The sequence below is a fragment of the Glutamicibacter sp. AGC46 genome, from assembly GCF_053543715.1.
Genome location: NZ_JBLVOJ010000012.1, coordinates 10,429 through 54,429, shown reverse-complemented (window position 1 = coordinate 54,429; position 44,001 = coordinate 10,429). Strand labels below are relative to the sequence as shown.

The following is a 44,001-nucleotide window of genomic DNA, read 5'->3' as shown; positions in this document are numbered from 1 at the left end:
TGAACTCCGGCGGCTCCTTGGCTACAGGAACTAGTCCTGGATCAGATCGTGGCGCACGATGGTCTGATCGCGGTCCGGTCCCACGCCGATGGCGGAGATCCGGGTGCCGGAGATCTTCTCCAGGGCCAGGATGTAGTTGCGGGCGTTCTCCGGAAGCTCTTCCATGCTCTGCGCACCCGAGATGTCCTCGGTCCAGCCCGGGAAGTACTCGAAGATCGGCTTCGCGTGGTGGAACTCGGTCTGCGTCATCGGCATTTCGTCGTGGCGCACGCCGTCAACGTCGTAGGCCACGCATACCGGGATCTGCTCAATGTTGGTGAGCACATCCAGCTTGGTGACGAAGTAGTCGGTGAAGCCGTTCACGCGCGAAGCGTGGCGAGCCAGCACGGCGTCGTACCAACCGCAACGACGCGGGCGTCCGGTGTTTACGCCGAATTCGCCACCGGTCTTCTGCAGGTAGAGGCCCATGTCGTCGAACAGCTCGGTAGGGAACGGACCAGCACCCACGCGGGTGGTGTAGGCCTTGATGATGCCGATGGAGCGGGTGATGCGGGTCGGGCCGATGCCCGAACCCACGGACGCGCCACCAGCAGTCGGGTTGGAGGACGTCACGAATGGGTAGGTACCGTGGTCCACGTCCAGGAAGGTGGCCTGGCCGCCTTCCATCAGCACGACCTTGTCCTCGTCCAGAGCCTTGTTCAGCTCGTAGGTGGAGTCGATGACCAGCGGGCGCAGGCGCTCGGCGTAGGACAGGAAGTACGAGACGATTTCCTCGACCTCGACGCTGCGGCGGTTGTAGATCTTGACCAGCAGCTCGTTCTTCTGGCGCAGTGCGCCTTCGACCTTCTGGCGCAGGATCGATTCGTCGAAGACGTCCTGCACGCGGATGCCCAGGCGTCCGACCTTGTCCATGTAGGCGGGGCCGATGCCGCGGCCGGTGGTGCCGATGGCCCGCTTGCCCAGGAAGCGTTCGGTGACCTTGTCCATGGTCTGGTGGTACGGGGCCACCAGGTGGGCGTTGGCCGAAACGCGCAGCTTCGAGGTGTCGGCGCCGCGCGATTCCAGGCCGTCGATTTCTTCGAAGAGGGCTTCAAGATTCACCACGCAGCCATTGCCGATAATCGGAGTGGCGTTCGGGGAAAGGATGCCGGCAGGAAGGAGCTTGAGCTCGTACTTCTCGCCGCCTACGACCACGGTGTGCCCGGCGTTGTTGCCGCCGTTTGGCTTCACTACATAGTCGACCTTGCCACCGAGCAGGTCGGTAGCCTTTCCTTTGCCTTCATCGCCCCATTGGGCTCCGACGATCACGATTGCTGGCATGGGATCCTCCCCCTTGCTTAAAGCAGCGGTTGCGGCGTGCTTAGCGCCGTCCCGGCCCGGTGCCGGACAAAAAATATGCCCCTGTCCTGCTCACTGAAACCTGAAGGTCCGTTGCAAGAGTTAGGGGCTCTTACGACCAAAGTTTACCGAAACGATTAGCGAATCTCGAGTTGCACGTCACGATGTCGCCCACGCAGGCCATAAGCGACAACCAGAAAAGCTATTCCCGCGAAGAGCACGGCAATGGAAACAACGTACAGGGCAATGACGGGGTATCCCTGATCCGGGTCGAGGAACGGGTAAGGAACCCATCCATCGGACGCTCCGCGAATCAGCACTACCCCGGTCCAGAGCAACGGGTAAATCAGCAATAGCGGCACCGCCCGGTAGGACAGGGAAGTACGGTCCCTGGCCAAGAGCCAATCGGCCAGAACCAGCAGGGGACCGAGAATATGCATTACCCAATTCGCCCAAGGAAGCGGAACCCCGCCTGCGGCCCCTAAGGGTGCCAGCAGCGTGAGGTAGATCAGCCCGACCACGACCATGCACACGCTCGCCATGGCACGCAGGCCCACAACCCAGCGGGGCATCGAAGCACCCTTGGCTAGGCCCATCAGTCCTGCGATAAGCCCGACCAGAACCACCACCAGATTCGACTGGATGGTGAAGTAGCCAAAGAAATTCAGTGGCTGCACCGGGCCCCGTGAGGCAGTGTCGGCGTAGGTCGCCACGATAGCGCCCAGGGTGGCCAGCGCCCACAGTATCCGAGCCAGGTTGAGGAAGCGCAAGGCGGTTTGACGGGTCTTCACCCTGGAAGACTATAGCCAGCTGCTGCCTCATCCAAGGATTCATGCGTAGCTGCTCGGAGATTCCGGAACTTTGCCGGCCGTCAAAACCGCCCGGGAGAACTCTCGCGATGCAACAATTATTCCAGAACCAGCCAAGGGCTTGACCCTGACACAGTGTGAGGGCGGAGAACTGAAGCATGCTATCCATCGGGGCGTTTGCGCAGATCGGCCAGGTTACCCACCGCATGCTGCGGCACTGGGATACCGCCGGGGTGCTCAAGCCCGCCCACGTAGACCCGTGCAGCGGCTACCGTTCCTACGACCCTTCCCAGCTCCAGCGCTTGCACCAGATCGTGGCCTTGCGCGAGCTGGGTTTCGGCCTGGAAGAGGTTTCCCTGATCCTGGATCAGGGAGCCACCGCGAAAAAGATTGCTGAGCACTTGCAGAATCGTGCCGCGCAGGTCGAGGCCGAACACCGGCTGGCCACGCAGCGGCTGCAGGATGTGCAACGGCGCCTGCGCTTGATCTCAAAGGAGAATCTCATGTCACGCATTGAAATCATCCACAAGCCACTGCCCGCAGTGCGCTTGGCCGCAGGCCGCTTCACGGTGTCCGAGCAACCTGAAATCGCTGGTCGCATCGGCCCACTCTTCGACAGAATCGCGCAGTCCATTCAGGGCCAAAGCCTTGCCACGCCCATTGCGCAATACAACGGAACTGAGGATGGAGTAGAGGTCATTGCCGGATACGCCACTAACGCTCCCAACCTCGCCGATGTCGAAATCATCGAGCTCCCCGCGGTGCCCGAAGCCATCTGCGGAGTGCACCTCGGCTCCATGGACACCATCCATGAAAGCTGGCAGGCCGTGCACGAAGAAGTCCTAGCCCGCGGTTTGGTTCCGACCGGTCCGTGCCGCGAAGTCTACGTGCGTGCCATCTCCGAAGACCAAGGTGATTGGGTGACCGAACTGCAGCAGCCGGTAGGCGTTTCTCAACCCACCAGCTGATGCGGGGCCTCCAACAGGTCCCCCGCCACGCTGCGCGCGGCACCGACCAGCGCACCTGTTTGGCCCAGCGGCGAGCACAGCAGTCGAGCCTGGCCGGCGATGCTCGGCGCGTGCATCTGGAGGCTGGCTTCCATGGCAGGACGTAGCCACTGTTCCAGGGCGGCAAAGTGCCCGCCAAAGACTACCGTGGAAACGTCATACAGGCGCATGGCCGAGGCCACCGCAATTCCCAAGGATTTTCCGGCCTCGGCTACCGCGCTCAGCGCGGGTTCGGTTCCGGTTTCCAGCGCTTGGAATAGCTGGTGGATCCGCCGTTGGCGCGAGGCGCTATCGACCATCGCCCCTAGATCAGCGGCAGCCAGGATCGCTTCCTGCCCGGCAATGGTTTCCAAGCATCCACGACCGCCGCAGCTGCAGGCCCTGCCCTCGGGGGCAATCACCACATGCCCGAGTTCACCGGCGTGTCCCTGGGGACCGGCAAAAAGTTCAGCGTCGATTATCAATCCGCCGCCAATGCCCACTTCCCCCGAGACAAAGAGGAAGTCGCGGTCCTGGGCCTCCATCAATTGCTGTTGGGCCAGCGCCGAGGCGTTGGCCTCGTTGAAGAGCCTGAAGCGGGTTTTGGGTTCGGGCAGCAATGCCGCGACATCCAGTTCCTGCTCCACCCAACCGAGGTTGGGGGCCTGCAGGACGGTGTACCGCTCCTCGTTGACCAAACCAGGAACAGCCAACCCGCCGCCGAGAATCATTAGCCCTTGGGCCCGGGCGGCAGCTTGGAGCCTTTGACTCAGCTCTCCCAGCGCAGCGAGCACTTCGCTGGCTGTTGAGCTGTGGTTGGCACTGGGCAGGATTTCGTGTGCCAGCAGTTTGCCGCTGAGGTCCACCAGCCCGGCGGCTATGTAGTCAACGTTGATTTCCATGCCCATGACACAGCGTGCGGGGTTCAGGATGAGCCCCACCGAGGGCCGCCCGCGTTCCCCGTCGCGGTGCACGCCAATTTCGATAACTAGTCCGGCCGCCAGCAAATCGGCGACCAGGCTGGAGACCGAGGCCTTGGTGAGCTGGCTGAGTTGGGCGATATCGGCGCGTGATAACCGCTGGTCTTCCCCTGCGCCTGCGACCACCGATAGGACCCTGGCCAGGTTGGCTTTGCGCACGTCTCCGACGTTACCCGGGGCCGAAGAGCTTGCGGCACGGGCGCTAGACGCTGGTTGGCGCATGCCTTCTCCTTGAGAATTTTTTGGGACGAATCGTTCACTGCTCGCTATTGACTCTAGCGCATCACCACCCATATAGTTCAGGACATAAACTAAATGGCATCAGCCAACCCCCGATCCAAGGATGCATCCCATGACTCTTCAGCCAACCGCCGCCGACCGCTTCACTTTTGGACTGTGGACCGTGGGATGGACCGGTGCCGATCCCTTCGGTGTCGCCACCCGCAAGAACCTGGATCCGGTGGAAGCTGTCCACAAGCTGGCCGAGCTCGGCGCCTACGGCATCACCTTCCACGACAACGACCTGATTCCTTTTGACGCCACCGCTTCCCAGCGCGAGCAGATCCTTTCGGACTTCCGTGCAGCACTGGAGGAAACCGGGCTGAAGGTCCCGATGGTGACCACTAACCTGTTCAGCCACCCGGTGTTCAAGGATGGCGGCTTCACCTCCAACGACCGCTCGATCCGCCGCTTCGCACTGGCCAAGGTCTTGCACAACATCGACCTGGCAGCCGAGATGGGCGCCGAAACCTTCGTCATGTGGGGCGGCCGCGAGGGCTCCGAATACGATGGTTCCAAGGACCTGGCAGCAGCACTGGACCGCATGGGCGAAGGCGTGGACACCGCGGCCGGCTACATCAAGGACAAGGGCTACAACCTGCGCATCGCGCTGGAGCCGAAGCCAAACGAACCACGCGGCGACATCTTCCTGCCCACCGTTGGCCACGGCCTGGCTTTCATCGAGAAGCTGGAACACGGCGACATCGTTGGCCTGAACCCGGAAACCGGCCACGAGCAGATGGCTGGCCTGAACTTCACCCATGGCATCGCCCAGGCGCTGTGGGCAGGCAAGCTCTTCCACATCGACCTCAACGGCCAGCGCGGCATCAAGTACGACCAGGACCTCGTCTTCGGCCACGGCGATCTGACCAGCGCCTTCTTCACCGTTGACCTGCTGGAGAACGGCTTCCCAACCGGCGGACCCAAGTACGATGGCCCCCGCCACTTCGACTACAAGCCATCGCGCACCGACGGCTACGATGGCGTCTGGGACTCGGCCAAGGCCAACATGTCCATGTACCTGATGCTCAAGGAACGCGCACAGGCATTCCGCGCAGATCCAGAAGTACAGGAAGCCATGAAGCTTTCCGGTGTCTTCGAACTTGGCGAAACCACCCTGAACGCTGGCGAAACCGCAGCACAGCTGATGAACGATGCGGCAAGCTTCGCCGACTTCGACGCCAACGCCGCGGCGCAGCGCAACTTCGCGTTCATCCGCCTGAACCAGCTGGCTATCGAGCACCTGCTCAACGCCCGCTAAACCCCGCATACCCACCCCACCGAAGGAAGCAGCCCGAACAATGACGCTCGTTGCCGGCATCGACTCGTCCACCCAATCATGCAAGGTGGTCATCCGCGACGCCGCAACCGGCGCATTGATCCGCTCCGGACGTGCCTCGCACCCTGAGGGCACCGAAGTGGATCCAGAGTTCTGGTTCACTGCGATGCAGGCTGCTATCGCCCAGGCCGGCGGCCTGGATGATGTAGCCGCAGTTTCGGTGGGTGGGCAGCAGCACGGCATGGTGGTGCTCGATGAATCGGGCACCGTCATCCGTCCGGCGCTGCTGTGGAATGACACCCGCAGCGCCCAGTCCGCCGCCGACATCATTTCCGATGCCGGTGACGGCGATATGGAAGCCGGCGCCAAGTACTGGGCACAGCGCACCGGCACCCTCCCGGTCTCGTCGATCACGCTGACCAAGCTGCGCTGGCTGAAGGACAACGAACCGGAAAACGCCGCCAAGGTCGCCGCCGTCTGCTTGCCGCACGACTGGCTGTCCTGGCGACTGGCCGGTTACGGTCCGGGCAGCGGCGCCGAAGGCTTGGCCGCCCTGCGCACCGATCGCTCCGATGCCTCGGGCACCGGATACTACCGTCCGGCCGAAAACGCCTACGACCTCGAGGCGCTGGAGCAGCACCTGGGCCACGCCCCGCTGCTGCCAGCCGTTGCAGGGCCCCTGGAATCCATTGGCCGCACCGCGTCTGGCGCATTGATCGGTGCCGGCGCGGGCGATAACGCCGCAGCCGGATTGGGCGTAGGCGCCAAGGTGGGCGATGCGGTGATGTCCCTGGGCACCTCCGGCACCGTCTTCGCGGTTGCCGATTCCCCCTCGGCAGATGCTTCCGGCCTAGTGGCAGGCTTCGCCGACGCTACCGGCAACTACCTGCCGTTGGTATGCACCCTGAACGCCACCCGCATCTTCGACGCCACTGCCAGCCTGTTGCAGGCCAGCCTCGAAGAATTCAATGACCTGGCGCTGTCCGCCGCCCCGGGCTGCGACGGCCTGGCCTTGCTGCCCTACTTCGACGGCGAGCGCACCCCTAACCTGCCAGAGGCCACCGGCTCGTTGCATGGCATTACCCGAGCTAACTACACCGCCGCGAATCTGGCCCGCAGCGCGGTGGAAGCGGTAGTTTGCTCGCTGGCCGACGGCCTGCGCGCACTGGAAGCGCAAGGTGTCCAAGCCCAGCGTGTCATCCTGGTCGGCGGTGGCGCGCAGTCCCGCGCGGTCCAGCAGATCGCCTCACAGATCCTGGGCTTGCCAATCCTGGTCCCCGCCCCGGGCGAATACGTGGCCGATGGAGCCGCCCGCCAGGCGGCCGGCGTCCTGGCCGGAGAATTCCCCCACTGGGCACAGGGCACTGCCCAAGTCCCGGCGATGGAACCGGCCCCGCAGGTACTGGAACGCTACCGCGCACTGGTTTCCAGCCAGTGGCTCGACAAGTAGGGAATAGCCGTGGAACTGCGCAACAGGGAACTGAACTGGGCCGGAAATCTTGAATACCGGGCCAAAGAACTGCTCTACCCCACCAGCCTTGAACAGTTGCGGAACCTGGTGCGTGCTGCAAAATCCGTGAAGGTCTTGGGTTCGCGCCATTCATTCAATGACATCGCCGATACACAGGAGCTGATGATCTCTCTGGCCAAGATGCCAGAAGCCATCGAGATTGATGAGCTGGCCATGGCCGTGCGCGTCAGCGCCGGCACCGCCTACGGCGCCCTGGCTGATGCACTGCAACGCGCCGGCTATGCCCTGCACAATCTCGCCTCCCTGCCGCATATTTCGGTTGCCGGGGCAGTATCCACGGGAACCCACGGTTCCGGCGAAACCCATGGCAACCTCGCCACCGCCGTGCGCGCGGTGGAACTGGTGCTGGCCGATGGCTCGCAGCTGAGCGTGAAGCGCGGCGGCGAGGATTTCAATGGCATCGTGGTCGGCCTGGGTGCGCTGGGCGTGCTGACCCACCTCACCTTGGATATCGTGCCCAGCTTCGAGGTGGAGCAGACCGTCTACCAGGACCTGTCCTGGGACAAGGTGCTCGAGGACTTCGACACCATTCAGGCTTCGGCCTACAGCGTCAGCCTGTTCACTGACTGGAGCGGCGAGCAGGTAGGCCAGGCCTGGCTCAAGCGCCGCGTTGGCGACGCGCTGGCAGAGCATATTGACCAGGGCCGATTCGGCGGGTTCCCGGCGACCGCTGCGCTGCACCCGCTGCCCGGCGCCGACGGCGGGATCTGCAGCATCCAGTTGGGCCAGGCCGGTGCATGGTCGGATCGCTTGGCGCATTTCCGCATGGACTTCACCCCCAGTGCCGGCGATGAATTGCAGACCGAATACCTGGTTCCGCGCGAGCACGCAGTCGAAGCGATCCAGGCTGTCCGCAGGCTTTCTCCCGCCATCACTCCCCTGCTGCTGGTCTCGGAAGTGCGCACCATTGCCGCCGATGACCTGTGGCTCAGTGGAAACTACGGCCGTGACGGCATTGCCTTGCACTTCACATGGAAGCCCCAGCAGGAGGCAGTCGAGGCGCTCCTTCCACGGATCGAGGAAGCATTGGTACCTTTTGCGGCACGTCCGCATTGGGGCAAGCTCTTCGCAGCCACCGGCGCGCAGCTGGCCGGGCTGTATCCGAAGTTCAACGACTTCATTGCATTGGCGCAGCGCCTGGATCCGTCCGGCAAGTTCCGCAACGACTTCCTGGACCGCACGGTGTTTGGAGCCTGAACGCGCACAGGCGTTGCGACTAGACTTGTCACCATGGCATTGACTCAGTTAACGGTCGTGGACACCGCGGTCGGCATCCTGCAACAGTTCGGGTTGGCTGATTTGTCGATGCGCCGATTGGCCAAGGAACTCGATGTCCAGGTCGGTGCGCTCTACTGGCATGTGAAGAACAAGCAGGAGCTGCTGGCGCAGGTTGCCGCCCAGCTGCTGAACACCCCTGCGCTGTCGGTGGATGCCGAGGACTACAATTCCCCATCCGAGGCAATCCTGCAGCTGGCGCGCAAACTCTACCTCGCGTTGCTGCCGATCCAGGACAGCCCCGAGGTCATCGAAGTCGCCACCGCAATGCAGGCCACCGGGCTCCAGCCGGTGCTGCAGCTTCGCACCCTGCTGGAAGCAGCAGGGCTGCCTGCCGAAAATGCCCGCCATGGACAGCAGCTGCTGCTGAACCACGTGCTCGGCTCGGTCGCCTACCGCCAGAACCTCGTGCAGCTCGATGTCGATGCACCCCTGGCTGACGGCTTCGACTGGGGCCTGCAGCGGGCCGTTGCCGGCCTCATCGGCTAGCGCCTCGCGCCGGGGCGTCCTCAACCAAACTTGCCAGGTAGTCCTTCGCTTCCTGCACCGAGTCGACAAGCAGCCAGGCTGCTTTGCACTGGATCTCCAGTTACGCGAACTCGGCCAAGGCCATATCAGCCACCCAACGCGCAATCACTGGCGTGCCGCACATCCGAGCGGCGGCGATCCGTTGCTGCGCGAAATCCTGGTACGGTTGGGCGTCCTGCGCGCCAGGTCGTGGAGCACTGCCAAGGCAACAGCTCCTGCAGAACGCCGTTGCTCGATCGCATCATGCATCAATCCTTGTTCACGGCTCCCTCCTGGAACCGCTGGCATGTGCTTGCGGCCGGACGCAGGCGGTTCTTTCCGCCATGGGTTTTGCGCCTTCGAGGGATCCTGATGCGCCGGAGGCAAGGCCAGGGGGATGAATTTCCATTCTGCTCTTCGAGCTGGTCGTATCGTTCCCGCGCTTGTCCGATGCCGGGCATATGTTTCACTGTCCGGCACAGGAGCGCATCGATCGGTGCGCGCATGGTCGTGCCTATCGGCGCAACGCGGCACTCGACTGCTACCGGACTAGCCGCCACTGGGCAGACCGGCCGCTGGCTGCCGGTCCGAAAGGCTGCTGAGCTAGCTCAGCTTGCCGCCGGATGCTTCCAGATAGCAGGCAGCGCACAGCGACTCGTACCAGACCTCTTCACCGTCGATGGCGACCTGGTCTCCGTCAAAAACAATGTGGTCACCTGATCTGCGGGTATTGAACATGGCCTTGCGCCCGCAACGGCAGATGGTCTTCAGCTCTTCAAGCGAGTGCGCCAGTTCCATCAAGCGTGCCGACCCCGGGAAGGCGCGGGTGCGGAAGTCGGTACGGATACCGTAGGCGAGCACCGGGACATCATCGAGCACGGCGATGCGCAGCAGATCATCGACCTGGGTGCGGGAGAGGAATTGCACCTCGTCGACCAGCAGGCAGGCTACCGGCGGCGCATCCACATGCGGCAGCAAGGCATCAGGGTCATCGCCGAGGCAATGGGCCGCGAACTTCTCGCGGAGGTTCTCTTCCGGCCCCACGCTGAAGTCGACTTCCCGTTCAATTCCCAGGCGGGAAACGATTGATTTCTCGCCCTTGGTGTCGACTCCCGGCTTGGCCAGCAGGATACGCTGGCCGCGTTCTTCGTAGTTGAAGGCAGCCTGCAGCAAGCTCGTGGATTTGCCCGAGTTCATCGCTCCGTAGCGGAAATACAGCTTGGCCACCATTGCTCCTCGAAAGTTGCGGTGCCTGCCAACTGGCAGGCCCTTTAAGATCTTAGTGCCCGCGCCGCGGATCGCCAGCGAACCGGCGCCGCGGACGATTGCCCTGCTATCTCACCGCAGGCTGTTTCTTGCCGGCGAAAACCAGCCTGTAGAGCACCGACATCACGATGACGAAGGGAACACCGAAGATCAGGGTGTACTTGAATTCCGGCACGAAGAACGAGGTCACCAGCAGGCCGGCGAGCAGTACCGAGCCGAGAATCGACGCGGCCGGGTAGCCTGGCAGCTTGTACTCCAGGACGGCCCGGTCCAGGCGCACCTGGCGGCGGAAGGACACGTGGGTCACCAGGATCATGAACCACGTCGCCAGGGCACCGAAGGTAGCCAGCGACATCATGATGCCGAAGCCTCCCTCCGGAACCAGCGCGTAGACCAGTGCTGCCACGGCGATGCCTCCGGCAGACATCCACACCGCGTGGATAGGAGCGCCCGCGCTGTTGGTCCGGTGTGCCAGGCGCGGCGCGTGCCCGGAATCAGCCAGCGAATGCAGCATGCGGGTTGCCGCATAGAGCTGGGCATTCATGGCCGAGAGCGCGGCAATGATGAGCACGAAGTTCAGTACCGAATCGGCGAACGGGATACCCATCTGGGACATCACAGTGACAAATGGCGATCCGCCGGCCAGCAGTTCGCTGGTGGGCGCCACCGCGAGGATCAGGGCCATGGTGAACACGTAGAAGAGCAGCAAGCGCAGGAAGGAGACCTTGAAGGCCTTGCGTACGGCAATCTTGGGGTTCTTTGCTTCTGCGGCGGCAATGGAGATCGCCTCGATACCCATGTAGGAGAAGATCGCCACGATGACAGCGGTCCACATGCCGAACAGGCCATTGGAGAAGAAGCCGCCTTCGGCCGAGTAGTTATGGAACCCGTATTGGTCGCTGGGGTCGTGGAACACCAGCCAGAGGGCAATGATGATGAACGCGACCACCGCGAAGACCTTGATCGCGGAGAACCAGTATTCGGTGGTTCCGAAGATCTTCACGCTGGAGAAGTTCACGCCCAAAAGCGCGGCCGAGAAGACAAGGACCCAAACCAGCCCTGGAATCTCGGGGAACCAGTACTGCATGTACTCGCCTACCGCGCTGACTTCGGTGCCCACGGCGAAGATCAGCGCAGACCAGTACAGGTACTTGGTCAGGTACCCGGCGAAACGTCCAAGATAGCGTTCGGCGTAGACCCCGAAGGAACCGGCCACCGGCTGCTTGACGGTCATTTCCGCCAATGCGCCCATGACCAGCACGGCGACGACCCCGCCAATGAGGTAGCTGATGATCACCGAGGGACCGGCCATGGCGATGGCGAGCTTGCTGCCCGCGAAAAGACCGGTGCCGATGGCACTGCCCAGCGCGATCATGGACATCTGCCCAGGAGTCAGCGACTTCTTCAAACCCGAACCGACTTCAGTGGCGCGTACCGGCTGCTTGCCCAACGATGCTCCCTTTAGACCTATGCGAACAGCACGGCATCGAAAATGCCGTGCTGCTGTTAAGGTTACTCTCGCGCAGATTCGCCGGCTTCGGCGCACCAAGACCCGAAAGCGGCGGAATTTGCGTTATGTCACGGCATTACGCACGGCGTACTCTTCGCGCTGCCAGGCATTGGTGTGCAGAATTTCACGCAGTTTCTCCACGGCATCCCAGATATCGGTACGCGTCAGGTACAGCGGGGTGATGCCAAAGCGCAGGACTTCGGGTTCGCGGTAGTCCCCGATAACGCCCTGGTCAATGAGCGCAGCGATGATTTCGTACCCATGCTCATGGCGGAAGCTGACGTGGCTGCCGCGAGCAGCATGTTCGCGTGGAGTCACCAGTTCCAGGCCGTAGCCGGCGCAGCGGGTTTCAACCAGCTCGATGAACAGGTCCACCAGCTCCAGCGAGTTGGCGCGCACCTTGTCCATGTCCGCTTCCAGCGCGATATCCAGACCGACCTCGATCATGGCCAGTGAAGTAACCGGCTGGGTACCGCACATGAAGCGGCGAATGTCATTTGCTGGCGTGTAGCTGTCAGCCATCTCGAAGGGCGATTTGTGCGACCACCAGCCGGACAGCGGCTGCCAGAAACGTTCATGGTGGCGGGCATTGACCCAGATGAAAGCCGGAGAACCCGGACCGCCGTTGAGGTACTTGTAGGTGCAGCCCACGGCGTAGTCGGCATCTGCGGCATTCAGGTCAATCGGTACTGCACCTGCGGCATGGGCCAGATCCCAGACCACCAGGGCTCCGGAGCCGTGGATGGCTGCAGTGGTCTCGCCCATGTCCCACATCGATCCGGTGCGGTAGTTCACATGCGACAGAGCCACCACGGCGACAGTTTCGTCCAGTGCAGCGCGCAGCGAGGACTCTCCATCGATGAGCTTCACCTCATAGGCCACACCGGTTTCCTGCGAGAGCGAGTTGACCAGGTCGGCCAACCCCTCGGCGATATAGATGTCCGTGGGGAAATTGTCTCGTTCGGTGAGAATCACCCGGCGCTGCGGGGCATCGGCCTTCTGCGTGCGCAGTGCCGAGGCCAAGGCCTTGAACAGATTCAGCGTGGTGGTATCGGTGATCGCAGTCTCGCTGGGGTTCGCGCCCAGCAACCGCCCCAGCTTGTCGCCGAGCTTCAGCGGCATCTCGAACCAGCCGGCGGTGTTCCAGGAACGGATCAGGCCCTGGCCCCATTCTTCGCTCACCACCTGGGCGGCGCGTTCGGCTGCACCCTTCGGCAACGCGCCCAATGAGTTGCCATCGAGGTAGATGACGCCTTCCGGGAGGTTGAAGCGGTCGCCAAAGGCCACCAGCGGGTCTGCCGCGTCCAATTGGGCAAGGGACTCTCGGGTCAGTTCCGTGGTCATTGGATCTCCTGTTCGGCCAAGATCAAAGCGGGAGGACTTCCGTTCTCCATGGTGTATCCATCGTAGAATCTAGTTCGGTATAGTGCGACCAGATCCAAACTTTCCCAAAGAATTGAGTTGATTAACCGTGGCAGGTTCATTATGGACGGTTCAAGGCGATGCCATGCCGAATCCTGTTCGCGTCGACGAAACGGATCTGTCCATTCTCACCGAGCTGAGCAAGGATGCTCGAATTGCCAACAACGTCTTGGCTGCCACAGTCGGCTTGGCGCCATCGACCTGCTTGGGCCGGGTGAAAGCACTCTCCAAGGCGGGGGTGATCACCGGTTACCATGCCGCGATCAATGAGCGTCTTCTTGGTGTTGCCGTCAACGCCATGATCTCTATTGTGGTCTCGTCCACAGCCCGAGACCGCTTGCTCTCCTCGGCGCATCAGCTCAAAGAGCTCGCCGAGGTCAAGGAAGTCTTCGTTCTTGGCGGCTCGCCGGATTTGCTGGTTCGGGTGGCTACCCGAAGCATCGAAGACCTACGGGCATTCGTGGCCGCGCACTTGGGCTCCAACCGCGCGTTCTCATCCACCCAGACGGTAATTATCTTCGAGCACCTGGCTTAGCCGAGACAGGCTTTTTGTCATCTAACGGCGTCTCTCATCTATATCTCATTTATTTCAGCCACAATGAAAAACATGGGAAAGGAAGCTTTGCGCCGCGTCTTTGCGACAATCGCTGTCATCGCAGTCGTGTTTCTTGGCGCTTTCGGAATCAGCCAAGCCTTGGAAGGTCCGGCGGACCAGGACCTCGGGGAAGGGTTCATCTTCGAAGAAGCAACTCCGTCTCCGACGAGCGGCACCCCCAACAGCCCCTCCTCCTCGCCTTCTGCCCCAGCGACTGGATCCCAAAAGCCGTCTTCCAGCTCGAGCACCTCCGCCAAGCCGAAAACCTCGGAAAAGCCTAAGCCTAGCGCTACCCCGACACCGAAGCCCAAGCCGAAACCTCCAGCACCGGCACCGCCAAAGAAGACCGTCGTTCCGCTGCCTCCTTCGGGCACCCAGTACGACGATGATGACGACGACGATGACGATTACGACGACTACGACGATGACGACGATGACGACGACGATGACTAGAGCGCCAGAACGCCGCTGGTCCATCCGAGCACGGGTCCTGACCGGCATGATGCTCCTGGTAGGCCTGGCCCTGCTGACAGCGGGTACCGCGAGCTTTGCGGTTCAACGCCACGAACTGAATGAACGCCTCGACGAGTCATTGACCCGCACCGTCAAGGAATTCGAAGTTCTCACCGATACTGGTGTCGATCCGCGAACCATGGAACGCTTCAAGCACGCCGAAGACTTGCTGTATATCGCAATGCAACGCACCCTGCCCTCCCCGAAGCAGGGCATGCTCTCCCTGGTTGGTGACGAGGTGCGTTGGACCGCACCGGATATCGTCAACACCCGACTGGAAGATGATCCGGAATTCCTCGAATGGGCCAGAAGCGTCCAGGACGCCAACCATATCCGCTTGGGAACTGTCGACACGGACATCACGACCTACCGCGCCGTCGTTGTTCCGGTTAGCCTCCCTGCAGACCACGAGCATGGCGCCTTCGTGCTGGCCTATGACTACTCTGCCGAGGCCATCGCCAACGACCGCAACTTCATGATCTATGGTGCCGTCGGCGCCTCGGTCATGCTCGTGGCCGCACTGGCCGCCTGGCTTGTGGTTGGACGAATGCTCGACCCGATTCGCCGCCTGCAAACTACCGCGCAGCAGATCTCGGAGACCGACGTATCCCAGCGCATTGAAGTTTCCGGAAACGACGAATTCGCTGAACTGACGGTCACAGTCAACGAAATGCTGGATCGCCTTGAAGGTGCGCTCAGCTCCCAACGCCAGCTGCTTGATGATGTCGGGCACGAACTGCGCACGCCGGTGACTATCATCAACGGGCATCTGGAACTGATGGATCCCAACGATCCGGACGACGTTGCCCAGAGCCGCGATATCGCCATGGACGAGCTCGGGCGCATGTCCTTGCTCATCAATGACCTAGTCACCCTGGCAAAGTCCAACCGCACGGATTTTCTCCAGGTGGAGCCGGCAGAAGTCGGCAAGCTGCTTGACGACATCCTCGACAAGGCCCGCGGCCTGGGGCCTCGCCAGTGGCGCGTGGACTACCGCACCGAGGCCACCGTGGCTCTCGACCCGGTCCGGACCACCCAAGCCATGCTGCAGCTCTGCGCCAACGCGGTGAAGTTCTCTGCTGCGGATAGCCGTATCGGCTTGGGCAACGAGATCGTGCGCGATGGGCATGGCAACACCACCTTGCGCTGGTGGGTATCCGATGCGGGCGTGGGCATCCAGGCTGAAGATCTTGAACGTATTTTCGAGCGCTTTGGACGGGGCCAGAACTCTGTTCGTTCTTCCGGGTCCGGCCTGGGGCTGAACATCGTGCAGGCCATAGCGGAGACCCACGGCGGACGCGTGTGGGTGAACTCGGAACATGGCAAGGGTTCGACGTTCTACATTGACATGCCGTTGACGACTGGAAGCAAGGAAGCATGAGCCAGATACTGATCATTGAAGATGAACCGCGAATCAGTTCGTTCGTAGCCAAGGGGCTGCGTGCTGCGGGACTGACCTCATCCATCGCAGAAACCGGGCATGATGGCTTCACCCAGGCCATTGACGGTGACCATGAGCTGATCATCCTCGACCTCGGCCTGCCGGATGAAGACGGCTTCTCGGTATTGCGGCGTCTGCGCGCCGCGCAGATCGATACTCCGGTGATCATCCTGACCGCACGCGGCAGCGTGGAAGACACGGTAGCCGGCCTGCAGAACGGTGCCGATGACTACATGGCCAAGCCATTCCACTTCGATGAGTTGCTGGCGCGGGTGCGCTTGCGCCTGCGCGCCGAGGACAACGCACCCGAGGTTTCCTCACTGGCCCACGAAGACCTGAACATGGACCTGCTGCGCCGCCGGGTGACGGTCAATGAGCGCGAAGTCGACCTTTCCGCGCGTGAATTCGCGCTGGCCGAAGCCTTCTTGCGCAACCCCGGCCAAGTGCTCAGCCGCGAGCAGTTGCTTTCCCGGGTCTGGGGCTATGATTTCGATCCAGGGTCCAACGTGGTGGATGTGTATGTCCGCTACCTGCGCAACAAGCTCGGCTCGGAACGTTTTGAGACGGTACGCGGATTCGGCTACCGACTCGCCTCCGAGCGCTAGCCGAATCCTGCACGGAATCTAGCGCAACGTCGGGTCCGGAACGAAGCTCTGCTGGAGCAAACGGCTCCAGCGATTGGCCGGCAGCTGCGGGTTCAGCAGTGCAATGCCGATGCAATACTTGGACATCGATACCTCTCGGATGCCCAGCTCGGCCAAGGCCTGGTCCGACGCGCCCCGGCCATCAGCGGACTTGGTCTCCACGACAACCAGGTCCGGTCCGTCAACCCTCGAATCGCCGTTGGCGTATTCCAGTTCCACGTCGCAGGTCAGCCGTTCGCCATCGATGGGGTTCACGAAAGTTGCACGCCGGTAGGCACTGTCCAGCACAGGTTGCAGTTGGGGCACGTCCTGCCCGTACTCGCTGCGCAGGACCGATTCCAGGAACTCGAGATTCTCTTCGGTCAGCTCGCCGGCGCTGTCCAGATCCTGCTCGACGCGGTGCTTCACCGTCGAGCCGCGAAGCCCCTTGGTCTTGATCTCGAACATCGACAGCCCGGTGTCAGCATAAGTGCGCGAGCGCACCTTGTATCGCCGTCGCCGCCCCTGGCGGTGGGCGCGGTACTGGTCGTAGTCCTCGGTATCGAAATACACCGATTCGTAGCGGAAGGTGCGCAGGCCATCGATCTGCATGATCTTGAATTGATCGCCCAAGCGCTCGGATAATGCCGTGAACTCCTCTGGGGCCAGCAGGAACTTCTTGTCGACTCGGGTCTGCAGCGCGGCTTCGGAAATCACGTCTTCGAGACTGATCGGTTCCCGGCCGATGACGGCTTCTTCGAGAGCGGCTCGCGCCTGGGAGACGACGAGGTCCGCTCCCTTGTCCGCATATGTCGTCATCAGTACCACGTCTCCTGCTTGGCTCCGTTCTGCGCTGCCGGTACAGACTGGCTGTTCGCCAATTCATAAGTGCCGGAGAAGGTCTCGGATGCGCTGGCCTTAGCAGTGGACTTGCCTCCGGCCATGTTGGTGCGGAAGCGGACATCAACGATGGTCAGATCGCGAACCATATCCAGCTCGACAACTACTGTTCGCAGCACCTTGGCATCCAGCAGTTCTTCCAATGCAGCCTGCAGATCCGCCTTCTTCGGGTAGGCACGTTCCAGGGTCACAGTCTGGCGCTCGGTGCGCGGAGCGAAGCTCGGGTGATCCGCCAGGAACATGACTAGCACGAGGGCTGCGGTGGCCGACGGAGCCAACCATGCCGGATCCGGGTGCAGGCCGTTGACCAAACCAATGGCCAGCGAAATGAAGTAGTAGGCGACTTCTTCCTGGGTCAGCGTGTCTGAGCGAAGGCGAATGATTGAGAGGATGCCGAAGAGCCCCAGCCCCAGCCCCATGCCTGCGCCGCTGCCTGAAAGCAGCAAGGTGACCGCGAAGATTCCCATGCTCAAGGCGATATATGCGAGCACGAGGTCGCGGCGGAAGTGGCGGCGGAAGTATACGAAGTACACCAGAACCGTAATGCCGATGACGTTTGAGGCTAGTCCCGTCCAGAATGACAACATTGCTATCCCTTTCAAAAGTGTGAAGTGATGATCCCTTCTTTATGAACTTTAGGTGAAATAAATGAGTCTAAAAGTAGAACATCATGAGAACGCCCTCATGTTACTGAATAGGTCTTGACTTGCATGTTTGCCTTCTGCTGACGGAGAGGGTGCCGTCTGGCTGGTTCTACTCAGCTTCCGCGCACCCGAGTTCTCTTATTTCTTGAGCATGCCCTCGAAGCGTTAAACAGCTAACGGCGGCTATTCTCTTTGCGAGAATAGCCGCCGTTAGCGGTTGGAGTATCGCTTACTTGCCAGCTTCGATTTCAGCCTTGGCCGTCGAATCCGAATCGTTCAGGAACTTGCCGATGCGGTCGACTTCTTCAGTCTCGCCGATGGCTGCGGCCGCACGGCCCAGCGCATAGAGCGAGCGAAGGAAGCCGCGGTTTGGCTCATGGCGCCAAGGCACAGGGCCCTGTCCGCGCCAGCCGGCTTTGCGCAGCGAGTCCAAGCCTCGGTGGTAGCCAACTCGTGCGAACGCGTACGACTCCACTACGCGGCCCTCACTGTGCGCTTCGTTGGCAAGCAGCGCCCAAACCAGTGACGAGGCAGGGAATTTTGCCGCCAAGTCCGTGGCTTCATCACCGGCTTCATAGCGTGCCAGCACTTCGGTTTCTTCCGGAAGCAGGGTTTCCGGGATACCCAGCAGGTTTTCTCCGACCATGGTTACTTCAGCGACTTTCCGGCCGAGCCTAGCTGCTGGGCAGCTTCAACGATGCGGGCAGCCATGGACTCTTCAGCCTTGGCACCCCACACGCGTGGGTCGTAGGTCTTCTTGTTGCCAACTTCGCCGTCAACCTTCAGCACACCGTCATAGTTGGCAAGCATGTGGCCAGCTACCGGGCGGGTGAAGGCGTACTGGGTGTCAGTGTCGATGTTCATCTTGATCACGCCATAGGCAACTGCGTCAGCAATTTCCTGCTCAGAAGAGCCCGATCCGCCGTGGAATACCAGGTCGAATGGGTTCGCCTTGCCAATCTTGGCGCCAACCTGGGCCTGGATATCCTTCAGGATCTCTGGGCGCAGCTTTACGTTGCCTGGCTTGTAAACGCCGTGGACGTTGCCGAAGGTCAGCGCGGTGATGTAGCGGCCCTTTTCTCCAGCGCCCAAAGCCTCGATGGTAGCCAGGGCATCGTCGACGGTGCTGTACAGCTTGTCGTTGATCGCGTTTTCCACGCCGTCTTCCTCGCCGCCAACGGCACCGATTTCAACTTCGAGGATCTGCTTGGCGGCTGCGGTACGCGGCAGCAATTCTGCGGCAATGCGCAGATTCTCTTCAAGGGTTTCAGCCGAACCGTCCCACATGTGGGAGTTGAAGAATGGATCGCGGCCTGCAGCGACTTCAGCCTCCGAAGCGGCAAGCAGCGGCAACACGAAACCGTCCAGCTTGTCCGCTGGGCAGTGGTCGGTGTGCAACGCGATGTTCACGCCGTAGTTCTTGGCAACCTGGCGGGCGAAGGCTGCGAAGCCCAGCGAGCCGGTAACCATATCCTTGATGGATGCACCAGACCAGTATGCGGCGCCGCCGGTGGAGACCTGGATGATGCCGTCGGATTCAGCCTCTGCGAAGCCGCGAATTGCGGCGTTCAGAGTCTGCGAGCTGGTCACGTTCACTGCTGGGAAGGCGTAGCCGCCTGCCTTGGCAGCATCGATCATTGCATTGTACTTATCGGGGGTTGCGATAGGCATGCTTCACTCCTGGTGATTAGCGAGGTTACGCGTCTCCATTGACGGCGGTTCGCCATCCATCCTATCGGCTATGTCACTAACTAAGCCCTAAATCTCGTATCGTGACACGGGGAATTCCGCGGTTGACCGCAAAGCAAACGGCCAACCCAGATGAGAGCTCGTCTCATTACGGTTGGCCGCTGGCTTTTTACGTTCTCTATTTGGTTGTTGCGCTTACAGAGGTGCTTCCCGACGGAGCTAGCTGTGTCTTGGTCGTGGTGCTGGGCACTGATGCAGAGCTCTTGGAAGCCTCCGGAGTTTCGGTTCCGGTCGAGCTCGACTTCGACGAATCCGTCTTTGGCGCAGGATCTGACTTCGTTGGAGTGTCCGTAACGATTTCTTCAGAATCCGTTGGCTCTGGAGCTGGAGCCTCCATCTCATCAGTGGCATCCGGATCTTCGGGTCCGTCCGTAGCGCTTGGACTCTTCGTAGCGTCTGGACTCTTCGATTCGTCAGGGCTCTTGGAACTATCTGGGCTCTTCGAGCTATCAGGGCTCTTCGAACCGTCCGGGCTCTGTGAACCATCTGGAGACTGCGAACCGCTCGGACTTTCACTCTCGCTCGGCGACGGGCGCTGCGACTCCGATGGGCTTGGCTTCGGCCGTGGAATGCTTGGAGTGTCATCCTCGGGGACAATGACGTCTGGATCCGGGCCGCTTGGAGCCCGATCAGGAACGCGGGAGCCGTTGCCCTTGGGAGCACTGCCCGCATTGACTGTCAGCCGCTGCGAATTAATCATCGCCTGGCGCTGGCCCGGAATGGTTGGCAGGTAGTTGCGCGGATCATGCCAACGGCCGTCGATGATGACCTCGAAGTGCACGTGGCAACCGGTCGAGTTGCCGGTAGTGCCAGCCAGGGCGATCAGTTCACCCTGCTCGACTCGCTGCCCCACCTTGGCAATCAACTTCGAATTGTGGCTGTAGCCAGTCTGGACATTGCTGCCGTGGTCGATAGTCACGCGCATGCCGGAGTGCCCAGCCCATGCCGATACGGTCACCGTTCCAGCTTCAGAAGCGTAGACCGGCGAGCCGCAGGAAATAGGGTAGTCCTGGCCAATGTGGATCTGGTTGCCAGGACCGGTAGGGTTGGCACGCCAGCCATAAGGGCTGGAAATACTGCGGGTCTTGACCGGGTGCATCAGTTGCAGGTCGCCAGGCAATTTGCCGAGCTCGCCGACCATGCCCGCAAGCAGAGCTGAGGATTCGTTGTCATTGCCGGACGCTTCTGAGCCCGCGTCAGCGCCATCAAGCATTCCAACGGGACGGCCGTCAATAGCCAGCTCCTTGCCGGAACCGCCAAATGAGTTCAGCGGCGCATCTGCACTGACGTAGACCGGTCCGTTGAACATTGATGGATCTGCCACAGCATCGATGCCTACAGGGATATCGCCCTGCCTGGAGTCACCGGCCTGAGCCATGATCGGGATCGCCAAGGCTCCCGTCAGTCCGAGCGCGGCGACGATAGAAGTGGACCATATAACCAATGGCCTTCTGCGTCGAGGCAGCCCGGGCAACAGCAAGTCACGGTTTACTTGATGACGTCGTTTCACGACCGCCCTCTCCCAGATCACGTTTTCATAACTAAAACCCAGAGTAGGCGGAAAATGATAACTAATCCAGATGCTCGACTAAACTCGTCAGTATTAAATTTCTTGTTAACCTACTTTTTGCCCAAACACGTGCCTGCGTACCCACGCATGCATGGCAATCCCGGCTGCGGATGCCGCATTGATTGAACGAGTCGAGCCGAACTGCTCGATGGACAAGGTGTCCTTGGCCGCAGCGTGGACTTCCGGGCTGAGGCCCGGACCTTCCTGCCCGAAGACCAGCACGCAGTCCTTCGGCAGGTCGTAGGTTTCCAGTGGAACGGAGTCCGGGAAGATATCGATTCCCAGAATCGTCAACCCCTCGCCTTCAGCCCAGGCAACGAACTCCTCCACCGTTGCATGGTGGCGTACGTGCTGGTAACGATCAGTAACCATGGCGCCTCGTCGATTCCAGCGGCGACGGCCGATGATATGGACTTCTTTGGCTAGGAAGGCGTTTGCGCTGCGTACCACGGTGCCGATGTTCATATCGTGCTGCCAGTTTTCAATCGCGATATGGAAATCGTGGCGGCGTTCGTCAAGATCAGCAATGATGGCGTCCATCATCCAGTAGCGGTACTTGTCCGCGACGTTGCGCCGGTCGCCCTCGGCAAGCAGCTGGGGATCGTATTTTCCGTCGGTTGGCAGTTCCCCCTCCCAGGGGCCCACTCCGATCACATGCTGCGCGCTCGGGTCATTAACTGGTTCATGCGTTTCTTCGTTCACAGTATTAAGCCTAGTTCGTTATGTTCGTGCCCTTGTTCACGGTGCATTTGCGTGCGCCTGTGTAATCTCTTAATAGAACGGGATACTTTCAGTGCCGATAGCTCCCACCACATATTTCCCTAGGGAGGATCCACGCCTCGTGACAACTTCAATCCGCGGTACGCGAACTGTCCACGACATCAAATGCTGGCTCACGGACATGGACGGCGTATTGGTTCACGAGAACCAGGCCATCAAGGGCGCCGCCGAGATGCTGAGCTACTGGCGCGACAACAACCTGCGCTTCCTGGTCCTGACCAATAACTCCATCTACACCCCGCGCGATCTGCGTGCCCGCCTATTGGCCTCGGGCCTGGACGTCCCGGAGGAAAACATCTGGACCTCCGCGATGGCCACTGCAGAGTTCCTGGCTCGCCAGCGCCCCGGCGGCCGCACTTTCGTCATTGGCGAAGCCGGTTTGACCACTGCACTGCATGATGCGGGGTTCATCATGACCGACCAGAACCCTGACTACGTCGTGCTGGGCGAAACCCGCACCTACTCTTTCGAAGCCATCACCAAGGCCATCCGCCTGATCGAAGGCGGGGCGAAGTTCATCGCTACCAACCCGGACGCTACCGGGCCGTCCACCGAAGGCATTATGCCAGCCACCGGTGCGATCGCGGCCTTGATCTCGCGTGCAACTAACCGCGAGCCATACGTGGTGGGCAAGCCGAACCCAATGATGTTCCGTTCTGCCCTGAACCGAATCGATGCGCACTCGGAAACCACCGCAATGATCGGCGACCGCATGGACACCGATATCGTTGCGGGCATGGAAGCCGGACTGCTGACCGCATTGGTCTACACCGGCATCACCGCCCGCGAGGACATGGACACTTTCCCGTTCCGCCCGGACCTGCAGTTCCCATCCGTGGCGAATCTGCACGCGGAACTCGCCAAGGGTGCCGCTGCAGCGGAAGCGCCTGCAGCCAAGAAGTAGCAGCTAGCGGATTCAGCAAGGCCGGGCTTTTGCCCGGCCTTGCTGCGTTGACGCAAGATTCCGGAAGTATGCTGAAACCGTGACCGAGCAAGTACCGAACGAGGTCCCGAGCGCGCGGAAGCGTGGACGGCCCAAAGGCAGCACCACGGGGACAACTAGAGCGGCGATCCTCAAAGCCGCGTCCAAGGAGTTCTCCCGTGCCGGATACGAGGCAGCCAGCCTCCGGTCGGTAGCGCGCCGAGCCGGGGTGGATCCAGCACTGGTGCACCACTATTTCAAGGACAAGAGCAACTTGTTTGTCCAGACCATGCGCATCCCCGTCAACCCAGGGGAAATCATCGCCGAGGCGGCAACAGCGCCGTTGGAAGAGATGGGCGAGGCGCTGACTCGCACATTGCTCGCTACCTGGAGCAAGCCGGCTTTCCGCACGGCTGCAACGGCAATGATCCGGGGCTTGGTCTCCAGCAGCAGCGCGGCGAAAATCCTCCGTCCATTCCTGGAAGAGCAGATCTTCTCGCGCTTGGGTGCGCGTTTGCCGGAAGAAAGCGCCGAGCCGAGGGTAGCCCTGGTGGCCAGCCAGATTGTCGGCCTGATTGTCGCGCGCTACATCATTGACTTGGAGCCTTTGGCCTCCATGGATGATGAGCAGGTTATCGAGCTGGTGGCCCCCACCATCCAGCGCTACCTCACCGGCCAATTGCCTGCGTTGAACCATTGACATGCTGCTGGCAGAGGTCCCTAATTCATTATGTGATGAATAAAACGGCTTGTGTCGATGTGCAGCGGCTCGACGTCAGACGCGGAAGGGCATTGGTCCTGGACCACGTGGAATTCCAGCTCGCGCCGGGACGGATCATCGGCTTGCTCGGCCCCAGCGGCAGCGGCAAGAGCACCTTGCTGCGAAGCATCGTGGGCAACCAGGTCATCAGCAGCGGAACAGTCTCCGTTCTCGGAAAGCCCGCCGGGCACAAGTCCCTGCGCAACCGGGTCGGCTACATGACCCAGGCAGCCAGCGTCTATGACGATTTGAGCGTCCGGCAGAACATCGCCTACTTCGCCAAGATCCTCGGCCAGCCCCCAGCAGAAGTGGATCGAGTCCTCGAAGCCACGGACCTGGCGGACCAGGCTGGCCGGCTGGCCATGGGCCTGTCCGGCGGACAGCGCAATCGGGTGTCCTTGGCCATCGCACTGCTCGGCTCGCCGGAAATTGTCATCCTGGATGAACCCACGGTGGGTTTGGACCCGGTGCTGCGTGCGGATCTGTGGGCGATGTTCTCGCAGTTGGCGGCCACCGGCCTGTGCCTTGTCGTCTCCAGCCATGTCATGGACGAAGCCATGCGTTGCGATGAAATCCTGCTGCTGCGCGAGGGGAAGCTGCTCGGGCAGATGACCCCGGCTGCATTGATGGAGTCAACCGGTGCAGACAATCCCGAAAATGCCTTCGTTGCCCTGATCGCGGCAAAAGGGAACCAGCCATGAAACGGACGCTCGCCACCACCGGTCGGGTCCTGGCCCAGGTACGCCATGACCCGCGGACCATTGCCTTGATGCTCATCGTGCCCAGCCTGCTGATCGGCCTGATCGCATGGATCTTCACCGACACCCCGGCATTCGGCCGCATTGGCCCCGCAATGATCGCCTTGTTCCCATTCGTGGTCATGTTCCTGGTAACCAGCATCGCAACACTGCGCGAGCGGCGCAGCGGAACCCTTGAGCGCTTGCTGAGCATGCCGCTGGCCAAGGGCGAATTCATCTTCGGCTACGCGCTGGCGTTCACCCTGGTTGCGATCCTCCAGACCATGATCGCGGTCAGTTTCGCCATCTGGGTTTGCGGCTTGGAGATCGAAGGCAGTTTCTGGCTGCTGTTCGCGGTGGCCGCCCTCGACGCGCTGCTGGGCATCAGCCTCGGCCTGATGGCCAGCGCCTTCGCACGCACCGAATTCCAGGTGGTTCAGTTCATGCCGGCGCTGGTCATCCCGCAGTTCCTGCTGTCCGGAATCATCCTGCCCCGCGAGCAGCTGCCCGGCGCGCTGGAGGCCATCGGCGACTGGCTTCCGCTGTCCCACGCCATCGACGCCCTCTCGGATGCCGCGGCGGGAACAGTGGATTCGGCGACGGCAAGCAGCATGCTGGTCATCGCCGCCTGGATCGCCGCCGCGCTGATCGTCGGTTCCCTGACCCTGCGGCGGCGCACCGCCTAGCGGCTACGCGATGTCCACCGGGGTGTCCAGCACGCGGCCCTCGGCCACTTCGCGCACCTTCCCGGTGATCCGGAACTCGGCCTGCAGTGGCAGGTCCTCGCTGCTGGTTCCCACCAGCGCGGTGAACTTGCCCGGTTCCACAATGCGCTTCCCGGACAGCCCGGTGAACGAGGTCCGGTCCGCATGCACGGTGAAAGCCACGCGCTTCGACTCCCCTGCCTCAAGCTGCACCTTGGCGAAGCCGGCTAGCCAGCGGCGCGGGCGCACCACCTGCGACACCGCGTCAGCCAGGTACAGCTGCACCACTTCGGCGCCGGAGCGCGCTCCGGTATTGGCCACGGTGGCACTGACCCGAATGGTGCCGTCGGCAGCGATTTCAGTTTCCGGCAGTTCCAGACCGGAGATCTCGAAGCTGGTGTAGGAGCTGCCGTAGCCGAAGGGGTAGAGCGGACGCGGATCGAGGTTGGTTACGCCTTCTGAATGCCAGGCCAGCTTGGAAGCCAGGTAGGTGCCCGGCTGCCCGCCGATATGGTCGGGGATCTGCACCGGCAGCTTGCCCGAGGGGTTGACCTCGCCGGTCAGCACGCCAGCCAGTGCCGGCCCGCCTTCCACCCCGGGCATGAAGCACTGGATGATCGCCGCGGTGCGATCAGCGAATTGCCCCAGCGAATACGGACGCCCGGTGACCAGCACCAGAACCGTCGGGGTGCCCGTGGCCAGCACGGCTTCCACCAGATCCCCCTGCCGCCCGGGCAGGCGCAGGTCGACGACGTCGCAGCCCTCCCCCGAGGTGCCACGGCCGAAGAGCCCGGCGAGGTCGCCAACGGCAACCACCGCGACTTCGGCGTTGCGGGCGGCCTGGACCGCCTGGGCGATGCCCGAATCATCCAGATCGGTGAAGTCCACGCCACGGGCATACTCGATCTGCGATCCGGTGAGCGCGGGAGCCTGCTGCAAGGCTTCGAGGATCGAGGCCATCGGCACGCCGTAGTCCTGCTGCTCGGCGAAGCGCGAGTAGACATGGTTGGTGAAGGAGTAGCAGCCTAGGTGGGTGCGCGGCTGGGAGGCGCTGGGCCCGATGACCGCCAAGCGTGCCGGGCTGGCCAAGGGCAGGATCTGCTCGTTGCGCAGCAGGATGATCGATTCCTCGGCCATTTTCCGGGCATGGGCACGGTTATCGGCCGAATCCAGTTCCACGTCATCGCCCAGCCAGGCCTGGCGCGGGTTCCAGCCCGGATCCAGCAGGCCCATCTGCAGCTTCTGGGCCAGCACGCGGCGCACCGCGGTGTCCAGGACTTCCTGCTCCAGCGCTCCGGCGCGGACCGCCTGGGCCAGGTTGGCGAAGGCGGTGGTCTCCGGGAGCTCAACGTCCATGCCGGCTTCCAGGGACAGCCGGCCCGCGGCGTCCTCGTCTTCTGCCACTTCGTGCATGCTGTGCAGGAAGCTGACGGACCAGTAGTCCGCCACGACGGTTCCCGCGAAGCCCCAGCGGCCCCGCAGCACTTCGGTGAGCAGCCGGTGGCTGCCAGCGGGCGCTTCGCCATCCACGTCCGCATAGGAGTTCATCACGGACTTCACTCCACCCTCGCGAACTGCGCGTTCGAACGGCGGGAACACCGTGTCTTCCAGCGCCCGGGGGCCCATGGAGACCGGCGCGTGGTTGCGCCCGGCTTGCGAGGCCGCGTAGCCAGCGAAGTGCTTCAAGGTGGCGTGCACCCCCGAGTCCTGCAGGCCGCGCACGTAGGCAACGCCCAGCTCCCCAACCAGGTGGGGGTCTTCGCCCATGGTCTCTTCCACCCGGCCCCCGCGGTAGTCGCGGGTGACGTCCAAGACCGGGGACAGGCCCTGGTGCACTCCCATCTTCAGCATGTCGGCGCCGATGCGCCGGGCCATGCCGCCAATGAGTTCCGGGTTGAAGGTGGCGCCCCAGGCAATGGAAGCCGGGTAGCAGGTCGCGCCAAGGGTGGTGAATCCGGTCAGGCATTCCTCGTGGGCGATGGCCGGGATGCCCAGGCGGTTCGCGGCAATGACCTGTTCTTGCAGCTCGACCAGGCGTTCGCGGCCTTCGGCGGGAGCCAGCGGGATGGTGCCGAAGGCGCGGGTGATATGCCCCAAGCCGTCCTTGATGGCGGTTTCGAAGCTGGGACCTGCGGTGAAGGTGTCGGCCATCGGCGCGACGTTGCCTTCCCCGTCCTGGTTTTCTTCCTCCGGGCGGATCCAGAACGAGCCCAGCTGCCCGGCTTTCTCTTCCAGGGTCATTTCATCCATGAGCGCGGCGACGCGCTGTTCGGCAGGAAGGGAGATGTCGTGCCAGGTTTGCTCGACGGTTTTCATGGCAGTTCCTTGTCTTCTAAGATTTCGATTGCTTGCGGGGGGCGGATCAGCCCTTGACTGCGCCCTGCAGTCCATTGACGATGCGCTTCTGCATGGCCAGGAAGAAGATCAGTGCCGGGATCATCGCCAGCGCGGTGAACGCGAAGACGCCGGCGGTGTCGGCCGAGTGCTCGCTGGAGTAGTCGGCGACGCCCAGCGGCAAGGTGCGCATATCCCCTTGCAGCAGCAGCAACGGCAGCAGGTAGGCATTCCACGAGCCGACGAAGGCCAGTACGCCGACGGTGACCATGCCCGGCCCGGACAATGGCAGCAGGATCCTCCAGAAGAAGCCGATGCGGCTGGCGCCATCGAGCTGGGCGGCTTCTTCCAGCTCCTGGGGCAGCGCCATCAGGAAGGGGCGCAGGATGACCACGGTCATGGGCAGCGCGAAGGCCGCCTGCGGCAGGGCGACGCCCCACCAGGTGTTGCCCATGTCCAGGTCCCGGGTAATCAGGATGAACAGCGGAACAATCGCCACGGTGGCCGGGAACAGCAAGCCGAGCACGAAGACCATGAAAATCGGCTCGCGCAGGCGGAACGTGTAGCGGGCCAGCGGGTAGGCAGCCATGATGCCGAAGACCACCACGACGATGGTGGTGATCACCGCGATCATCGTGGAGTTCAGCGCGTACTGCCAGAAATCCGGGTTCTTCAGCACGCCGGCGTAGTTCTCCAGCACCCACGGCTCGGGAAGGCCTGCCGGGTTCTCGGCCAGCTGCGCGTTGGTGCGGAACCCGCCGAGCACCCCGTAGAGGACCGGGCCCAGGGTGATCGCGACAACCGCCAAGGCGATGGCGTAGACCAGGACGTTTCCGCCTTGCCGGCCGTTGCGCTTCTTGGCGCGTTTTGCCTGGGCGGGGGTGTGCTGGGGCCTGGTAGCCAGGGTGGCGCTCATGCTTTGGCCTTCTTCCGCTTCGTGCGCTCATCATCGGGCTGCGAATCCCGCTTGAGGATGAACTGCTGGTAGGAGATGGCCAGAACCAGGGCGACGATGAACAAGATGACCGAGGCGGCCGCGGCGATCCCGAAGTTCTGGCGCTTGGTTCCTTCCGAAACCAGGAAGCTGGCCATCGTGGTGGTGGCGTTGGCCGGTCCGCCGCCGGTGAGGATCCAGACCATGTCGAAGAGCTGCAGCGAGCCGATCATGGACAAGAAGCCCCAGGTGCGCAGGGTGGGGCCCAGCAGCGGGATGGTGATCTTGCGCTGGATCTGCCACCAGGAGGCGCCGTCGATTTCCGCCGCTTCGTAGAGCTCGGACGGCACCCCCTGCAGCCCGGCAAGGAACAGGATCACCGCCAGGCCAAGATACTTCCAGGTCAGCACTGCCAGCACGGTCCACAAAGCGAGTTCCGGCGTGCCCAGCCAGCCCTGGGCCGGCCCCTGGATTCCCAGCTTGGACAAGATGGTGTCGATCACCCCGTACTGCGGCTGCAGCAGCTGGAACCAGACCACCCCGGCGATGACTTCGGACAGCACGTAGGGCACGAAGATGATGGTGCGCAGCAGGGACTGGATCTTCATCTTCCGGTTCAGCAGCAGGGCGATGCCCAGGCCGATCGGCAGCTGCAGGGCGATGGAGCCGCCGATGATGACCAGGTTATGGACCAGGGCATCGGTGAACACCTCGTTGCCCAGCACCCGGACGTAATTCTTGAAGCCCACGAAGTCCACCAGCGGGCCGAAGCCCTTCCAGTTGTACATCGAGAAGCGCACGGCCTGGATGATGGGGACCAGCATGAAGACCGCGATCAGCAGCAATGCCGGGCTGACGAAGAACAGGATCTCCAGGTTCTTGCGCCGCTGCGCGGGCTTGCGCGTGCGCTTGGCACCGGCAGGCGGCAGTCCGCTTGGCGTGGAACGCCGCCTTTCGGAAAGCCCTGGGCCACCGCTGGCTGGCGGACTGGCTGCGTAGGTTACTTCTGGGGCCACGGCGTGGATCACTTCTCCAGGTCAGCGGCATCTTGGCTGGCGTCGACGATCTTCTGCGCGTCGGATTTGCCGGCGAAGAGCAGGGCGATCTCGTCGTTCATGGCCCCGCCAATGGAGGCGCCGAACGAGGTGTCGAAGTACAGCTGGAAATATGGCGCCTTGTCGCGCACGTCCATCAGCGAAGCCAATGCCGGATCCGAGATCGCGTCCTTGGCCGCCGGGTTGGTCGGCAGGCCCATGTCCAGCTCGGCGAAACCGCGCTGGACCTCGTCGGAGAGCATGTGCTTCACGAAGTCCACCGCCGCGTCGGGGGCGCCTTCGGAAACTGCCCAGGCGTCGCCTCCGCCAAGCTGCGCGGCCGGGTCGCCCTGGCCGCCCTCAATGGCAGGAAAGGGGAACCATCCGGTGTCTTCCCCCATGCCAGTGCCGTCTTCGGTCAGGCCCTGCATGACCCCTGGCTCCCAGTGGCCAGCCAATTCCATGGCTACCTTTCCGGTGGCCAGCAGGCCCGAAGCGGAGGTGGGGCCGGACTGCGCCGGGGTAGAGAGGAAGCCCGGGTTGAATGGCTCGGACTTGATCAGCTGGTCCACGTCTTCCCCGGCCTTGGTGAAGCACTGGTCGCTGAAATCGAGATTGGCGACCGAATCGGCCAGGGTCTGCTGGGAGCATTCGCGCACTGCCGCGTAGTACCAGTAGTGGGCTGCCGGCCATTTGTCGCCGGCGCCGATGGAAATCGGGTCGATGCCTGCCTGCTTCAGCTTCCCGGTGGCCGCAATCAGTTCATCGAAGGTCTGCGGGGCCGAGTCGATGCCCGCTTCCTTGAACAGCGCCTTGTTGTACCAGAACCCCGCACCGCCCAGCGAGAACGGCAAGGCGTAGGTCTTGCCATCGAGCTGCCAGCCGCCGGCGTTCTCGCCGAGGAAGGCGATTTCCTCGGAGGCCGCCTCGGTCAGGTCCTTGGTCAGCCCGGCGGCCACGTGGGCTGCGAGCTCCCCGCCACCACGTTCCATGTAGACATCCGGGGCGTCGCCGCTCTGGAAGGCCGCATCGAGCTTGGTGAGCATGTCCTCGTGCTGCATGGCGCTGACTTCGACCTCCACCCCTTCATGGGCGGCTTCGAAGTCGGCTGCAACCTGTTCGTAGTAGGCCTTGCCGTCGCCGTTATTGGAGTTGTGCCACCAGGTGATGGTGGTGGTTCCGTCTGCCGACGTCCCTTCCTGGCCTGCATCGGCGGCGCAGCCGGTGGCCAGCAGGGCAGTCGTGGCGGCCAGCGCCAGAATCTGCGCACCTCGGATCTTGGATAACATGCTCGTGCTCCTCAGCTGTGATGAAGACCTGCCGGCATCGGACGGCAGGCGATTGGCTCCACCAAGAATTGCACCGTGACGCAGGTCATGTCAATCGTTTTCGATAACGTTTTCGAAATCCATTGCGAAAACGTTGTCGAAAGATCCGCAATCGGTCGTCATGCCCCCGTGAAGTCACGGAATTCCGGAGTATTTTGCGCTACTGTTAGTGAAGTGATGACCCCTCAGACCGGAATCCCCGGGATCGCCAATGCCCAGCAGCCGCAGATCCCCGGCGAGCCTTCCAGCGCACGCGTGACCATCAACGACGTCGCGCGCGCCGCGCAGGTCTCCGTCTCCACCGTCTCGAAGGTCGTCAACGGCCGCTACGGGGTCGCCCCGGCCACCATCGCCAAGGTCCACCAGGTCATCAGCGAACTGGGCTACGAGACCTCGCTGGTCGCCTCCTCGCTGCGCAGCACCCGCACCAACATCATCGGCATCCTGGTGGCGGAGTTCGAGCCCTTCTCGCTGGGCCTGCTCAACGGCATCTCCGCGACCCTGCGCGGAACCCAATACGATTTGATGGCCTACGCGGGCAACCTTTCCCCCGAAGGGCATGCCGGCTGGGAACGCCGCTCCCTGTCCCGCTTGGGCGGAACGCTGATCGACGGCGCCATCATCGTCACCCCCACCGTGGAAGTCCCGCACAGCTCGGTGCCGGTCGTCGCCATTGACCCGCATGCCGGTCCGGAAATGCCGATCGCCATCGACGTGGACAACCGTTCCGGGGCCTATACGGCCACCCGGCACCTGCTGGATCTGGGCCATCGCCGCATCGGGCACATCCGCGGGCGCGGGGACCTGGCTTCCGCGCACCTGCGCGAGCAGGGCTACCGCCAAGCGCTGGAAGAGGCCGGCGTGGAATTCGATGGGCAGCTGTCGCACGATGGCGATTACCAGCATGATGCCGCGGTGCAGGCCGCCCATGACCTGCTGGACCTGCCCCAGCCGCCCACGGCGATCTTCGCGGCCAATGACCTCTCGGCCCTGGCCGCCTTGCAGGTGGCCGGCGAGCGCGGGCTGCAGGTTCCCGGCGATCTTTCGATCATCGGCTTCGATGACATCCCGGCCGCGGCACAGTCCTCTCCCCCGCTGAGCACCGTGCGCCAGCCGCTGCATGAGATGGGCGCCCAGGCGGTGAGCATGCTGCTGGGCCTGCTTGCGGGCGAGGACGTCCGCTCCCCCGGCCACCTGCCTGCCGTGCTCGTCCCGCGCGAGACCACGGGCCCCGCGCGCAGCAGCTAGCCGGGAAAAGCAGAGCACCCCGCCGCGCACCGGGAATTCTCCGGTGGGCAACGAGGTGCTGTGCAGGGAATCGCTTGCCGGCTACAGGCCCAGCTCGTTCTTGCCGTAGGCGAACAGGTACGGAACGCCGGCTTCTTCTTCGATGCGTTCCTTGGCTCCGGTGTCGCGGTCAACGATCACGGCCACGGCAATCACGTTGCCGCCGGCCTTGCGCACGCCCTCGACAGCGGTCAGCGCCGAACCGCCGGTGGTGGAAGTATCCTCGAGCACGATGACATCGCGGCCTTCGACGCTCGGGCCCTCGACCTGGCGGCCCATGCCGTAGGACTTCTGCGCCTTGCGGACCACGAAGGCGTCGATGGCGCGGTCCTTGGCCCGGGCGGTGTGCATGATGGCGGTGCCTACCGGGTCAGCGCCCATGGTCAGGCCGCCCACATTGCTGAATTCCAGCTTGGCCTCGTCCAGCAAGCCAAGCATGACTTCGCCAACCAAGCCCGAGGCTTCCTGGTGCAGGGTTACACGGCGCAGATCGATGTAGTAATCAGCTTCCTTGCCCGAGGACAAGGTAACCTTGCCGCGCACAATGGCTAGTTCTTGGATCAGTTCTTTTAGTCGCTCACGGGCGCTGGTTTCGCTCATACCCTCGATTCTAGTCGGCATCATGGCTAGGCTGATTCCATGAACGCAAAACGCCCCTTGGGTTACTGGCTGAAATTGGTGGATTCGCTCATTGACGAGCAGTTTGCAGCGACTTTGGAAGAGCACGGTGTGACACGCAGGCAATGGCAGGTGCTCAACCTGCTGGAGCAGCAACCTGCCACCGAGGCGCAACTGGACGCCGGGCTTTCCCCGTTCTTCGCCTCGCCGGATGAACCGCAATCACTGAGAGAGCACCTTGCCGAGTTGATCGAATCCGGCTGGGTTACGGCAATCAACGGCGAGTATTCCATCACCGATCGGGGCCACACCTCGTTGCTCAAGCTCAGTGAGCTCGTGGAAAAGATCCGCACCCAGTTCGGCCAGGATCTGGACGGTTCCGAATATGACGCGGTGGTCGAGGCCTTGGAAAAGATTGCGCGCAATCTCGGCTGGAACCCGGACCAGGATTCCGAATAGCCCCTCCGGGATTTGTTGAGAACAGATTAACTTTCGTTCCCAGCCTGTGCAGCGGTACCGCACGGCGAGGGCTCATGCCTAGGATTAGAAGCATGCGTGAACTGCAAGCAAAGATCATTGAAGAGCTGGGCGTGCGCCCGGAAATCGACGCGGCCGACGAAATTCGCCGTCGTATCGACTTCCTCAAGGACTATCTGGCCGCTACCGGTGCCCGGGGTTTCGTGCTGGGCATCTCCGGCGGCATCGATTCGACGCTGGCTGGGCGCTTGGCCCAGTTGGCCGTCGAAGAGGTGCGCGAATCCGGCGGCGAGGCGCGCTTCGTGTCGGTGCGCCTGCCGCATGGCGTGCAGAAGGATGCGGCCGATGCGGAAGCGGCCATGGATTTCGTGGCTGCCGACGAGCAGTTCGAGGTGAACATCCAAAAGCCTGTCGCCGCTTTCGATGAAGCCCTGGCCGATGCGGGCCACCTGGCGCTGAGCGATTTCAACCGCGGAAATCTCAAGGCCCGCACCCGGATGATCATGCAGTACGCCATGGCCGGGGACCGCGGGATGCTGGTCCTGGGCACCGATCACGCGGCCGAATCGATCACCGGCTTCTTCACCAAGTTCGGCGATGGCGGAGCGGACCTCCTGCCCCTGGCCGGGCTGAATAAGCGCCAGAACCAGGCACTGCTGCGCGAGCTGCAGGCTCCTGAGCTGCTGTGGGCCAAGGAGCCTACCGCGGACCTGCTGGACGGCCAGCCGCTGCGCGCAGATGAAGAGGAACTTGGCCTGACCTATCCGCAGATTGATGACTACCTCGAAGGCCGCGAGATTGACCCTGCGGCGGCCGAGGTCATCGAAAGGCGCTTCGTGGGATCCCGGCACAAGCGCACCGTACCGGCCACCTACTGGGACAAATGGTGGCGCGCTTGAGGATTACCCCAAGCCGGTGATTTCCTTCAGCGCCTGGACATGTTGCGCAAAGGCCTCCTGCCCAGCTGAAGTCAGCTTCGCCCAGGTACGAGGCCTTTTGCCCACATACCCTTTCTTGATCTGCACGTAACCGCCGGCTTCCAGTGCGCTCAGATGCCGGGAAAGCACCGAATCCGAAATGCCGATGGCTTCTTTCAAGGATTTGAAATCGGCTTCGTCCACGGCTTGCAAGGAGCCCATCAGTGAAAGTCGTACCGGGTTGGAGAAGTCGTCGTTGAGCCGTTCGCGAGCATGGGCATTCACTTGCGCACCATCGCAATTCCGGTCAGGAACAACGGCGCGGCAACGATAATCCAGATCAACGCGATGGCGCCCCAGCCCATGGGTCCCGCCCCGAGCAAGGCCACTGCCACCGCGTAAAGCACCATGCTCGCAATGAACCCCCGAAGATACATCTTGGAATGCCCGCGCGGCAGCGAGCGGTAGAGCTTCCCGTAAGCCAAGGACATTGCTGCAACGGATACGCAGAACAACGCCATGATGACGATGAAGCCGATAAAATTCGCATCGGGACGAAAGACCTGCAGCAGTGCGGCCAGGCCGCCCATGAGCACTCCCAAGATGATGCAATAGGTGCCCAGCAATTTGGCTCCGTACCCGGCGGCACGCTGCATTCCCTGCTGCGCCAACCCCAGGGCGGCCAGTTGCTCTTCAGGGCTCATTTTCTTGCCGGAACTCATTTGCTGGCCGCCTTGCGAGCCTTCTGCTGGCGCTGTGCGTAGACGGACGTCATGGTCATGCAAATTGCCATGAAGAAGCCCATGCCGATGAAGATCAGGGAGTTGTTGCCCGTGGCATAGGCGGTCATGGCCATTGCCGCGAAGGCCAGACCTGCCGCAACGGTGATGATGGTGTACCAGGTGCTGAATGGAATCTTCATTGTCCTGCTCCTTTGGCTTTGATCTTCCGAGTTCCCCAACCATAACAAGTACTTTCCGCTTTGGAAAGTACTTGTTATGAATTAGCTGGAAAGATTCCAACGGACGGATGCCCCGGCTACACGAAGGCACTGACTCCGGTCAGGGCACGTCCCACAATCAGCGAATTGATTTCATAGGTGCCTTCATAGGTATGGAGAATCTCGACATCGCAGAAGACCTTGGCCATTTCGAAATCGCTCACAATGCCATTGCCGCCAAGCATCGCTCGGCCCAAGGCGGCCGAATCCCGCGCCAGGCGGGTGGCAGTCGACTTCGCCATTGCCGCATCCACCATGTGCAATTCCGCGCGCTCTTGCTTGCGGGCAATATCGCCCATCATGGAAAGGCAGGCGCTCAGGTTGCCTGCAATTTCGGCCAGGGGCTGCTGAATCAACTGGAAAGCGGCCAGCGGCTGCCCGAACTGCTGGCGCTGCGCGACGTAGGCGCTGCAGATGTCGAGCGTTGCCATCATCGCGCCGACAGCCTGCCATCCCACCCACGCGCGAGATTGCATCAATAGCTGGTTTGCCGCAGCGAAGCTGGTCACCCCTGGAAGCTTATTCGCGACGGGAATCCGCACATTCTCCAGCCGAATATCCGCATTCTGCATGCTGCGCAGCCCGATCTTGTGTTCGATCTTGGAAGAGCTATAGCCAGGGCGGTCCGCTTCAACGAGGTAGGCCCCGACCTGCGAAGTTTCCTCGTCCTTGGCCCAGACCAGCGCGAAATCGCTGAAGGTGCCCATGCCGATCCACCGCTTGGCCCCATTCAGAACGTACTGGTCCCCGTCGCGCTGCGCGGTGCTCCGTATGCCGCCGGCGATATCCGATCCATGTTCCGGTTCGGTCAGCGCAAATGCGCCGTAGGCTTCAAAGCCGGCGAGCTTGCCCAGCCACTGCGCGCGCTGCTCCTCCGACCCCAATTCGCGGATCATCCCGAGCACCAGTTCGTTGTGGATGCCGACCACGGATGAGATTGAAATATCGGCGCGGGCGAGTTCTGCATGGATCAGCCCCCGCAGCAAATGCGAGCTGTCCCCCAGCTGCAATCCGCCCAGTCCGAGTTCGGCCAGTTTTCCGATCAGCTCGGTCGGAAATTCTTCGCGGTTCCAATAGCCGACGGACTGCTTGCGCACCTGATGCTGCGCTACCTGCCTGATTCCAAGCAGTCGCTGCCGTTCGGTTCCACTTAGTTCTCCGGCCACATTCAAGAGGTCCATCCGGGGATTCCTTCCAAACCATAGGATGTCCAAGTATATTGTTGGACTAAGTCTTCTTTTGGGGGTATGCACATGACTTCTCCGCTCTCACGCGATCCAATCGCGCAAGCCAGGGAACAATGGATTTCCCATGGATGGTCAGCCGAGGCCGACTCCATGGCCGCAATTACCGCGGTGATGCGCACGGCATCGATTTACCTGCAGCGAGCCGATGCCATCCTCAAGCCGCACGGGCTGACCTTTGCGCGATTCGAAGTACTCGCCTTGCTCGGTTTCTCCAAGCGTGGCTCCCTGCCCATGAGCCAAGCCAGCCAGCTCCTGCAGGTCCACGCCACCAGCCTGACCAATTCGGTAGACCGCCTGGAAGCAACCGGTTTGGTGCGGCGCATCCCGCACCCGACCGACGGCCGCACCCGCCTTTTGGAACTCACGGCCGCAGGCCAGCAAGTGCTGCCAGCGGCCCGCGGCGATCTGAACGAAAAGCTCTTTGCCCAGAGCGATCTCTCCGGCACCGACGCCACCGAGATTTTCGAGATCCTGGCCCGATTCCGCAAGGCCTCCGGGGACTTCCTATAGCGATCCGTCGCGGATCGCGTTGATGATCCCGGAAAAATCGGTTCCCGCATCGCCCTCATCGCTGAACTTGCGGTACAGCGCTGCGGCCAGGGAGCCGAGCTGGGCATCGGTACTCGTATGCTCCAGCGCGCTAGCTGCCAGGCCGAGGTCCTTGGCCATCAGCGCTGCGGCAAATCCTGGCTGGTAATCGCGATTGGCAGGGGAAGCAGGCACAGGTCCGGGCACCGGGCAATTGGTGGTGACCGACCAGCATTGCCCCGACGCGGAGGAAATGACATCGAAGAGCGCCTGGTGCTCCAAGCCCAGCCGTTCTCCGAGCACGAAGGCCTCGGCAGCGCCAATCATCGAGATGCCCAGCAGCATGTTGTTGCAGACCTTGGCGGCCTGGCCTGCGCCGTACCCGCCGCAGTGCACGATCCGCTTGCCCATGTGCTCCAGCAGCGGGGTGATCTCTCCGAGATCTTCGGCCTGCGCACCGAGCATGAACGTCAAAGTCCCCGCTTTTGCCCCGACCACGCCCCCGGACACCGGAGCGTCGGCGCTTCGATGCCCCGCGGAGACCGCAAGCTGCGCCGCTTCACGGGCCTGCGCTACGTCGATGGTGGAGCACTCCAGGAACAGCGTATTGGGCTTGGCGCTATCGAGCAGGTATTCGCGGTAGGCATCGAGCACGTGCTTGCCCGAAGGGAACATCGTGATGACGATGTCCACGCCGGCGGCCGCCTCGGCTCCGGTAGCCACGGTGCCGATGCCTGCTTCTCGGGCGGCCTGCACCGCATCAGGAACCACGTCGAAGCCCTTGATCCGGTAGCCTGCCTTGTGCAGGTTGATGGCCATGGGCAATCCCATATGGCCCATGCCCAGGAATCCGATAACTGGTTTTGCGTTCATGAGTGGCTCTTTTCCGCTAGATCTTCACCGAGCAGTGCGAAAGTTAGTTCTGCCCCGAACAGGGGCTCCAAATGCCGTTGCGTGCGCTGGCCCGGGCTTAGCCCCGGGACTGCTTCCGTCCATTGCGGGGTGCGGTCCTTGTCGATGACTGCGGCGCGAATACCCTCGGCGAAATCGGGGTCATCAAGCCGGTGAACGGCAGCCCGATACTCTCGCTGCAGGTCTTTTCTCAAATCCGCTCCAGCCAGGTGGATCAGTTCTTCGGCCAAGCGCACCGAGCTCGGGCAGGCGGCGCCCAATGCCTTCAACGCCTCTTGGGCTTGCGGGCAGTCGTGCAGCTCCAGTGCACGCATGACCGCTGGGGTGCTTGCCTCGCCAAAGGCCTGCACCCATTCTTCGTGCAGGAAGCCAGGCTCCGGAGGCTCGGCATAGCTGGCCAGCACCGACGCGGCCGGCTGGGCCTCGAGGTCTGCGAGCACGTCGGGGATCCGGGCCTTGGGCACATACGAGTCGGCCAGGCCCAAAGCGATGGTGTCGGCCGCGCTGAATTTCACTCCAGTCAATGCCGCCAATCGTCCGGCAGCATGCGGGGCACGCGCCAGCAAATGCGTTCCGCCTACGTCCGGGAAGAATCCGATACCGACTTCCGGCATGCCGCAACGGCTGGTTTCGGTAACTATGCGATGGCTGCCATGCGCCGAGATGCCGATGCCGCCGCCAAGGACGATTCCGTCCATGAGCGCAATGTACGGCTTGGGGTACTCGTCGATCAGGACATTGAGCTGGTATTCGATGCGCCAGAAGTCAGCCGAAGCACCGCTGCGGTCCAAGATATCCCGGTAGATCGCCACGATATCCCCGCCGGCGCACAGGCCGCGCTCCCCTGCGCCCATAACCGCTACTTGGGCGATATCCGGGTCATCGCGCCATTCCAGCAGCACGTCGAGGAAGTCGCGGCACATGTCCGCGTTGAGGGCGTTCAGGGCCTTCGGCCGGTTCAGCGTAATGAGCCCCAGGTGCCCCCGGCGTTCGGTCAGAATCTCAGGCAACAGACTCTCCTTTGAGTGATTGAGGTCACCTACTAGTGTCGAATATACTCGGACTTCCAACTAAATTGAAGTGGCACAAGACAGCAAACTTGATAGGTTGAACTAGTGAAGATTGCAACCTGGAATGTGAACTCGCTGCGAGCCCGCGCCGACCGTGTTGAGGACTGGCTGCGACGTACCGATGTAGATGTCCTGGCTATCCAGGAAACTAAGTGCAAAGACGACAATTTCCCCTGGGAACTGTTCGAGAACAACGATTACGAGGTAGCGCACTTCGGAGTCAACCAGTGGAATGGCGTTGCCATCGCTTCTCGCGTTGGCCTCGAGGATGTTGAGCGCACCTTCCCCGGGCAGCCGGAATTCGGCAAGGCCGGCAAGAATCCGATCCAGGAGCCTCGCGCCATCGCGGCAACCTGTGGCGGAGTGCGTGTCTGGAGCCTGTATGTACCCAACGGACGCGCGTTGGATGATGAGCACATGGGCTACAAGCTGAACTGGCTGGATGTGCTCAAGCAGGAATCCGCCCGATGGCTGGCGGAAAACCCCGAGGCGCAGATTGCCTTGATGGGCGATTGGAACATCGCGCCAAAGGACGAAGACGTGTGGGATATCGACTTCTTCCTCGAGAACAAGTTGACCCACGTCTCGGCGCCAGAGCGCGCCTCCTTCGCTGCCTTCGAGGAGCTGGGCTTCACCGATGTCGTGCGCCCGCACACCGAAGGCGAATACACCTACTGGGATTACACGCAGTTGCGTTTCCCGAAGGGCGAAGGCATGCGCATCGATTTCTCGCTCACCTCGCCTGCGCTCACCGCACGCGTAACCGGCGCAAGCATTGACCGCGAAGAACGCAAGGGCAAGGGCGCCAGCGACCACGCCCCGGTCATCGTGGAGCTGGCCGACTAGTCATGGCGGCAAAGATGATTGGGCCCGCCGCAGAGCTGACCGCAGCTACAGCGCACCTGCGCGTCTACGAGCCGCTGGATGCTTTCGAGGATTGGGCCCAGTCCATCATCCTGCGTACCCCGCGGCGCACCGCGGAGCAGTGGGATGACTTCGAGAACGAGCGGCTGTGGAGCCGCACCCTGCGCCATGTCTCCGACCCGTTCCCGCACAATGAGCCGGAATTCTTCCGCAGCGTGAAGTCCTTGGACTACCAAGGGGCCGAGCACACGCGCTATTGCCCGGGGCAATTGCAGGCACGCAGCCTGCTCGCTGCCGAACAAGCCGAAGAAGCCATGCGGGCCGAGGTTTTCGACCTGCTGGTACCGCCGGCAGCGCGGCAGGCTAACGCACAACGCGTTGATGCCGACCGCCTGGCCAATGACCTGACCCATCTTCACACGAGGACCTCTTCATGGGGCATCCCGCTGGGCTGGTTTGCCCTCTTCCGCGAGGACGACGAGCACGAGCTGGTTCACAGCGGTGAGCAGCTGAAGACGGTTCGCATGTACGCCACCTTCGAACAGGCCATTGACCGCCTGGCTTGGGCAGTCCAAGCGCTGGCATCCCATGCGCCGCAGTCGCAGCTCTTCGAGGAGCTGGGCAGCCTTGGCGGCTGGCTGGAATCCTTCGACAACAGATCGGTCATTGAACTGGATTATGGCCTGTTGGCAGAAATTGTGTGGCCCGATGATTCCGCGAACGACTTGATGCACGGCATTCAGGCATTGGAAGACGAGGACATGACTAGCGCCGCCGCCGCATACCGCCGGCTGAGCAATCGCTGGATTGGTCCGCGGCATCTTGGCCGCGCGAACTAACTGCCCCTGGATACAGCAAAAGCCCCGGAATCCGGAGCTTCTGTTTAGTGTGCGACCCTGACGGGACTTGAACCCGCGACCTCCGCCGTGACAGGGCGGCGCGCTAACCAACTGCGCTACAGGGCCTAGTGCTTTGAATAAATTCAAGTCACACAGTAAAACCCCCGGGATAAACCGAGGGCCTGCGTGGCTCCGACCGGCGTCGATCCGGTGACCTTTCGATTTTCAGTCGAACGCTCTACCAACTGAGCTACAGAGCCTGGTACCACTAAGTGGACACCAAATTTACTATTGAAATAGTAAATTGAGCGACCCTGACGGGACTTGAACCCGCGACCTCCGCCGTGACAGGGCGGCGCGCTAACCAACTGCGCTACAGGGCCTTGCTTTCGCAAGCCAATGGATTTCTCCATCTGACAACCACATAATGGTTGTTTGTACCCCCAACGGGATTCGAACCCGTGCCGCTGCCGTGAAAGGGCAGTGTCCTAGGCCGCTAGACGATGGGGGCCTAAGTTGTTCGCTTCGGTTTCTTGCTTCTCCGTAGCGGACTCCAATAACTATACGCAGTGTTTTTTGCTTTTGCAAAATCGGCACCTGGACGAGTTTCACCCATGCCAAATCGGGTGCGCGGGCCTAGTCTGGAAGCATGCTTTTTGAGATGGATGACGACGAATTCCAGACCCTGGTCGAGCAGGCCATCGACGCCATTCCGGAGGCTGCATTCGCCATGATGGACAACGTCATTTTCTTCATCGAAGACGAGTATGAGCCGCTTCCAGGAGAACCCAAAAACCCTGAAATTCTGGGGTTATACGAGGGTATTGCACTCACGGAACGGGACCTGGACTGGGGTACGGGCGCACTTCCCGACCGCATAACGATCTTCAAGAATCCGACGCTTCGAGCCTGCGAAACACGTGAAGATGTAGTGCGGGAAATTGGGATTACAGTGATGCACGAAGTGGCCCATCACTTCGGAATCGACGACGCGAAATTGCACGATTTAGGGTGGTCATAGCCCCAAATCCGCAGAATCTTCTTTTGAGATCTGCCTCACAAAAATACTCGAATACAGTGGTCGCGTCGAGGTCGAAAGAGACCCAAAGCACAGGCGTGGCGCTTGGAATCGCCATCCGGGTCCAGTCGACCGGCGGGCAAGCCGCCCAAAAGCCGTTTCGCAACGACTGGCGCGCCGGTCGGTTTCCCGTTGCCCCGCTAGCGGCTGCTTTATCCGGGCGTGATCAGGTGCAGCTAGCCGGAGGAACCTGGCATGTCCCTTGCCCTTGTCCACCCAGCGGCTCTGGGCCCCTCCGCCACCAAGGGCAGCGAGGTGATCCCGATTGGGAGCACGGCACCGCACCCCTTCAAAAGGATTTCGCCATTGGAGCCGGCGCCTCCGAGGCAGCCCCAGCGAAGCAGAGCTTTGCGCCCTCCCGGAGTACCTTCCCTTTTAAAGGCAAACCTTTTTTGCAGCCGCACATTCCCCTCCGGCACGTTACCCAAGCTTCACGACAATCGATACCTTGGTAACGAGGCGAGATATATGTCTGAGTAATTTCCCAGCCACTCTTGATCAGCCACACAGATCCCAAATGCCACTATCTTCGCAGATCACCGCCGAATACCCAGGCGAATTACACGAATGGGATTCATGTGACTGATGTGAACAGTGTTGCCAAGCGTGTCTTAATTGGCCTAATGTGCTATTTGGAGTCTTATCCGAATCGTGACCTACTCATCGGTGAAGGTCACGACTCACGCACTCCGCGTCATCCAAGTACTTAGTGAGGAACGATATGGCTACTCGCCACACGCTCGGTGTTGCTGCAAGCACCCTAGCCCTAGCGGTGTCCTGCATTGCAGGCGCTTTGCCCGCTTCCGCATCTACTTCAGCTCTGCTTCCTCAGTCTGTGGCCATCGCTGCCGCACCTAGCGCTTCCGCGCTACCTTCGGACGCGGAGGTCCAGGACGCAAAGAAGGATAAGGCTTCGACGAACGCGATGATCGCGCGCATCGAAGCTTCCCTGGCTTCCAGCCGCGCCGAACTGAAGCGCGTTGAAACTGAGGCCGCTCAGGCTCAGGAATCCCTGCTCACCGCCGGCGAAGAGCGCGATCTGCGCACCGCTGCGGCCGAGAAGGCTGTAGAACAGCTCGAGTACGCAAAGACTTACCTGGAGCAGAGCCGCAACGATCTGGGCGCTATCGCTTCGGATATCTACCGCAATGGCGCAGGCACCTCGACCCTGAGCCTGCTCCTTGATGACAACCAGGAAGGCGACCTGTTCTACAAGGCCGCTACCATCGACGCGTTGAGCGAACAGAAGGTCCAGTCCGTCAACACCGCCACCGAGGCCGAAGGCCTCGTTTCGGCTTGGCAGGAATATGCTGATGCGGCACAGAACGCCGCCGAAGAAGCTGCAGCCAACTATGACGCAGCCGCAGCGACCGCGAACAGCACCCTGTCCACCTACGAAGCAGCTATCGCACCTGAGAAGCAGCTGCGCGATGACTTGATCGGCCACCTCGCCACCTTGAAGCAGAAGGAAGAGGCCGAGGTTCGCCAGGCGGTTGAAGAGCGCGAAACGCAGGAGCAGGAAAAAGCTCTCGCGGACGCCATCGCCGAAGAGGAAACCGCCAAGGTTCCCGAAACGAAGCAAGACTCCGTTCAGCCGCTCTCGGTTGAAAAGCCACGTGAGCTGGAGCAGGCCGAACCTGAAGAGGAAACGGTCAAGCCGGAGCCTGAGAAGGTTGAAGAGGAACCGGAAGCTGTTGAGCCTCCCGTAGCGCCGAAGCCGGAACCAACTAAAAAGGCCGAGCCAAAGCCGGAACCGACCAAAAAGGCCGAGCCGAAGCCAGAGCCAACCAAGAAGGCCGAGCCGGAGCCAAAGCCAACCAAGAAGGCCGAACCGAAGCCGGAACCCACCAAAAAGGCCGAGCCGAAGCCGAAGGCTACCCCGAAGCCGGCACCCAAGCCTGAGCCAAAGCCGGAGCCCAAGCCGAAGGTCACCCCGAAGCCAGCGCCTAAGCCTGAGCCAAAGCCGGAACCTAAGCCGGAGCCGAAGCCTGAAGTCGCGCCGCAGTCCGGCAGCAACTACTCAGCAGCGTTTTCCTGGGCCTTGAAGACCGCGGATGATCCCAGCAAGTACTACGTTTACGGTGCCAACGGTCCCGATGCTTTCGACTGCTCGAGCTTCTCGCAGCGAGCTTTCGGCAAATCCGGCATCAGCCTGCCACGTACTTCGTCCCAGCAGTTCGCTAGCGCCCCGCAGTACGTGTCGCTGAGCAACCTGCGCCCAGGCGACTTGGTGTTCTCGTCTTCCAACGGCGGTTCCTCGTTCTACCACGTAGCCATCTACATCGGCAACGGCCAGGTCGTCCACGCTCGCAACCCGAACGCCGGCATCTCGGTGACTCCACTGAGCTACGTCAACAACCTCTACCCGAAGGCAGCCCGCTACTAAGCGCCACCCCTAGAGCACGAAGGGGGGG

Annotated in this window: 44 protein-coding genes and 4 tRNA genes; 21 read left to right on the top strand and 27 right to left on the bottom strand. The window is 62.0% G+C overall.

Annotated features, from left to right (window positions below; genetic code table 11):
• Positions 1-30 precede the first annotated feature (30 nt).
• On the bottom strand, positions 31-1,320 hold the full coding sequence (locus ACNPM8_RS08455; RefSeq protein ID WP_388024618.1) for an adenylosuccinate synthase: 1,290 nt from the start codon (positions 1,318-1,320) through the stop codon (positions 31-33).
• 155 nt (positions 1,321-1,475) lie between these two features.
• Entirely contained in the window at positions 1,476-2,129 is a 654-nt protein-coding gene (locus tag ACNPM8_RS08450; RefSeq protein ID WP_105657920.1) for a Pr6Pr family membrane protein, read from the bottom strand.
• Positions 2,130-2,305: 176 nt separating this feature from the next.
• On the opposite strand from ACNPM8_RS08450, the gene ACNPM8_RS08445 reads away from it, so the two are divergent.
• The gene (locus ACNPM8_RS08445; protein ID WP_400343170.1) at positions 2,306-3,115 is read left to right on the top strand and encodes a MerR family transcriptional regulator; all 810 of its coding nucleotides are present in this window, start codon (positions 2,306-2,308) and stop codon (positions 3,113-3,115) included.
• Here ACNPM8_RS08445 and ACNPM8_RS08440 read toward each other — a convergent pair.
• Positions 3,100-4,335: an ROK family transcriptional regulator gene (locus ACNPM8_RS08440; RefSeq protein WP_448939646.1), complete on the bottom strand. Its 1,236-nt coding sequence runs from the start codon at positions 4,333-4,335 to the stop codon at positions 3,100-3,102. The two genes, ACNPM8_RS08445 and ACNPM8_RS08440, sit on opposite strands and share 16 nt — an antisense overlap.
• A 130-nt stretch (positions 4,336-4,465) precedes the next feature.
• On the opposite strand from ACNPM8_RS08440, the gene xylA reads away from it, so the two are divergent.
• From xylA to ACNPM8_RS08420, 4 genes are read left to right on the top strand one after another with little or no spacing between them, the layout of a single operon-like run.
• The gene (gene xylA / locus ACNPM8_RS08435) at positions 4,466-5,653 is read left to right on the top strand and encodes a xylose isomerase (protein WP_448939645.1); all 1,188 of its coding nucleotides are present in this window, start codon (positions 4,466-4,468) and stop codon (positions 5,651-5,653) included.
• A 40-nt stretch (positions 5,654-5,693) separates the two neighbouring features.
• Positions 5,694-7,121: a xylulokinase gene (gene xylB / locus ACNPM8_RS08430; protein ID WP_448939644.1), complete on the top strand. Its 1,428-nt coding sequence runs from the start codon at positions 5,694-5,696 to the stop codon at positions 7,119-7,121.
• Positions 7,122-7,130: 9 nt separating this feature from the next.
• Positions 7,131-8,399 carry an FAD-binding protein gene (locus ACNPM8_RS08425; protein ID WP_448939643.1) on the top strand — a complete coding sequence of 423 codons (1,269 nt, stop codon included), beginning with the start codon at positions 7,131-7,133 and terminating at the stop codon, positions 8,397-8,399.
• A 33-nt stretch (positions 8,400-8,432) separates the two neighbouring features.
• On the top strand, positions 8,433-8,966 hold the full coding sequence (locus ACNPM8_RS08420; protein ID WP_448939642.1) for a TetR/AcrR family transcriptional regulator: 534 nt from the start codon (positions 8,433-8,435) through the stop codon (positions 8,964-8,966).
• A 621-nt stretch (positions 8,967-9,587) separates the two neighbouring features.
• Here the strand turns inward: ACNPM8_RS08420 and ACNPM8_RS08415 are convergent.
• The 3 genes from ACNPM8_RS08415 to kynU form a co-directional block, all read right to left on the bottom strand.
• Positions 9,588-10,211 (bottom strand): thymidine kinase, encoded by a 624-nt coding sequence (locus ACNPM8_RS08415; RefSeq protein WP_105658007.1) that lies wholly within the window; start codon positions 10,209-10,211, stop codon positions 9,588-9,590.
• A gap of 106 nt (positions 10,212-10,317) precedes the next feature.
• Positions 10,318-11,700 carry an amino acid permease gene (locus tag ACNPM8_RS08410; protein ID WP_448939641.1) on the bottom strand — a complete coding sequence of 461 codons (1,383 nt, stop codon included), beginning with the start codon at positions 11,698-11,700 and terminating at the stop codon, positions 10,318-10,320.
• A 123-nt stretch (positions 11,701-11,823) separates the two neighbouring features.
• The gene (kynU, locus tag ACNPM8_RS08405; RefSeq protein ID WP_448939640.1) at positions 11,824-13,104 is read right to left on the bottom strand and encodes a kynureninase; all 1,281 of its coding nucleotides are present in this window, start codon (positions 13,102-13,104) and stop codon (positions 11,824-11,826) included.
• Between the two features lie 163 nt (positions 13,105-13,267).
• Between kynU and ACNPM8_RS08400 the strand changes: the two genes are divergently transcribed.
• The 4 genes from ACNPM8_RS08400 (at position 13,268) to ACNPM8_RS08385 (ending at position 16,336) form a co-directional block, all read left to right on the top strand.
• Positions 13,268-13,717, top strand: coding sequence for an Lrp/AsnC family transcriptional regulator (locus ACNPM8_RS08400; protein ID WP_332489393.1), 450 nt, complete (start codon positions 13,268-13,270; stop codon positions 13,715-13,717).
• Positions 13,718-13,789: 72 nt separating this feature from the next.
• A complete protein-coding gene (locus ACNPM8_RS08395; RefSeq protein WP_332504260.1) occupies positions 13,790-14,230 on the top strand; it encodes a hypothetical protein in 441 nt (146 codons plus the stop codon).
• Positions 14,223-15,671: an ATP-binding protein gene (locus ACNPM8_RS08390; RefSeq protein WP_434692682.1), complete on the top strand. Its 1,449-nt coding sequence runs from the start codon at positions 14,223-14,225 to the stop codon at positions 15,669-15,671. The genes ACNPM8_RS08395 and ACNPM8_RS08390 overlap by 8 nt, the downstream gene beginning before the upstream one ends.
• Positions 15,668-16,336 carry a response regulator transcription factor gene (locus tag ACNPM8_RS08385; protein WP_105657909.1) on the top strand — a complete coding sequence of 223 codons (669 nt, stop codon included), beginning with the start codon at positions 15,668-15,670 and terminating at the stop codon, positions 16,334-16,336. The genes ACNPM8_RS08390 and ACNPM8_RS08385 overlap by 4 nt, the downstream gene beginning before the upstream one ends.
• 18 nt (positions 16,337-16,354) lie before the next feature.
• Here ACNPM8_RS08385 and ACNPM8_RS08380 read toward each other — a convergent pair whose 3' ends face one another.
• From ACNPM8_RS08380 to ACNPM8_RS08355, 6 genes are all read right to left on the bottom strand, one after another.
• Entirely contained in the window at positions 16,355-17,173 is an 819-nt protein-coding gene (locus ACNPM8_RS08380) for a polyphosphate polymerase domain-containing protein (RefSeq protein ID WP_448939639.1), read from the bottom strand.
• Entirely contained in the window at positions 17,173-17,841 is a 669-nt protein-coding gene (locus ACNPM8_RS08375; RefSeq protein WP_448939638.1) for a DUF4956 domain-containing protein, read from the bottom strand. Before ACNPM8_RS08375 ends, ACNPM8_RS08380 begins: the two co-directional genes overlap by 1 nt.
• Positions 17,842-18,127: 286 nt before the next feature.
• Positions 18,128-18,544 (bottom strand): DUF3151 domain-containing protein, encoded by a 417-nt coding sequence (locus ACNPM8_RS08370; RefSeq protein ID WP_448939637.1) that lies wholly within the window; start codon positions 18,542-18,544, stop codon positions 18,128-18,130.
• Between the two features lie 2 nt (positions 18,545-18,546).
• Entirely contained in the window at positions 18,547-19,569 is a 1,023-nt protein-coding gene (gene fbaA, locus ACNPM8_RS08365) for a class II fructose-bisphosphate aldolase (protein WP_448939636.1), read from the bottom strand.
• Between the two features lie 196 nt (positions 19,570-19,765).
• On the bottom strand, positions 19,766-21,157 hold the full coding sequence (locus ACNPM8_RS08360; RefSeq protein WP_448939635.1) for a peptidoglycan DD-metalloendopeptidase family protein: 1,392 nt from the start codon (positions 21,155-21,157) through the stop codon (positions 19,766-19,768).
• A 105-nt stretch (positions 21,158-21,262) separates the two neighbouring features.
• The gene (locus tag ACNPM8_RS08355; protein WP_448939634.1) at positions 21,263-21,919 is read right to left on the bottom strand and encodes a TrmH family RNA methyltransferase; all 657 of its coding nucleotides are present in this window, start codon (positions 21,917-21,919) and stop codon (positions 21,263-21,265) included.
• A 139-nt stretch (positions 21,920-22,058) separates the two neighbouring features.
• Between ACNPM8_RS08355 and ACNPM8_RS08350 the strand changes: the two genes are divergently transcribed.
• From ACNPM8_RS08350 to ACNPM8_RS08335, 4 genes are all read left to right on the top strand, one after another.
• Positions 22,059-22,901, top strand: coding sequence for an HAD-IIA family hydrolase (locus tag ACNPM8_RS08350; protein WP_105657902.1), 843 nt, complete (start codon positions 22,059-22,061; stop codon positions 22,899-22,901).
• A gap of 79 nt (positions 22,902-22,980) precedes the next feature.
• A complete protein-coding gene (locus ACNPM8_RS08345) occupies positions 22,981-23,619 on the top strand; it encodes a TetR/AcrR family transcriptional regulator (protein WP_448939633.1) in 639 nt (212 codons plus the stop codon).
• 35 nt (positions 23,620-23,654) lie between these two features.
• Positions 23,655-24,380, top strand: coding sequence for an ABC transporter ATP-binding protein (locus tag ACNPM8_RS08340; protein WP_448939632.1), 726 nt, complete (start codon positions 23,655-23,657; stop codon positions 24,378-24,380).
• The gene (locus ACNPM8_RS08335; RefSeq protein WP_434692698.1) at positions 24,377-25,102 is read left to right on the top strand and encodes an ABC transporter permease; all 726 of its coding nucleotides are present in this window, start codon (positions 24,377-24,379) and stop codon (positions 25,100-25,102) included. The genes ACNPM8_RS08340 and ACNPM8_RS08335 overlap by 4 nt, the downstream gene beginning before the upstream one ends.
• A gap of 3 nt (positions 25,103-25,105) precedes the next feature.
• Here the strand turns inward: ACNPM8_RS08335 and ACNPM8_RS08330 are convergent, their stop codons facing one another.
• Genes ACNPM8_RS08330 through ACNPM8_RS08315 form a run of 4 tightly spaced genes read right to left on the bottom strand, consistent with a single transcriptional unit; the run spans position 25,106 to position 30,711 of the window.
• Positions 25,106-27,436 carry a glycoside hydrolase family 3 N-terminal domain-containing protein gene (locus ACNPM8_RS08330; protein ID WP_448939631.1) on the bottom strand — a complete coding sequence of 777 codons (2,331 nt, stop codon included), beginning with the start codon at positions 27,434-27,436 and terminating at the stop codon, positions 25,106-25,108.
• 46 nt (positions 27,437-27,482) lie between these two features.
• Complete coding sequence (locus tag ACNPM8_RS08325; protein ID WP_105657897.1) at positions 27,483-28,370, bottom strand: carbohydrate ABC transporter permease; 888 nt, start codon at positions 28,368-28,370, stop codon at positions 27,483-27,485.
• Positions 28,367-29,404: a carbohydrate ABC transporter permease gene (locus ACNPM8_RS08320; RefSeq protein WP_105658004.1), complete on the bottom strand. Its 1,038-nt coding sequence runs from the start codon at positions 29,402-29,404 to the stop codon at positions 28,367-28,369. The genes ACNPM8_RS08325 and ACNPM8_RS08320 overlap by 4 nt, the downstream gene beginning before the upstream one ends.
• Positions 29,405-29,412: 8 nt before the next feature.
• The gene (locus tag ACNPM8_RS08315; RefSeq protein WP_105657896.1) at positions 29,413-30,711 is read right to left on the bottom strand and encodes an ABC transporter substrate-binding protein; all 1,299 of its coding nucleotides are present in this window, start codon (positions 30,709-30,711) and stop codon (positions 29,413-29,415) included.
• A gap of 216 nt (positions 30,712-30,927) precedes the next feature.
• Between ACNPM8_RS08315 and ACNPM8_RS08310 the strand changes: the two genes are divergently transcribed.
• Entirely contained in the window at positions 30,928-31,998 is a 1,071-nt protein-coding gene (locus tag ACNPM8_RS08310; RefSeq protein ID WP_105657895.1) for a LacI family DNA-binding transcriptional regulator, read from the top strand.
• 81 nt (positions 31,999-32,079) lie between these two features.
• On the opposite strand, the gene pyrE is transcribed toward ACNPM8_RS08310, so the two are convergent.
• Entirely contained in the window at positions 32,080-32,637 is a 558-nt protein-coding gene (gene pyrE, locus ACNPM8_RS08305; RefSeq protein WP_181148872.1) for an orotate phosphoribosyltransferase, read from the bottom strand.
• A gap of 39 nt (positions 32,638-32,676) precedes the next feature.
• Between pyrE and ACNPM8_RS08300 the strand changes: the two genes are divergently transcribed.
• Both ACNPM8_RS08300 and nadE read left to right on the top strand, forming a co-directional pair.
• Entirely contained in the window at positions 32,677-33,114 is a 438-nt protein-coding gene (locus ACNPM8_RS08300; RefSeq protein WP_105657893.1) for a MarR family winged helix-turn-helix transcriptional regulator, read from the top strand.
• Positions 33,115-33,206: 92 nt separating this feature from the next.
• Positions 33,207-34,031: an ammonia-dependent NAD(+) synthetase gene (nadE, locus tag ACNPM8_RS08295; RefSeq protein WP_400291024.1), complete on the top strand. Its 825-nt coding sequence runs from the start codon at positions 33,207-33,209 to the stop codon at positions 34,029-34,031.
• 3 nt (positions 34,032-34,034) lie between these two features.
• On the opposite strand, the gene ACNPM8_RS08290 is transcribed toward nadE, so the two are convergent.
• The 4 genes from ACNPM8_RS08290 to ACNPM8_RS08275 all read right to left on the bottom strand — a co-directional run bounded on the left by ACNPM8_RS08290 (position 34,035) and on the right by ACNPM8_RS08275 (position 36,230).
• On the bottom strand, positions 34,035-34,334 hold the full coding sequence (locus tag ACNPM8_RS08290) for a winged helix-turn-helix domain-containing protein (RefSeq protein WP_105657891.1): 300 nt from the start codon (positions 34,332-34,334) through the stop codon (positions 34,035-34,037).
• On the bottom strand, positions 34,331-34,771 hold the full coding sequence (locus tag ACNPM8_RS08285; RefSeq protein WP_332488823.1) for a hypothetical protein: 441 nt from the start codon (positions 34,769-34,771) through the stop codon (positions 34,331-34,333). Before ACNPM8_RS08285 ends, ACNPM8_RS08290 begins: the two co-directional genes overlap by 4 nt.
• Positions 34,768-34,971, bottom strand: coding sequence for a hypothetical protein (locus ACNPM8_RS08280; RefSeq protein ID WP_105657889.1), 204 nt, complete (start codon positions 34,969-34,971; stop codon positions 34,768-34,770). Before ACNPM8_RS08280 ends, ACNPM8_RS08285 begins: the two co-directional genes overlap by 4 nt.
• Before the next feature lie 116 nt (positions 34,972-35,087).
• On the bottom strand, positions 35,088-36,230 hold the full coding sequence (locus ACNPM8_RS08275; RefSeq protein ID WP_448939630.1) for an acyl-CoA dehydrogenase family protein: 1,143 nt from the start codon (positions 36,228-36,230) through the stop codon (positions 35,088-35,090).
• Positions 36,231-36,302: 72 nt separating this feature from the next.
• On the opposite strand from ACNPM8_RS08275, the gene ACNPM8_RS08270 reads away from it, so the two are divergent.
• On the top strand, positions 36,303-36,806 hold the full coding sequence (locus ACNPM8_RS08270; RefSeq protein ID WP_105658003.1) for a MarR family winged helix-turn-helix transcriptional regulator: 504 nt from the start codon (positions 36,303-36,305) through the stop codon (positions 36,804-36,806).
• Here ACNPM8_RS08270 and mmsB read toward each other — a convergent pair.
• Both mmsB and ACNPM8_RS08260 read right to left on the bottom strand, forming a co-directional pair.
• Positions 36,801-37,697 carry a 3-hydroxyisobutyrate dehydrogenase gene (gene mmsB, locus ACNPM8_RS08265; RefSeq protein WP_448939629.1) on the bottom strand — a complete coding sequence of 299 codons (897 nt, stop codon included), beginning with the start codon at positions 37,695-37,697 and terminating at the stop codon, positions 36,801-36,803. The two genes, ACNPM8_RS08270 and mmsB, sit on opposite strands and share 6 nt — an antisense overlap.
• On the bottom strand, positions 37,694-38,746 hold the full coding sequence (locus ACNPM8_RS08260) for a 3-hydroxyisobutyryl-CoA hydrolase (protein WP_448939628.1): 1,053 nt from the start codon (positions 38,744-38,746) through the stop codon (positions 37,694-37,696). The genes mmsB and ACNPM8_RS08260 overlap by 4 nt, the downstream gene beginning before the upstream one ends.
• A gap of 105 nt (positions 38,747-38,851) precedes the next feature.
• On the opposite strand from ACNPM8_RS08260, the gene ACNPM8_RS08255 reads away from it, so the two are divergent.
• A complete protein-coding gene (locus ACNPM8_RS08255; RefSeq protein WP_105657885.1) occupies positions 38,852-39,652 on the top strand; it encodes an exodeoxyribonuclease III in 801 nt (266 codons plus the stop codon).
• 2 nt (positions 39,653-39,654) lie between these two features.
• A complete protein-coding gene (locus ACNPM8_RS08250; RefSeq protein ID WP_286134704.1) occupies positions 39,655-40,509 on the top strand; it encodes a hypothetical protein in 855 nt (284 codons plus the stop codon).
• A gap of 52 nt (positions 40,510-40,561) precedes the next feature.
• On the opposite strand, the gene ACNPM8_RS08245 is transcribed toward ACNPM8_RS08250, so the two are convergent.
• From ACNPM8_RS08245 to ACNPM8_RS08230, 4 genes are all read right to left on the bottom strand, one after another.
• Positions 40,562-40,635 (bottom strand) — tRNA-Asp (locus ACNPM8_RS08245).
• Between the two features lie 61 nt (positions 40,636-40,696).
• Positions 40,697-40,769, bottom strand: a tRNA-Phe gene (locus ACNPM8_RS08240).
• Between the two features lie 49 nt (positions 40,770-40,818).
• Positions 40,819-40,892, bottom strand: a tRNA-Asp gene (locus tag ACNPM8_RS08235).
• 55 nt (positions 40,893-40,947) lie between these two features.
• A tRNA-Glu gene (locus ACNPM8_RS08230) sits at positions 40,948-41,020 on the bottom strand.
• Between the two features lie 138 nt (positions 41,021-41,158).
• Between ACNPM8_RS08230 and ACNPM8_RS08225 the strand changes: the two genes are divergently transcribed.
• Together ACNPM8_RS08225 and ACNPM8_RS08220 are read left to right on the top strand one after the other, a co-directional pair.
• Positions 41,159-41,530 carry a metallopeptidase family protein gene (locus ACNPM8_RS08225; RefSeq protein ID WP_133834977.1) on the top strand — a complete coding sequence of 124 codons (372 nt, stop codon included), beginning with the start codon at positions 41,159-41,161 and terminating at the stop codon, positions 41,528-41,530.
• A gap of 778 nt (positions 41,531-42,308) precedes the next feature.
• Positions 42,309-43,973 carry an NlpC/P60 family protein gene (locus ACNPM8_RS08220; protein WP_448939627.1) on the top strand — a complete coding sequence of 555 codons (1,665 nt, stop codon included), beginning with the start codon at positions 42,309-42,311 and terminating at the stop codon, positions 43,971-43,973.
• The last annotated feature ends 28 nt before the right edge of the window (positions 43,974-44,001 follow it).

Coding starts and splice junctions, on each gene's coding strand:
- xylB (WP_448939644.1), top strand. CDS start 5,694: ATGACGCTCGTTGCCGGCATCGACTCGTCCACCCAATCATGCAAGGTG.
- ACNPM8_RS08400 (WP_332489393.1), top strand. CDS start 13,268: ATGCCGAATCCTGTTCGCGTCGACGAAACGGATCTGTCCATTCTCACC.
- pyrE (WP_181148872.1), bottom strand. CDS start 32,637: ATGAGCGAAACCAGCGCCCGTGAGCGACTAAAAGAACTGATCCAAGAA.
- xylA (WP_448939645.1), top strand. CDS start 4,466: ATGACTCTTCAGCCAACCGCCGCCGACCGCTTCACTTTTGGACTGTGG.
- ACNPM8_RS08310 (WP_105657895.1), top strand. CDS start 30,928: ATGACCCCTCAGACCGGAATCCCCGGGATCGCCAATGCCCAGCAGCCG.
- ACNPM8_RS08270 (WP_105658003.1), top strand. CDS start 36,303: ATGACTTCTCCGCTCTCACGCGATCCAATCGCGCAAGCCAGGGAACAA.
- ACNPM8_RS08455 (WP_388024618.1), bottom strand. CDS start 1,320: ATGCCAGCAATCGTGATCGTCGGAGCCCAATGGGGCGATGAAGGCAAA.
- mmsB (WP_448939629.1), bottom strand. CDS start 37,697: ATGAACGCAAAACCAGTTATCGGATTCCTGGGCATGGGCCATATGGGA.
- ACNPM8_RS08390 (WP_434692682.1), top strand. CDS start 14,223: ATGACTAGAGCGCCAGAACGCCGCTGGTCCATCCGAGCACGGGTCCTG.
- ACNPM8_RS08225 (WP_133834977.1), top strand. CDS start 41,159: ATGCTTTTTGAGATGGATGACGACGAATTCCAGACCCTGGTCGAGCAG.
- ACNPM8_RS08445 (WP_400343170.1), top strand. CDS start 2,306: ATGCTATCCATCGGGGCGTTTGCGCAGATCGGCCAGGTTACCCACCGC.
- ACNPM8_RS08220 (WP_448939627.1), top strand. CDS start 42,309: ATGGCTACTCGCCACACGCTCGGTGTTGCTGCAAGCACCCTAGCCCTA.
- ACNPM8_RS08385 (WP_105657909.1), top strand. CDS start 15,668: ATGAGCCAGATACTGATCATTGAAGATGAACCGCGAATCAGTTCGTTC.
- ACNPM8_RS08395 (WP_332504260.1), top strand. CDS start 13,790: ATGGGAAAGGAAGCTTTGCGCCGCGTCTTTGCGACAATCGCTGTCATC.
- ACNPM8_RS08275 (WP_448939630.1), bottom strand. CDS start 36,230: ATGGACCTCTTGAATGTGGCCGGAGAACTAAGTGGAACCGAACGGCAG.
- kynU (WP_448939640.1), bottom strand. CDS start 13,104: ATGACCACGGAACTGACCCGAGAGTCCCTTGCCCAATTGGACGCGGCA.
- ACNPM8_RS08420 (WP_448939642.1), top strand. CDS start 8,433: ATGGCATTGACTCAGTTAACGGTCGTGGACACCGCGGTCGGCATCCTG.
- ACNPM8_RS08380 (WP_448939639.1), bottom strand. CDS start 17,173: ATGACGACATATGCGGACAAGGGAGCGGACCTCGTCGTCTCCCAGGCG.
- ACNPM8_RS08325 (WP_105657897.1), bottom strand. CDS start 28,370: ATGAGCGCCACCCTGGCTACCAGGCCCCAGCACACCCCCGCCCAGGCA.
- ACNPM8_RS08280 (WP_105657889.1), bottom strand. CDS start 34,971: ATGAAGATTCCATTCAGCACCTGGTACACCATCATCACCGTTGCGGCA.
- ACNPM8_RS08375 (WP_448939638.1), bottom strand. CDS start 17,841: ATGTTGTCATTCTGGACGGGACTAGCCTCAAACGTCATCGGCATTACG.
- nadE (WP_400291024.1), top strand. CDS start 33,207: ATGCGTGAACTGCAAGCAAAGATCATTGAAGAGCTGGGCGTGCGCCCG.
- ACNPM8_RS08440 (WP_448939646.1), bottom strand. CDS start 4,335: ATGCGCCAACCAGCGTCTAGCGCCCGTGCCGCAAGCTCTTCGGCCCCG.
- ACNPM8_RS08335 (WP_434692698.1), top strand. CDS start 24,377: ATGAAACGGACGCTCGCCACCACCGGTCGGGTCCTGGCCCAGGTACGC.
- ACNPM8_RS08250 (WP_286134704.1), top strand. CDS start 39,655: ATGGCGGCAAAGATGATTGGGCCCGCCGCAGAGCTGACCGCAGCTACA.
- ACNPM8_RS08370 (WP_448939637.1), bottom strand. CDS start 18,544: ATGGTCGGAGAAAACCTGCTGGGTATCCCGGAAACCCTGCTTCCGGAA.
- ACNPM8_RS08300 (WP_105657893.1), top strand. CDS start 32,677: ATGAACGCAAAACGCCCCTTGGGTTACTGGCTGAAATTGGTGGATTCG.
- fbaA (WP_448939636.1), bottom strand. CDS start 19,569: ATGCCTATCGCAACCCCCGATAAGTACAATGCAATGATCGATGCTGCC.
- ACNPM8_RS08285 (WP_332488823.1), bottom strand. CDS start 34,771: ATGAGTTCCGGCAAGAAAATGAGCCCTGAAGAGCAACTGGCCGCCCTG.
- ACNPM8_RS08330 (WP_448939631.1), bottom strand. CDS start 27,436: ATGAAAACCGTCGAGCAAACCTGGCACGACATCTCCCTTCCTGCCGAA.
- ACNPM8_RS08315 (WP_105657896.1), bottom strand. CDS start 30,711: ATGTTATCCAAGATCCGAGGTGCGCAGATTCTGGCGCTGGCCGCCACG.
- ACNPM8_RS08340 (WP_448939632.1), top strand. CDS start 23,655: ATGAATAAAACGGCTTGTGTCGATGTGCAGCGGCTCGACGTCAGACGC.